General features: G+C 39.5%; 55 protein-coding genes (1 of these 55 running past the window's edge). 39 read left to right on the forward strand and 16 right to left on the reverse strand.

Going from position 1 to position 57,671, the window contains the following annotated elements:
• Nucleotides 1-315: 315 nt before the first annotated feature.
• On the forward strand, nucleotides 316-846 hold the full coding sequence (locus ACVCDT_RS10185; protein WP_447132670.1) for a gamma carbonic anhydrase family protein: 531 nt from the start codon (nucleotides 316-318) through the stop codon (nucleotides 844-846).
• Nucleotides 847-848: 2 nt separating this feature from the next.
• On the opposite strand, the gene ACVCDT_RS10190 is transcribed toward ACVCDT_RS10185, so the two are convergent.
• The 8 genes from ACVCDT_RS10190 to ACVCDT_RS10225 form a co-directional block, all read right to left on the reverse strand.
• A complete protein-coding gene (locus ACVCDT_RS10190; RefSeq protein ID WP_447132671.1) occupies nucleotides 849-1,100 on the reverse strand; it encodes a hypothetical protein in 252 nt (83 codons plus the stop codon).
• Nucleotides 1,097-1,918, reverse strand: coding sequence for a shikimate dehydrogenase (gene aroE, locus ACVCDT_RS10195; protein WP_447132672.1), 822 nt, complete (start codon nucleotides 1,916-1,918; stop codon nucleotides 1,097-1,099). The genes ACVCDT_RS10190 and aroE overlap by 4 nt, the downstream gene beginning before the upstream one ends.
• Nucleotides 1,915-2,835: an oxygen-dependent coproporphyrinogen oxidase gene (gene hemF, locus ACVCDT_RS10200; protein ID WP_447132673.1), complete on the reverse strand. Its 921-nt coding sequence runs from the start codon at nucleotides 2,833-2,835 to the stop codon at nucleotides 1,915-1,917. The genes aroE and hemF overlap by 4 nt, the downstream gene beginning before the upstream one ends.
• Nucleotides 2,836-3,402, reverse strand: coding sequence for an L-threonylcarbamoyladenylate synthase type 1 TsaC (tsaC, locus tag ACVCDT_RS10205; RefSeq protein WP_447132674.1), 567 nt, complete (start codon nucleotides 3,400-3,402; stop codon nucleotides 2,836-2,838).
• A gap of 66 nt (nucleotides 3,403-3,468) precedes the next feature.
• Nucleotides 3,469-4,032, reverse strand: coding sequence for a DNA topoisomerase family protein (locus ACVCDT_RS10210; protein WP_447132675.1), 564 nt, complete (start codon nucleotides 4,030-4,032; stop codon nucleotides 3,469-3,471).
• 26 nt (nucleotides 4,033-4,058) lie between these two features.
• Nucleotides 4,059-4,535: a DUF494 family protein gene (locus tag ACVCDT_RS10215; RefSeq protein WP_447132676.1), complete on the reverse strand. Its 477-nt coding sequence runs from the start codon at nucleotides 4,533-4,535 to the stop codon at nucleotides 4,059-4,061.
• A gap of 1 nt (nucleotide 4,536) precedes the next feature.
• Nucleotides 4,537-5,676 (reverse strand): DNA-processing protein DprA, encoded by a 1,140-nt coding sequence (gene dprA / locus ACVCDT_RS10220; protein WP_447132677.1) that lies wholly within the window; start codon nucleotides 5,674-5,676, stop codon nucleotides 4,537-4,539.
• Between the two features lie 31 nt (nucleotides 5,677-5,707).
• Nucleotides 5,708-6,706, reverse strand: a complete 999-nt coding sequence (locus tag ACVCDT_RS10225; protein WP_447132678.1) for a LysM peptidoglycan-binding domain-containing protein — start codon at nucleotides 6,704-6,706, stop codon at nucleotides 5,708-5,710.
• A 279-nt stretch (nucleotides 6,707-6,985) separates the two neighbouring features.
• On the opposite strand from ACVCDT_RS10225, the gene def reads away from it, so the two are divergent.
• The 4 genes from def to trkA are packed head-to-tail and all read left to right on the forward strand — an operon-like array spanning nucleotide 6,986 to nucleotide 11,192.
• Complete coding sequence (gene def, locus ACVCDT_RS10230) at nucleotides 6,986-7,495, forward strand: peptide deformylase (RefSeq protein ID WP_447132938.1); 510 nt, start codon at nucleotides 6,986-6,988, stop codon at nucleotides 7,493-7,495.
• 6 nt (nucleotides 7,496-7,501) lie between these two features.
• Nucleotides 7,502-8,446: a methionyl-tRNA formyltransferase gene (gene fmt, locus ACVCDT_RS10235; RefSeq protein ID WP_447132679.1), complete on the forward strand. Its 945-nt coding sequence runs from the start codon at nucleotides 7,502-7,504 to the stop codon at nucleotides 8,444-8,446.
• Nucleotides 8,447-8,456: 10 nt separating this feature from the next.
• Nucleotides 8,457-9,773: a 16S rRNA (cytosine(967)-C(5))-methyltransferase RsmB gene (rsmB, locus tag ACVCDT_RS10240; protein ID WP_447132680.1), complete on the forward strand. Its 1,317-nt coding sequence runs from the start codon at nucleotides 8,457-8,459 to the stop codon at nucleotides 9,771-9,773.
• Between the two features lie 39 nt (nucleotides 9,774-9,812).
• Nucleotides 9,813-11,192, forward strand: a complete 1,380-nt coding sequence (gene trkA / locus ACVCDT_RS10245; protein ID WP_447132681.1) for a Trk system potassium transporter TrkA — start codon at nucleotides 9,813-9,815, stop codon at nucleotides 11,190-11,192.
• 85 nt (nucleotides 11,193-11,277) lie between these two features.
• On the opposite strand, the gene ACVCDT_RS10250 is transcribed toward trkA, so the two are convergent.
• On the reverse strand, nucleotides 11,278-12,729 hold the full coding sequence (locus tag ACVCDT_RS10250) for a TrkH family potassium uptake protein (RefSeq protein WP_447132682.1): 1,452 nt from the start codon (nucleotides 12,727-12,729) through the stop codon (nucleotides 11,278-11,280).
• A gap of 673 nt (nucleotides 12,730-13,402) precedes the next feature.
• On the opposite strand from ACVCDT_RS10250, the gene polA reads away from it, so the two are divergent.
• Nucleotides 13,403-16,153: a DNA polymerase I gene (polA, locus tag ACVCDT_RS10255; protein ID WP_447132683.1), complete on the forward strand. Its 2,751-nt coding sequence runs from the start codon at nucleotides 13,403-13,405 to the stop codon at nucleotides 16,151-16,153.
• 134 nt (nucleotides 16,154-16,287) lie between these two features.
• Here polA and yihA read toward each other — a convergent pair whose 3' ends face one another.
• Complete coding sequence (gene yihA / locus ACVCDT_RS10260) at nucleotides 16,288-16,881, reverse strand: ribosome biogenesis GTP-binding protein YihA/YsxC (protein WP_447132684.1); 594 nt, start codon at nucleotides 16,879-16,881, stop codon at nucleotides 16,288-16,290.
• Nucleotides 16,882-17,086: 205 nt separating this feature from the next.
• On the opposite strand from yihA, the gene ACVCDT_RS10265 reads away from it, so the two are divergent.
• The 6 genes from ACVCDT_RS10265 to ACVCDT_RS10290 all read left to right on the forward strand — a co-directional run bounded on the left by ACVCDT_RS10265 (nucleotide 17,087) and on the right by ACVCDT_RS10290 (nucleotide 22,839).
• Nucleotides 17,087-17,710 (forward strand): c-type cytochrome, encoded by a 624-nt coding sequence (locus tag ACVCDT_RS10265; RefSeq protein ID WP_447132685.1) that lies wholly within the window; start codon nucleotides 17,087-17,089, stop codon nucleotides 17,708-17,710.
• A 482-nt stretch (nucleotides 17,711-18,192) separates the two neighbouring features.
• Nucleotides 18,193-18,708, forward strand: coding sequence for a Der GTPase-activating protein YihI (gene yihI, locus ACVCDT_RS10270; RefSeq protein WP_447132686.1), 516 nt, complete (start codon nucleotides 18,193-18,195; stop codon nucleotides 18,706-18,708).
• 12 nt (nucleotides 18,709-18,720) lie between these two features.
• The gene (locus ACVCDT_RS10275; protein ID WP_447132687.1) at nucleotides 18,721-19,176 is read left to right on the forward strand and encodes a DUF2489 domain-containing protein; all 456 of its coding nucleotides are present in this window, start codon (nucleotides 18,721-18,723) and stop codon (nucleotides 19,174-19,176) included.
• 221 nt (nucleotides 19,177-19,397) lie between these two features.
• Nucleotides 19,398-20,303, forward strand: a complete 906-nt coding sequence (gene glyQ / locus ACVCDT_RS10280; RefSeq protein WP_447132688.1) for a glycine--tRNA ligase subunit alpha — start codon at nucleotides 19,398-19,400, stop codon at nucleotides 20,301-20,303.
• A 3-nt stretch (nucleotides 20,304-20,306) separates the two neighbouring features.
• Nucleotides 20,307-22,373, forward strand: a complete 2,067-nt coding sequence (gene glyS, locus ACVCDT_RS10285; RefSeq protein ID WP_447132689.1) for a glycine--tRNA ligase subunit beta — start codon at nucleotides 20,307-20,309, stop codon at nucleotides 22,371-22,373.
• A gap of 22 nt (nucleotides 22,374-22,395) precedes the next feature.
• Nucleotides 22,396-22,839 carry an early set domain-containing protein gene (locus ACVCDT_RS10290; RefSeq protein ID WP_447132690.1) on the forward strand — a complete coding sequence of 148 codons (444 nt, stop codon included), beginning with the start codon at nucleotides 22,396-22,398 and terminating at the stop codon, nucleotides 22,837-22,839.
• Between the two features lie 60 nt (nucleotides 22,840-22,899).
• Here ACVCDT_RS10290 and gyrB read toward each other — a convergent pair whose 3' ends face one another.
• From gyrB to dnaA, 4 genes are read right to left on the reverse strand one after another with little or no spacing between them, the layout of a single operon-like run.
• Entirely contained in the window at nucleotides 22,900-25,344 is a 2,445-nt protein-coding gene (gene gyrB, locus ACVCDT_RS10295) for a DNA topoisomerase (ATP-hydrolyzing) subunit B (RefSeq protein ID WP_447132691.1), read from the reverse strand.
• Between the two features lie 4 nt (nucleotides 25,345-25,348).
• Nucleotides 25,349-26,437, reverse strand: a complete 1,089-nt coding sequence (recF, locus tag ACVCDT_RS10300; RefSeq protein ID WP_447132692.1) for a DNA replication/repair protein RecF — start codon at nucleotides 26,435-26,437, stop codon at nucleotides 25,349-25,351.
• Nucleotides 26,438-26,465: 28 nt separating this feature from the next.
• Nucleotides 26,466-27,569: a DNA polymerase III subunit beta gene (gene dnaN, locus ACVCDT_RS10305; RefSeq protein WP_447132693.1), complete on the reverse strand. Its 1,104-nt coding sequence runs from the start codon at nucleotides 27,567-27,569 to the stop codon at nucleotides 26,466-26,468.
• A gap of 18 nt (nucleotides 27,570-27,587) precedes the next feature.
• Nucleotides 27,588-28,997 (reverse strand): chromosomal replication initiator protein DnaA, encoded by a 1,410-nt coding sequence (dnaA, locus tag ACVCDT_RS10310; RefSeq protein WP_447132694.1) that lies wholly within the window; start codon nucleotides 28,995-28,997, stop codon nucleotides 27,588-27,590.
• Between the two features lie 556 nt (nucleotides 28,998-29,553).
• Here dnaA and rpmH point away from each other — a divergent pair.
• The 25 genes from rpmH (at nucleotide 29,554) to msrA (ending at nucleotide 51,399) form a co-directional block, all read left to right on the forward strand.
• Nucleotides 29,554-29,688 carry a 50S ribosomal protein L34 gene (gene rpmH, locus ACVCDT_RS10315; protein WP_007615483.1) on the forward strand — a complete coding sequence of 45 codons (135 nt, stop codon included), beginning with the start codon at nucleotides 29,554-29,556 and terminating at the stop codon, nucleotides 29,686-29,688.
• 9 nt (nucleotides 29,689-29,697) lie between these two features.
• Nucleotides 29,698-30,066 carry a ribonuclease P protein component gene (gene rnpA / locus ACVCDT_RS10320; RefSeq protein WP_447132695.1) on the forward strand — a complete coding sequence of 123 codons (369 nt, stop codon included), beginning with the start codon at nucleotides 29,698-29,700 and terminating at the stop codon, nucleotides 30,064-30,066.
• Nucleotides 30,021-30,269: a membrane protein insertion efficiency factor YidD gene (gene yidD, locus ACVCDT_RS10325; RefSeq protein WP_447132696.1), complete on the forward strand. Its 249-nt coding sequence runs from the start codon at nucleotides 30,021-30,023 to the stop codon at nucleotides 30,267-30,269. Before rnpA ends, yidD begins: the two co-directional genes overlap by 46 nt.
• Nucleotides 30,270-30,394: 125 nt before the next feature.
• Complete coding sequence (gene yidC / locus ACVCDT_RS10330) at nucleotides 30,395-32,032, forward strand: membrane protein insertase YidC (protein ID WP_447132697.1); 1,638 nt, start codon at nucleotides 30,395-30,397, stop codon at nucleotides 32,030-32,032.
• A 98-nt stretch (nucleotides 32,033-32,130) separates the two neighbouring features.
• Nucleotides 32,131-32,613, forward strand: a complete 483-nt coding sequence (locus ACVCDT_RS10335) for a YajQ family cyclic di-GMP-binding protein (RefSeq protein ID WP_447132698.1) — start codon at nucleotides 32,131-32,133, stop codon at nucleotides 32,611-32,613.
• A gap of 2 nt (nucleotides 32,614-32,615) precedes the next feature.
• On the forward strand, nucleotides 32,616-33,998 hold the full coding sequence (gene mnmE, locus ACVCDT_RS10340) for a tRNA uridine-5-carboxymethylaminomethyl(34) synthesis GTPase MnmE (protein ID WP_447132699.1): 1,383 nt from the start codon (nucleotides 32,616-32,618) through the stop codon (nucleotides 33,996-33,998).
• A gap of 59 nt (nucleotides 33,999-34,057) precedes the next feature.
• Nucleotides 34,058-34,501 (forward strand): FMN-binding protein MioC, encoded by a 444-nt coding sequence (gene mioC, locus ACVCDT_RS10345; protein ID WP_447132700.1) that lies wholly within the window; start codon nucleotides 34,058-34,060, stop codon nucleotides 34,499-34,501.
• Entirely contained in the window at nucleotides 34,501-35,157 is a 657-nt protein-coding gene (locus ACVCDT_RS10350; RefSeq protein ID WP_447132701.1) for a DnaT-like ssDNA-binding domain-containing protein, read from the forward strand. Before mioC ends, ACVCDT_RS10350 begins: the two co-directional genes overlap by 1 nt.
• A gap of 23 nt (nucleotides 35,158-35,180) precedes the next feature.
• On the forward strand, nucleotides 35,181-36,002 hold the full coding sequence (locus ACVCDT_RS10355; protein WP_447132702.1) for an ATP-binding protein: 822 nt from the start codon (nucleotides 35,181-35,183) through the stop codon (nucleotides 36,000-36,002).
• Nucleotides 36,003-36,066: 64 nt separating this feature from the next.
• Nucleotides 36,067-36,855, forward strand: coding sequence for a DUF4097 family beta strand repeat-containing protein (locus ACVCDT_RS10360; RefSeq protein ID WP_447132703.1), 789 nt, complete (start codon nucleotides 36,067-36,069; stop codon nucleotides 36,853-36,855).
• Between the two features lie 466 nt (nucleotides 36,856-37,321).
• On the forward strand, nucleotides 37,322-39,235 hold the full coding sequence (gene mnmG, locus ACVCDT_RS10365) for a tRNA uridine-5-carboxymethylaminomethyl(34) synthesis enzyme MnmG (protein WP_447132704.1): 1,914 nt from the start codon (nucleotides 37,322-37,324) through the stop codon (nucleotides 39,233-39,235).
• Nucleotides 39,235-39,876, forward strand: a complete 642-nt coding sequence (gene rsmG, locus ACVCDT_RS10370) for a 16S rRNA (guanine(527)-N(7))-methyltransferase RsmG (protein ID WP_447132705.1) — start codon at nucleotides 39,235-39,237, stop codon at nucleotides 39,874-39,876. Before mnmG ends, rsmG begins: the two co-directional genes overlap by 1 nt.
• A 75-nt stretch (nucleotides 39,877-39,951) precedes the next feature.
• On the forward strand, nucleotides 39,952-40,743 hold the full coding sequence (locus tag ACVCDT_RS10375; protein WP_447132706.1) for a ParA family protein: 792 nt from the start codon (nucleotides 39,952-39,954) through the stop codon (nucleotides 40,741-40,743).
• 34 nt (nucleotides 40,744-40,777) lie between these two features.
• Nucleotides 40,778-41,647, forward strand: coding sequence for a ParB/RepB/Spo0J family partition protein (locus ACVCDT_RS10380; protein WP_447132707.1), 870 nt, complete (start codon nucleotides 40,778-40,780; stop codon nucleotides 41,645-41,647).
• 205 nt (nucleotides 41,648-41,852) lie between these two features.
• Nucleotides 41,853-42,242, forward strand: coding sequence for an ATP synthase subunit I (locus ACVCDT_RS10385; RefSeq protein ID WP_447132708.1), 390 nt, complete (start codon nucleotides 41,853-41,855; stop codon nucleotides 42,240-42,242).
• Between the two features lie 55 nt (nucleotides 42,243-42,297).
• Nucleotides 42,298-43,101, forward strand: coding sequence for a F0F1 ATP synthase subunit A (gene atpB, locus ACVCDT_RS10390; protein WP_447132709.1), 804 nt, complete (start codon nucleotides 42,298-42,300; stop codon nucleotides 43,099-43,101).
• Between the two features lie 165 nt (nucleotides 43,102-43,266).
• Nucleotides 43,267-43,506, forward strand: coding sequence for a F0F1 ATP synthase subunit C (gene atpE / locus ACVCDT_RS10395; RefSeq protein WP_215929289.1), 240 nt, complete (start codon nucleotides 43,267-43,269; stop codon nucleotides 43,504-43,506).
• A gap of 46 nt (nucleotides 43,507-43,552) precedes the next feature.
• Nucleotides 43,553-44,023, forward strand: a complete 471-nt coding sequence (gene atpF, locus ACVCDT_RS10400) for a F0F1 ATP synthase subunit B (RefSeq protein WP_447132710.1) — start codon at nucleotides 43,553-43,555, stop codon at nucleotides 44,021-44,023.
• 13 nt (nucleotides 44,024-44,036) lie between these two features.
• Nucleotides 44,037-44,570 carry a F0F1 ATP synthase subunit delta gene (gene atpH / locus ACVCDT_RS10405; protein ID WP_447132711.1) on the forward strand — a complete coding sequence of 178 codons (534 nt, stop codon included), beginning with the start codon at nucleotides 44,037-44,039 and terminating at the stop codon, nucleotides 44,568-44,570.
• Nucleotides 44,571-44,583: 13 nt separating this feature from the next.
• A complete protein-coding gene (atpA, locus tag ACVCDT_RS10410) occupies nucleotides 44,584-46,125 on the forward strand; it encodes a F0F1 ATP synthase subunit alpha (protein ID WP_447132712.1) in 1,542 nt (513 codons plus the stop codon).
• A gap of 65 nt (nucleotides 46,126-46,190) precedes the next feature.
• Nucleotides 46,191-47,051 carry a F0F1 ATP synthase subunit gamma gene (gene atpG / locus ACVCDT_RS10415; RefSeq protein ID WP_447132713.1) on the forward strand — a complete coding sequence of 287 codons (861 nt, stop codon included), beginning with the start codon at nucleotides 46,191-46,193 and terminating at the stop codon, nucleotides 47,049-47,051.
• Nucleotides 47,052-47,082: 31 nt separating this feature from the next.
• Entirely contained in the window at nucleotides 47,083-48,468 is a 1,386-nt protein-coding gene (gene atpD / locus ACVCDT_RS10420) for a F0F1 ATP synthase subunit beta (RefSeq protein ID WP_447132714.1), read from the forward strand.
• Nucleotides 48,469-48,543: 75 nt separating this feature from the next.
• Nucleotides 48,544-48,957, forward strand: coding sequence for a F0F1 ATP synthase subunit epsilon (locus ACVCDT_RS10425; RefSeq protein ID WP_447132715.1), 414 nt, complete (start codon nucleotides 48,544-48,546; stop codon nucleotides 48,955-48,957).
• A 213-nt stretch (nucleotides 48,958-49,170) separates the two neighbouring features.
• Complete coding sequence (locus ACVCDT_RS10430) at nucleotides 49,171-50,727, forward strand: putative bifunctional diguanylate cyclase/phosphodiesterase (protein WP_447132716.1); 1,557 nt, start codon at nucleotides 49,171-49,173, stop codon at nucleotides 50,725-50,727.
• Nucleotides 50,728-50,805: 78 nt separating this feature from the next.
• On the forward strand, nucleotides 50,806-51,399 hold the full coding sequence (gene msrA, locus ACVCDT_RS10435) for a peptide-methionine (S)-S-oxide reductase MsrA (protein WP_447132717.1): 594 nt from the start codon (nucleotides 50,806-50,808) through the stop codon (nucleotides 51,397-51,399).
• Nucleotides 51,400-51,403: 4 nt separating this feature from the next.
• On the opposite strand, the gene ACVCDT_RS10440 is transcribed toward msrA, so the two are convergent.
• Together ACVCDT_RS10440 and ACVCDT_RS10445 are read right to left on the reverse strand one after the other, a co-directional pair.
• Nucleotides 51,404-54,490, reverse strand: a complete 3,087-nt coding sequence (locus tag ACVCDT_RS10440) for a response regulator (RefSeq protein WP_447132718.1) — start codon at nucleotides 54,488-54,490, stop codon at nucleotides 51,404-51,406.
• Between the two features lie 111 nt (nucleotides 54,491-54,601).
• Nucleotides 54,602-55,225, reverse strand: a complete 624-nt coding sequence (locus ACVCDT_RS10445) for a tRNA-uridine aminocarboxypropyltransferase (RefSeq protein WP_447132719.1) — start codon at nucleotides 55,223-55,225, stop codon at nucleotides 54,602-54,604.
• Nucleotides 55,226-55,400: 175 nt separating this feature from the next.
• Between ACVCDT_RS10445 and ACVCDT_RS10450 the strand changes: the two genes are divergently transcribed.
• Together ACVCDT_RS10450 and ACVCDT_RS10455 are read left to right on the forward strand one after the other, a co-directional pair.
• Nucleotides 55,401-57,368, forward strand: coding sequence for a hypothetical protein (locus ACVCDT_RS10450; protein ID WP_447132720.1), 1,968 nt, complete (start codon nucleotides 55,401-55,403; stop codon nucleotides 57,366-57,368).
• Between the two features lie 12 nt (nucleotides 57,369-57,380).
• Nucleotides 57,381-57,671, forward strand: the 5' portion of a protein-coding gene (locus tag ACVCDT_RS10455) for an MGMT family protein (RefSeq protein WP_447132721.1). It continues 60 nt past the right edge of the window; only the first 291 of its 351 coding nucleotides appear in the window; the start codon lies at nucleotides 57,381-57,383; its stop codon lies off the right edge, out of view.

Consider the following 57,671-nt stretch of genomic DNA (forward strand, 5'->3'; position numbering starts at 1 on the left):
CTATCTCCATTTGATGTCAAGATTTTATTTAAAATATTTTCAAATTAAATCTTGCTGCATCCCGCATCAATCATAGCCTTGGCTATTTTACAAAGTGTTAACAAGGTCAACATTTTGTGGGATGCCTAAGTGGCCTCCCTTGAAGCGAGGGCGCATTATAGAGATAACAGATTCCCATGCAAGGGCTTTTTTAAAATAAATGGTTGAATGCTGCTTTTTTCGGCATTTCGTACAACTAACTGGCAATTTCATGGGTTAGGCCCATGGTTTCTTTGTTAATATGGCTGAATAAACATTTTTGGATAGGAACACATAGTGGCAATTAGACAGTATCGATCAATTTACCCCGAGTTTGGGTCGCGTTGTTATATAGATGAGTCTGCTGTAATAGTGGGTGATGTAAAATGTGCTGAGCACGTAAGTATTTGGCCACTAGTGGCAGCTAGGGGTGATGTCAATCATATAAGAATAGGCGCCAGGACCAATATTCAAGATGGCACTATATTACATGTTACTCGAACCAGTGAGGCTAATCCTCAGGGTTTTCCATTATTAATCGGTGCAGATGTGACTGTGGGTCATAAGTGTATGCTGCATGGCTGCACCTTAGGTGATCGCATATTAGTGGGAATGGGTGCCATTATTATGGACGGCGTAGTAGTAGAAGATGATGTATTTATAGGTGCGGGTACTTTAGTGCCGCCAAATAAAAGATTAAAAAGCGGCTATTTGTATAAAGGAAACCCAGCCCAACAAGCTCGGCCGTTAAAAGATAATGAAATTGCCTTTTTAAAACAATCTGCGACTAACTACTTAGCATTAAAGGATGAGTATTTAGACAACTAAGCTTAGAAACGCTTTATTTCTTCTACGGTGAGCCACAGCTCACCATCTAAACTTTCTTGTTGCGCACTGAGTTTTTGTTCAATGAGTTCTTCAATTTCAAACTGCTTAAATGCATAGAATGACTCTAATTCAGCTTGTTCACCAGTCGCAACATAACAATACACAATCTGCCCACCTACCATAACGTCTATTTGCAGCGCTTTTTTTGCATTTATATATTCGCTGCCATCAAGTACTTGTATTGCTTGATTCATAACTGATGACTTAGCGCTTCTATTACTGGCTCAACACTAGGTCGTTGACCTGTCCACAGATAAAAGCTTTCTGCAGCTTGCCCTACCAACATACCGAGACCATCATAGGTTTTTGTCACTCCAAGCTTTTTACAGTGTTGTAAAAAGATAGTGAGGGAATCGGCATAACTCATATCATATGCCACAGCACAACCTTCATACACAGTATTAGTAACATTAGGTAGGTGTCCTGTAAGACTGGCCGAGGTTGAGTTAATGATAAGGTCAAAATTTTGTTGCATGCTTTCGAGCTTGTCAAAGCCCACACCGATAAAAGCATCACTGTTAATTAAATCTGCTAATTGCTTAGCTTTTTGTTCAGTTCGGTTAGCCAACACCAACAAGTTAGGTTGTTCTGATAAAAGCGGTTGCAATACACTTCGAGCAGCACCGCCTGCTCCAAGCATTAAAATATTGGCACCTTTTAACTTAACACCCAGCCGGTGTAAATCTTGAACTAGACCAGCGCCATCTGTGGTGTCGCCTTTAAACTTGCCATCAGGGGTTTTGATAATGGTATTTACTGCTCCGGCAAAATCAGCACTGGCAGACAAAGAATTTACCCATGTTGCCGCCACCTCTTTAAATGGAGCTGTAACATTGCAACCTGTAGCATTTTGCTCGGCAAAAAATGCACTTAACTGACGAGTAAAGTGTTCGGGCGTGGCAAGGGTTCGCTCATATTCAATGTTCAGACCTAATTGTTGAGCAAACATTTGATGGATAATAGGCGACTTACTTTGAGCAATTGGGTTGCCAAATACGGTAAACTTTTTCACACCAGCCAATCTCGCGCATGTAAATAGTCGCTATATAACTCAGCTTCTTTACTATCTGGCTCTGGTTCAAAACTGTATTCCCACCTAGCCAAGGGAGGCATAGACATTAATATTGACTCAGTTCGGCCGCCAGTTTGCAAACCAAACAAGGTGCCTCTGTCGTAAACTAGATTAAACTCAACATAACGTCCGCGTCTGTATAGCTGAAAATCTCGCTCTTTTTCACCGTAACTGCATTCTTTACGTTTTTCGACAATGGGTACATAAGCTTCTAAAAAGCCATCTCCAACTGCTTGCATAAACTTAAAGCTTTTATCAAAGCCTTCTTGATTTAAATCATCAAAAAATAAGCCGCCTACCCCACGAGTTTCATCTCGATGTTTTAGATAGAAATATTCATCACACCATTTTTTGTATTTGGCATACACCTGCTCTCCAAAGGGGTCACAAAGTTTTTTAGCAACGCTATGCCAGTGCACCACATCTTCATAAAAAGGATAATAAGGTGTAAGGTCGAAACCTCCACCAAACCACCATACTGGCTTTTCGCCTGGTTTTTCAGCAATGAAAAATCGCACATTAGCGTGAGTAGTGGGAATAAAAGGATTATGAGGATGGATAACTAATGATACGCCTACAGCTTGAAAGCTGCGACCTGCTAACTCTGGCCTTGCTGCAGTTGCAGAAGCAGGTAACTCGCCACCGTATACGTGCGAAAAATTAACCCCTCCCTGCTCTATGACTTGACCACCAGTTAACACTCGAGTGCGACCGCCTCCGCCTAACTCTCTTTGCCACTCATCTTCAACAAAGCTGGCTTTGCCATCCACCAGCTCTAATGTTTGGCAAATGGTATCTTGTAACTTTAATAAATAGCTTTTTACAATTTCAATATCGGGCACAGCTGTTGAGTCCATTTAAGTATTGCCTCGAATTATTTGCCCCGTAATACCATGTCGAATAAGGCTAGGATTAGTTTCCCCTCCAAGCTCGCCATGCACCAAAAGCAGGCTTTTATTAAATTGTTGATATAACTGCTCGGAGTTTTTTGCAGGGTTTTCCCCTGATACGTTTGCGCTAGTAGAAACAATAGGCTTTTCGAGTAATTCGCAAAGCTCACAGACTACTGGGTGTTGACTCACTCGCACGGCAATAAATTCACTACCTCCGGTAATCCAATTAGGGGCAGATTTTGCGGCAGGTAATAACCACGTAATAGGGCCTGGCCAACTAGAAAATATTTCTGTGCGCTTATCCATAGGAATTTTTGCATCATTCACATAAGGCAATAATTGTGAGTAGCTTCTGGCAATTAAGATTAAACCTTTTTCTACTGGTCTATTTTTTAATGCTAAGAGCTTAGTGACCGCTTCTTGGTTATCAGGATCGCATCCTAAACCTAGTACCGCTTCTGTGGGGTAAGCAAAAACCTCACCCGCATTGAATTGCTCTACCAAGAGTTGGTTAAAGGTTAATTGTGTCATGTGATTTTTAATACAAAAAAAGAAGTGAAGTGTAATGCATGTTATTAGTCGGTAAAACCCTAGGGATTAATCTAACTTCATTTTATGCTGACATTTACGTACTGGGCATTGCAATATTGGCCCTTTAGCAGAGACTTTTTGCAACATAACCGGCCACTCACATTGTGGGCATACACGGCTAATAGGTGCAAAGTTTAGGGCATAATCACACTTAGGATAATTATCACAAGGATAAAAGTTTTTGCCATATTTGTTGGCTCGTTTAACCAGCTGACCATTTTTGCATTTTGGACATTCTACTGTGGCTTCGGTATTGGCTTTTTGTGATTGAATATAAGTGCATTCTGGAAAGTCACTACAACCAATAAAAAGCCCGTAGCGCCCTTTTTTGATCACCAGTTGTGCCTGACACAAAGGGCAATGAGAGCCCTCTATAACCTTTACCTCAGTATTTTCGTACTCATGTAAAGGTTTAGAATAGTCGCATTCTGGGTATTGGTTACACCCAATAAAAGCGCCAGACTTTCCACGCCTGATACTCAGCTTTCCATGACATTTTGGGCACGGACCAAAGTCTTCTAGGGCATTGTGCTCATGGCTAGAAAATAATGAGTTATCTATTTTAACCATGCTTGATATTGCTCAATTTAACAAAATCAATGAAGCGGCCCTTCGGGCTCTTCAAATAAGAGCTCTTCCATTTGCGCATAAGCATTTTCTTTACCTGGCACATTAAATAGCACCATCAACACTACCCACTTCATGTCTTCTAGGCAGAACTCTTTTGAATCGATTTCCATTACACGGTCAATCACCATTTCCCGAGTAATCGCATCCAATACATTTATTTGCTCTAAAAACATTAAGAACCCTCGGCATTGCACATCAAGACGCATTTCTTCGTCTTGGGTGTAAATTCGAGTAACAAAAGAAGTGGGTCCTTTGGCTAAGTAAGGATTGATGTCTGACTCTTGCAAGGCAGCAAGCTTTTCTAACCAAGATAAAGCTTTGTATATTTCATCGTGATGAAAACCGGCTCTTATTAGCTCATCTGTTAATTCGTCTTGGTCGACTCGAATTTCAGTTTCGCTATGAATAAAGTTTTCAAACAAATACATGAGGATATCGAACATATTATTTTTCCCCCAATTTTATGTAACCACCGTTAACAGTCGCTACTAAACCGCGCAATTCATATTCTAATAATTGTGACATAACCTCTGTTACATCTATGCCGCTGCGCTGCGCCACTATATCTAATGGCGTTACTTCAAAATCTACACTATCTAACAATCTATCGGTTGCCAAGCTTTGAGGCTGGTTTTTTTCTGTTTTAGGTGTTTTTTTTATGTTTGTTAAGATCAAATGTTCAAACTCTTCATTAATATCTGTAATTGTTGTGACCAACTTGGCACCTTGTTGAATTAAATGGTGGCATCCTGCTGATAACGGATTTTGGATACTTCCCGGGATCGCAAATACTTCTCTATTTTGTTCCATGGCATATTTAGCGGTAATTAACGACCCACTTTTAAGTGCTGCCTCTACAATTAAAGTGCCTAAGGTCAAGCCACTAATTATGCGATTGCGCCTTGGAAAAAACTCTGGCCTACTTTTAGTTTGAGGCGCAAATTCTGAAATTATCACTCCGTCGTTGGCCATAATCTCTTGGGCAAGACTGATATGGCGCTTAGGGTACAATTTATCAATAGCTGTACCTAAAACAGCTATAGTGGTTTTTTTTGCCAAGAGTGCACCTTGATGTGAGCATCCATCTATTCCAACTGCCATGCCACTGGTTATGGTCCATCCGCATTCTGCTAATTGACAGGCAAATTGTTTAGCTAAGGCTTTGCCACTTGGCGTAGGTGCTCTGCTTCCAACCATGGCAATTTGAGCCGCATTTAACTTTTGTGGATCGCCATAACCAAAAAGCAAAACTGGGGGGCTGCCTATTTGTTTAAGTAAACTCGGGTAGTAGGCATGATTAAAGGGCAAGATAAATCGCCCTGCTTTGTTATTTAGCCAAGCAAAACAACGTTCATTTAACTGCAGATCGGGTTTAGAAATAGCTTGAATTTGCGCTTGGTTAAAACCTAGTTGTAGTAGGCTAGCTTGAGAGCTGTGCCGCAACATATCTAAATTAATACCATGTTGCAGACTTAATTTTTCTAACTTAGCCACCGAAAAGTTAGGGATTTGGGCTAACAGCAAGGCATTTTCAATGTCTTGCTGCTTAAATGCCTTACTGTTTTTTTCAACATCCTGTTGCATAGCTAAATTCCCTCTTCAATAGGAGGGACAACTATGGTTTAGCGACTATCATCCCTCTTTTAATGACTTTAGCTGATTGTGTAATAAGTGCATAACTTGCTTGGTCAAAGGTTTTAAACACTATTACCTCACCCACCTTCATTGCAGGCTGATTGATTTCGTCACCTCGATTAAATGCACTGCGAACCATATTGGTTTCGCCTTCGTATTTAGGCTGTTGGCCGTCTATGATTCTAGGGCCTGGACTGTAAATTCCTAAAACAGTGCCAGCGGTCACTTGCTCGCTACCCAAATCAAGTATCACCACGTTATATTTACCTAATAGGTCGTGCTGTTCTAAATCACCAATAATAAAGCCTGATTGCTCAGTAGCTGCCTTTAGTTGAATATTTAACGGCTCTGATGAAGTGGCTGGAATAATTTTATCGCCACGCTTTATTTCCAACTTAGCTTCTTCAATTTTTAACAGGTTTTGTTGGCCAGCATCAACATCCACTAAGGTTGCTGAGGCAAGATGTCGAACCTGCAACCCAATAAAGTTGCCTTGCATGTCATAGATTTCGTTTTGTTTTCTAACGATTTGTAGATTTTTCTTAGTGCGTCTATTGGCTTTAGCCAGCACCAAATTGTCCGTTGAAAAGCGTACCGAGCCATTGTGATCACCTAATACATAGGGATAGCGCGCGTAATTTTGCTCAGACATGATCATCTCATTTTCAATGTATGGCTTTATTACCGACCAAGGTAAGGCAGGTATAGCTTGTCTTTGCTTTAACGACTTTTCACCCTCTGGAGACAGTTTTATTTCGGGCTTAACAACTTGCCTAACAAGCTCAATGACGGTTTCACCTTGGGCATTTTTGCTTAAGCGCAACTGATCGCCCGGATAAATAAGATGAGGATTGGTGATATGTACGTTATTACGCCATAACTCTGGCCATAACCAAGGTTTGTCTAGATACATATTTGAGATATCCCAAAGCGTATCCCCCTTTTTCACCACATACACTTGGGGAGCTGAGTCTTTCATTTTAATGCTATCAGCGAAACAAAATGCAGGTAGAAATACCAGTAAGGCCAAAAACCTCATATATTTATTGCTTGTCATTCTTCAGTTACCTTGATGCAGTCACTATTATGTTTTGTTTCCAATTAGGCTAGAATAGCGCAGGTAGAAAGATATTAAATAGTCGATTCTATTTGATCGTATAGTAAATAATACACAGATCAATTCTTATCACTGTAGCCTACAGTTAAGAAATGATTAAATGGTTCCTGAGCCCAAGGCTCATTATAGTTGAATATTAAAATGGCAATATTAGAAGTATTACGCTTTCCAGATGAAAGATTACGCACAGTAGCACAAGAAGTTAAGCAAGTTGACTCTTCAATTAGTAAATTAGTTGAGGATATGTTCGACACTATGAAAGAAGAAAACGGCATTGGTTTGGCCGCCACCCAAGTGAACGTACATAAACAAGTAGTGGTAATGGATGTATCAGAGGAACAAGACTCTCCACTGGTTTTTATTAACCCTAAAATCACCCATAAAGAAGGTAAAACTATTAGTGAAGAAGGCTGTTTATCTGTCCCTAATAACTTTGCTAAAGTCGAACGAGCGGAGAAAATCACAGTATCGGCCTTAAATAAACAAGGCGAAACCTTTACCTTAGATGCAGACGGTTTATTAGCTATTTGTATTCAGCATGAACTTGATCATTTAAAAGGTAAATTGTTTGTTGATTACTTATCCCCTTTAAAACGCCAAAGAATTAAAACTAAGCTTGAGAAAGAAGCTAGACTTGCGGCAAAAGGGTAATCAGTCTTGAATAAACCGTTGAAAATTGTTTTTGCTGGTACGCCAGAATTTGCCGCTTTACACCTTCAAGCCTTAATTCAATCTGAGCATCAGGTGGTTGCAGTTTACAGCCAACCCGATCGCCCAGCAGGAAGAGGCAAAAAATTACAAGCCAGTGCAGTAAAACAATTAGCGTTAGAGCATGATTTAGCTGTTTACCAACCCTCGACATTAAAAACACCTGAAGCGCAAAAGCAATTAGCTGAGCTTAATGCAGATATTATGGTTGTGGTTGCATATGGGTTAATTCTTCCTCTTAGCATACTTAATACTCTTAAGCTGGGCTGCCTTAATGTGCATGGCTCTTTATTGCCCAAGTGGCGAGGTGCTGCGCCCATTCAACGTTCGATTTGGGCAGGAGATAGCCAAACTGGTATTACAATTATGCAAATGGATGAAGGCTTAGATACAGGTGATATGCTGTTAAAACAGTCGCTTAATATTGAGCCTAACGATACCAGTGCTAGCCTTTACCAGAAGTTATCAGAAATTGGCCCCAAGGCATTATTGACGACTTTAGCTAAGTTAGACCAATTAACGCCAGAAAAACAAGATGATGCACAGGCCAGTTACGCTAAAAAGTTATCCAAGGAAGAAGCCCGAATTGATTGGACTTTACCTGCCGAACAATTACTTAGAAATATCCGTGCATTTAACCCCTGGCCAGTGGCTTATTTTGAAATAAATAACACACAAGTAAAGGTATATAGTGCAGAGGTGATTGATCACACAACGCAAAATTTGCCAGCAGGACAAATAATAACTGCAGACAAAACCGGTATTTTAGTCAATACCTCAAGCCAAGCCTTGTTATTAACTAAGGTACAATTACCAGGTAAAAAGCCAATGGCAGTTGCAGACATTTTAAATGGCAGAGCCGACTGGTTTGCCCAAGGTACCCAGTTACAATGAACTTTTCCTTATGACCCAAAAATCAAAGAGTCAGTCGCATAATTTACGTGCCATTGCCGCCAAAGTATTACATCAAATATTAGAAGAAGGCCAATCAGCAAGAGAGTGCCTACCCAAGGCACAAATCCCCCTAAAAGATCAAGATAAAGCTTGGTTACAAGAAATGGTTTATGGGGTATTACGGCATTTGCCAATCTTGCAATTTTGGCTTAGGCAACTACTAGATAAACCGCTGAAAAATCGCTTCAAGGTAATAGAGCATCTGATTATGTTGGGCTTTTACCAATTGAGTTTTAGTCGAGTTAGCCAGCATGCAGCAGTGTCAGAAACCGTTGCCGCTTGCCAAACACTAAATGCCATGAGCATGAAAGGCTTAGTCAATGCTATTTTGCGCACTTTTATTCGTGAAGAACTATCTTTACGAGAGCCGCCCAACGCGCAAATTGCTTCTGGATTACCCAAATGGCTATATAAAACCTTAGAAAAACACTATACCAATGGGCTTGCTGAACTATTAGAGAATATGCAAACCAAAGCCCCTATTTGGCTTAGGGTCAATCAAACTAAATTAAGCTTAGACAACTTCTGCCAAGCTTTGGATCAAGCAGGGATTGAATATAGTCTTTCAAAAACTCATCCCCATGCGGTTATTTTGTCTAAAGGATATGACATAACCAATATTCCAGGGTTTTCAGAAGGCTGGTTTGCGGTACAAGACGGAGCAGCACAATTAGCCGCGCATTATCTACAACCACAAGCTCAAGATAATATTTTAGATTGCTGTTCTGCCCCTGGCGGGAAGACCTGCCATATCATTGAACAACAACCTAATTTAAAACAAATACTCGCGCTTGAAATTGACAAGTCACGGGCTGAAAAAATTAAAGAAAACTTATTACGCTTATCTCACCAAGCTGAAATTGTCATAGGTGATGCCTGTACTCCCAGAAAATGGTGGGACAACACCCAATTTGATCGCATTTTGTTAGATGCTCCTTGTTCTGCAACAGGCATCATTCGTCGTCATCCAGATATTAAATGGTTACGTAAAGCAAAAGATATCCAAGTGTTAGTGGACCTACAAAGTCAAATTTTAGACACCATTTGGGGGCTATTAAAACCTGGCGGTACTATGCTTTATGCTACATGTTCTATTTTGCCAGAAGAAAATCATAAACAAATTAGTGACTTTTTGATGCGCACAGCCGATGCCGAACTCGACCTTAGTTTTGATAATGATGCGCAACACCCAGGCAAACAAATTTTACCGGGAGAGCAACAAATGGATGGCTTCTACTATGCCAGATTGCTAAAGTCTCATGGCTAAGGCATGCTTTTGACTATTAAACAGGCTTAAAGACCAAAAATGAAAATAATAATTCTTGGCGCTGGCCAAGTTGGCGCTACGTTAGCTGAAAATCTTGTGGGTGAGAAAAACGAAATCACCGTTATCGACGCCGATCCAGATACCCTTAGACATCTGCAAGATAGACTAGATTTGCAGGTTGTAGCTGGCATGGGTTCACACCCAGATGTACTTAAAAAAGCCGGTGCAGAAGATGCCGACATGTTGATTGCCGTAACCAATAGTGACGAAAGCAACATGATGGCTTGTCAGGTTGCCTATAGCTTATTTAAGACTCCAACCAAAATCGCAAGGGTTCGCTCAGAACAGTACATTATCTATCAAGAACAGTTATTTAAGCATCAAGATGTGCCTGTTGATCACTTAATCGCTCCAGAGCAATTAGTTACCCGAGCCATCAAACGCTTAATTGATTATCCGGGTGCATTACAGGTTGTAGAGTTTGCTGAAGGTAAAGCCAGCTTAGTAGCTGTAAAGGCTTATTATGGTGGTTTATTAGTAGGCCATGCTTTATCTACATTAAAAGAGCATATTCCTAATGTAGAAACCCGAGTTGCGGCTATTTATCGACGTGGCAAGCCAATTCGCCCACTTGGCACAACTATTATTGAAGCAGACGATGAAGTGTTTTTTATTGCCGCAACAAAACATATACGTGCGGTAATGAGTGAACTGCAAAAACTCGAGTCTAGCTATAAACGAATAATGATTGCTGGTGGAGGTTTGATTGGCGCAGGGTTGGCCAAGCTTTTAGAGCATAATCACAATGTAAAACTCATAGAGTACAGTCCAGAGCGAGCCAAATACCTTTCTGCTCACTTAGATAAAACCATAGTGTTCGCTGGTGATGCATCTGACCATGAATTACTCACCGAAGAAAATGTTGAACAAGTTGATGCTTTTATTGCGGTGACTAACGACGATGAAGCCAACATTATGTCGGCCATGTTAGCCAAACGCTTAGGCGCACAGAAGGCCATGGTATTAATTCAACGTGGTGCTTACGTTGACTTAGTACAAGGTGGCGAAATTGATATCGCATTTTCTCCTCAACAAGCCACTATTTCTGCGTTGCTTACACATGTTAGGCGTGGTGACATAGTCAACGTTTACTCCTTAAGACGTGGAGCGGCAGAAGCAATTGAGGCCATAGCCCATGGTGATGAACATACTTCTAAAGTAGTGGGACGTGAAATACGTAATATTAAATTACCACCAGGCACAACAATAGGCGCTGTGGTAAGGCGTGACGAAGTCATTATTGCCCACAGCGACACTGTAATCGAAGCCAATGACCATGTGATTCTGTTTTTAGTTGATAAGAAATTTATCAGTAACGTGGAAAAACTCTTCCAGCCTAGTGCGTTTTTCTTTGGTTAACTTAATTTTTATTTTTACCCAAGCTTAAACTTGTTAATAAAGCCAAACACTATTAAGAGTTTGGCTTTTTTATATTAGAGCTAAATTAATTTCGCCAAAAGGTGGGAGAGAATAACACTAACAAAGAAAAGATCTCTAAACGGCCAAACAACATAGCTAGGATTAACATCCATTTACCGCCATCGGTAACATCAGCATAAGTAGCCGAAACCTCACCTAGACCTGGGCCAAGATTATTTAAAGTAGCTGCGGTGGCACTAAATGCTGTTACATCATCCATGCCTGTGGCTATTAACCCCACCATAATAATCACAAAAACCATGGCATAAGCAGAAAAGAATCCCCACACTGCTTCTACAACCTTGTCTGGCAGTGCTCTATCAGCTAGTTTCACTGAATACACGGCTTTAGGGTGAATTAATCTGTCTACTTCACGTTTACCTTGTAAATACAGCAACAGCACCCGAATCACTTTTAAACCACCGCCAGTTGACCCAGCACAGCCACCTATAAAACTTGCGAAAATTAGCATAATAGGCAGAAAAATTGGCCAACTCGAAAAATCGGCCGTTGTAAAACCTGCTGTTGTACTAATAGAAACTGACTGAATAAGCGCCTGATCAAAAGCAATACTGGCATCGTCGTACCAACTAAATTGCATTAATACTGCAAAACAAATAACGACTAAGCTGGTTTGAATAATAAAAAATGCTTTTAACTCAGGATCAAAATAATAACCTTTTAAGGTTCTGCCACTGGCCGCTGCGTAATGTAAGGCAAAATTCAACGCCGCTATCCATAAAAACACCACACACACTAAATTCACACCAACACTGTCAAAGTGCCCCAAGCTAGCGTCGTAATTACTAAAGCCTCCTATGGCAATAGTTGAAAAGGCATGACATATGGCATCAAACCAATCCATGCCAACTAACCAAAATGCCACTGCGCAAGCTGTGGTTAAAGACAAATAGATATACCAAAGGTGTTTAGCTGTATCTGCTATTCGTGGCGTCATTTTAGAATCTTTAACTGGACCCGGTGTTTCAGCTCGATACAACTGCATGCCCCCTACCCCTAAAATAGGCAGAATGGCCACAGCTAAAACAATGATCCCCATACCACCTAACCATTGTAATTGCTGGCGATAGAACTGTATGGCTTTAGGTAAGTAGTCGATACCTTCAATGACTGTGGCACCTGTAGTGGTTAAGCCAGAAAAAGACTCAAAAAATGCGTCTGTGGTCGACATTTGTGGTTGTTCTAAAAATAGAAAAGGCAAAGCCCCAAAGCTGGCCAGTACTGTCCAAAACAGCACCACTATTAAAAACCCTTCTTTGGCTCTTAAGTCGTAACGAAAATTTCTATTGGGATACCAAATGAATAAGCCTGTCACTAAACACAACAAAAATGCCATTAAAAAAGGCAAACCACTGCCGTCTTGGTAAATAACCGAAACAACGGCTGGTGGGATCATTGTGACACTAAAAAGTGCAACCAATAACCCTAATATACGAATGATGGTGCGGTATTGCATAGCCTACCTTTGGCCTATTATAAAAAAGCACACAAGGATGTTGTGTTGCTAGGTCCAGTTGTTAAATCAACTTAAACCTTTAGATTCATATCTTTTATTTTAAACGCCTTTTGTTATTAAAATTAAGCATTTAAATAAAATAAATAAGATTGAATTAACAAGATAACAGAAACCGCAGGATTACAGGCAGATTTTATCGGCAATTAAAAAAGAATAATGCTTGAAAAACCTAGTTTGTTAGCGCCAACTAACTAAAGTTATTAATGACGGAAGTAAATCTAGCTACAGCTCAGTAAATTCAATGCATATACTTTTTTGTTAGATTTTAAAGAAAAATAGAGTCTAAAAATTTTAAAAATTCACTATGATCATGGGATTAAAATGTGTATCTTCTTGTCTGCAAATTTAGTCTGTATTGCATCTGTAAAATCTTTATCCACATTTAAAAAATTTAACTAATTCACGTTAAACGCCAGTTTTGATTCAGCTCAAGGCCCTGTTTTATATGGTTTTGATTGAACACCCAACTTACAAGCCTATTATTTTTCCCATTAAAATGTAATTTTATCTACACAGTTATCCACAGCTTACACAATATCGGCAATTAAAAATGATTTCTTTAAATAATTCATTCTCTTACAATGACTCAAACTCCAATATTTAGGCCCTAAACATGACATCTACCTCCCCTTTAGTTTCAAATCCTCTCGTTTTAGTAGATGGTTCTTCGTATTTATTTCGGGCATACCACGTTCCTTACTTGCAAGCCCTAATGACATCAAAAGGTCAGCCAACCGGTGCCATTACAGGCGTGTTAAATATGATAAAAAGCCTGCAAAAGGACTACCCCAATGGCAACATAGTGGTGGTCTTTGATGCTAAGGGCAAAACCTTTAGAAATGATTTGTATCCAGAATACAAAGCTAATCGCCCTCCTATGCCAGATGACTTACGCTCTCAAATTGCACCATTGCATGAAATAATTCAGGCAATGGGATTACCCTTTTTAGTTATTGAAGGAGTTGAAGCTGACGATGTGATTGGCACCTTAGCCAATCAGGCGTCAAGCCTAGGCATGGAAACTGTCATATCTACTGGAGACAAAGATATGGCACAACTTGTAACTCCCCATGTTCGACTTATCAATACCATGACCAAAGTCGAGCTAGATGAAGCAGGTGTAGTAGAAAAGTTTGGTGTTAAACCAGAGCAAATTATCGATTATTTAGCTCTAATGGGCGACAAGGTCGATAACATTCCTGGGGTAGATAAGTGTGGCCCTAAAACGGCTGCTAAATGGTTAGCAGAACATGGCACCTTAGAAAATGTGATTAAAAATGCCGATAAAGTTAAAGGAAAAATTGGTGAGCATTTACGTAATGCCATTGACCATTTACCTCTGTCACACGAATTAGCCACTATAAAGTTGGATGTTGATTTACCAGTAAAAGTACAAGATATTCAAGCAACTGAAGCAGATTACGACAAACTACTTAGTTTAAGTCAGCAATTTGAATTAAAGCGCTTATTAACTGAAACCCAACAAAAACAAGCCAAAACAGGCAATCAATCAGACTCAGAATTAACCCAAGATACTGAGCAAGCACCTGTAGAGAAAAATTACCAAACCATTTTAACTCAAGCAGATTTTGAACTGTGGCTAGACAAGTTAAAGAATGCCGACCTATTTGCGATTGATACCGAAACCACCAGTTTAAATTATATGGAGGCAGAACTGGTTGGGCTGTCATTTGCTGTCAAAGCTGGCGAAGCCGCCTATTTGCCTGTTGCACACGACTATTTAGATGCGCCAGAACAATTAGATCGCGATCAGGTTTTAGCTTTATTAAAACCAATACTTGAAGATCCCAAGATAAAAAAAGTAGGCCAGCACTTAAAGTACGACAAAAATGTGTTAGCTAATTACCAAATTAACCTACAGGGCGTAGCATACGACACTATGCTCGAGTCATACGTTTATAATAGTGTGGCAACTCGCCACGATATGGACAGTTTGGCTTCTACCTACCTAAATACCGATACTATTCATTTTGAAGATATAGCCGGCAAAGGGGCAAAGCAACTTACCTTTAACCAAATAGAGTTAGATAAAGCGGCTCCCTATGCAGCAGAAGATGCTGACATAACCTTGTCTTTGCATCACAAGTTATGGGAAAAAATGGCAACGGAAAAAGATCTCGTGAAAGTCTTTGAAGAGATTGAACTGCCTTTAAGTTCGGTATTAGCCAAAATGGAACAATTTGGGGTGTTAATTGATAGCCAACAACTTGCTCAACAAAGCCAAGACTTAGCTGCACGAATACTAGAACTAGAAAAGGCAGTACACCAACTTGCTGGTGAAGAGTTTAATTTAGGTTCGCCTAAGCAACTGCAAGAAATTTTGTATAACAAGATGAACCTACCGGTGTTAAAGAAAACCCCTAAAGGGGCACCTTCAACAGCTGAAGAAGTATTACAAGAATTAGCGAATGACTACCCTTTGCCAAAAATGCTGATGGAATATAGGGGTCTGAGCAAACTAAAAAATACCTATACAGATAAACTGCCTAAAATGATTAATGCCCGAACTGGGCGAGTGCATACCTCGTACCATCAAGCTATTGCAGCAACAGGTAGATTATCTTCAACCGATCCAAATTTACAAAACATACCTATTCGAACCCCAGAAGGTCGCAGAGTAAGGCAAGCCTTTGTCGCAAGGCCAGGCTATAAAATTGTTGCTGCTGACTATTCGCAAATCGAATTACGAATAATGGCGCATTTGTCTGCAGATGAAGGCTTATTAAAAGCATTTTTATCTGGAAAAGACATTCATACCGCTACGGCTTCTGAAGTGTTTGATACGCCCATTGAAACTGTCACTACAGACCAACGTAGAAACGCCAAAGCTATTAACTTTGGTTTAATTTATGGCATGTCAGCTTTTGGATTATCAAAACAACTGAACATTTCTCGCCATGACGCCCAAAGCTATATGAACTTATATTTTGAACGATATCCTTCGGTTTTAACCTACATGGAAGACACCCGTAAAAAAGCCCAAGAACAAGGTTACGTTTCAACCGTCTTTGGAAGACGCTTATATTTACCTGAAATTAATTCAAGCAATGGTATGCGACGTAAGGGCGCAGAACGAGCTGCAATTAATGCTCCTATGCAGGGAACTGCAGCAGATATTATTAAAAAAGCCATGTTAGCGGTTGACGCTTGGATCGACACCCTTGCCACTGATGAAGTTAGAATGATAATGCAGGTTCACGACGAATTAGTGTTTGAAATTAAACAAGAAAAATTAGCCGAATACCAAGCTAAGATCATTCAACTAATGGAGCAAGCGGTGCAATTAGATGTGCCTCTTATTGTAGAAGCTGGGGTAGGTGAAAACTGGGATGAAGCGCATTAGAAAAAATTATTTTAAAAAAATTTTTGATCACACTGAACTTTAGCCAAGGCAGAAGCTCTTACTTATAGTTTATGTGTGTCTCTATGTGTTTACCCCACTCTTTAGTGGGTTTTTTTTTATCTAAATTAACGCGTTTACAAGCCAAACCACTGATCAAGTTTTAGCTGAAGTTTATCTAAGCCAATGCCATTTAACGATGAAAATGCTTCAACTGTTACGTCTCCACAAAATGCCATTGCCGCTTCCCTTGCCATCAACAATTGACTCTTACGTTTGCCCGACTTTAATTTATCAGCCTTAGTTAACAGCGCAAGTACAGGTAAATCTGCAGCAACAGCCCAGTGAATAAGCTCTTGATCTAAGTCTTTGAACGGATGGCGAATGTCCATTAATACTACTAAGCCTTTAATACTTTCGCGTTTTTGCAGATATTCTCCCAAAGACTTTTGCCATTTTTGTTTAATGGCCAACGGCACTTGAGCAAATCCATATCCAGGTAAATCCACCAATCTGCGGCTTTCATCTAATTGAAAAACATTAATAAGTTGAGTTCTACCCGGTGTTTTACTGGTTCTAGCAAGGCTTTTTTGCCTAGTTAACTTATTTAATGCACTCGACTTGCCCGCATTAGAACGTCCAGCAAAAGCAATTTCGATTCCTTCATCTGGGCCTAAATGGGTAATGTCGGGAGCACTAATGCTGAATTTTACTTGACTATAATGGCTCACATTAGCTCCAATGCTATTAACATAATAAAATTTAAATTGACTATAGAAGCCATTATATCAGGCTTTAAGTGTTCTAAAATGAGTTTAATTTTGGATAAAAATACAAGTTATCTAATGAATTTATTTTACTGTTCGCGTATTTGTGTAAAATACTGAATTAATAGTCAAAGAATAGCCAACTAATCAATTGCTTAATGAGATAATGATGAAAAATATAGGTCTGCTAATTTGTTTGTTTTTTGGTGCCAACGCTACAGCGTTAGCGCAAGGTGATGTTGAACAAGGTAAAGCTAAATCTGTTACTTGTGCCGCATGTCATGGTGCAGATGGTAACAGTGCCATTGCGATGAATCCCAAATTGGCGGGACAACACGCTAATTATCTTGTTAAACAATTAAATGAGTTTAAGTTAGCCAGCCAAACAGGTGGCAAAGAAGGTAGAAACAACGCAGTGATGAATGGCATGGCCGCAGCACTTAGCGAGCAAGACATTCAAGATCTTGCGGCATACTTTGCAGCTCAAACCCCTACTGAAGGCGCTGCTTCTGAAGAATTTATTGCGCTAGGCACAAAGCTCTACACTGGCGGTGATTTAGAGCGTGGAATAACAGCTTGTATCGCTTGTCATGGCCCCAAAGGTAACGGCACTAGCTTGTCTGGATTCCCAGATATTAGCGGGCAACACGCAGAATATATTGCCAGCCAACTTAAAGCGTTTCGTTCGGGTGACAGAGCAAACTCTATTAATGGCATGATGGCTGATATTGCCAAAAGAATGACTGACGAAGATATTGAAGCAATCTCTAGCTATGTTGCTGGGCTTCACTAAGGGTTAATTTACTAACCCTAACTGAAAATCAATCAGTTCAACTGTTTAAAAAATGAGCAGTTTAATGTTATTTTTAAATTTTCAATTGTAAATAAGTTGTAAATTTATTTTTTTGCTGTATTCTCTCGTGCAAATAAAAACAAAAGGGAAGCGCAAGCAGCCGCTTGTCAGGGAAGAAGAACTTAACCCTAGGGTTATTTTCCTTTTAAAGCTTCTTGGGAAAGCTACGGACGATTAATAAAGTATCAGGACGATCAAAAATAATAAAAAAAGTCTTCGTAAAAAATAAGAATAAGTGAAGATATACGGAAGACCATTGTTTAGGACGAACAAAAAATTGGGAGAAGTGTCACAGACACTCTGATCTACGAAAAAGCGATATTATTATCGCTTTTTTTCTGTCTAAAATTCACTGTTATCCCCCTGTATAGGTAAAACTAAGGTAGAATCACGCCAATTATTAAGCACTCCATAGGTGATTTATGCCCAGGCAAAAGAAATCTCGAAAAGTTGGTAAAATAGGCGTAGTCAAAAGCTCCTCAAATAAACGTAAACCAACAGAAAAACGCGTTAAAAAACCACTAGGTAAACCAGCTGGTAGTCGTAATAGCGAAGCCTTAACAACTGCTAAAACTGACACTCAAAAAGTAAACAAAGATCCAAGGCACGGAAGTAAGAAACCTGTAGACCTAATCAAAGCCGATACAGTAGATAAAAAAACCAATAAAGCGCCCAAACAATACTTTTCGCCTAAACAAGAATTGGCCGCCATAGAAAAAGATCAACGTTTGGCGCAACTTTTAGACATGCTTGATATTGGCAAAACAGTATCCAGAGATGAACAAAAATATGTTGAGCAGAAATTAGCTAGACACAAAGAGTTGTGCGATTTGTTAGGGATAAGTGATGATCCTGAAGAAAGCTCTGAGTCAAAAGCACAATCAGACGATTTATTTTCAGAGTTAGACGCCCTTGATATTAACGATTTTAAAGATTAATTAACTAGTAACATGATAAAAACTTTACTTTTACTTGCGGCAATATTGATTATTGCCGCACTGTCGTTTTATGCAGGCTCCTTATTATTTAAGCTAAGAAACCAAAACCGCTTAAGAGCCCTAAAGACGCAAAAAAGAATTGCCAATATTACTGAAAGTATTCAAACCATAGCTAGTGCAGTTGATCAACAACAATGTAACTTATCTGAAGGCTGCATTAGAATATTTCACCTTTTAGAAAGTTTACCCGTCATTAATAAACCCGATTTTTCCCTGCAATTTAAAGGGGTGTATCAGTTATACCAAGAAGTTAAATCTCTCCCAACCCATGAAGCTAGAAAACAGCAGACTAAAGCAGAAAGGTTTAAACAAGATTTGCACAGAGAAGCCTTAGAAGCTGAACTAGAAACGCAAATTTTAGCAGACATGCAGCGCTTAAAATCTTTTGATATACAGGCATTAGTTTAATCCAGCTGTTAGTTGCGCATTTTAAAAGCTGGTAATTTTAACTTATTCTCCCCTGTCACTTTATACAAATGCTCAGATAGTCTTAGTACAGGCATTAAAATGGCGTTTAAATCACCTGTAGCCCTACATTGCAAGTGAGACTACAGGTATACTAGCTGACATTTTTTGATGATATTAAACAATAGGCAAGGTCTAGCCTGAAAGAGGAAATGCTAAAGCATATGCAGAATTTTGATTGTAAGACATTTCAAGGTCTCATTTTTGCGCTTCAAGATTATTGGGCGCGTCAAGGTTGCGTTATTATTCAACCACTAGATTTAGAAGTAGGTGCTGGTACTTTTCACCCCATGACGTTTTTGCGCTCTATTGGTCCAGAGCCTATTAGTAGTGCCTATGTACAGCCTTGCAGACGACCAACTGATGGTCGTTATGGCGAAAACCCAAATCGCTTGCAGCATTATTATCAGTTTCAGGTCATGCTGAAACCCTCTCCAGACAATATCCAAGAATTGTTTTTAGGCTCTTTAAAAGAACTTGGATTTGACCCCTTAGTGCATGATATTCGCTTTGTAGAAGACAACTGGGAGTCTCCTACTTTAGGCGCCTGGGGTTTAGGTTGGGAAGTTTGGCTTAATGGTATGGAAGTCACACAGTTTACCTATTTCCAGCAAGTAGGTGGGCTTGAATGTACACCTGTTACCGGAGAAATCACCTACGGCCTAGAACGCCTTGCTATGTACATTCAAGGTGTAGATAGCATTTATGATTTGGTTTGGACAGATGGACCTATGGGTAAAGTCACTTACGGTGATGTTTTCCATCAAAACGAGGTAGAGCAATCTGCCTATAATTTTGAACATGCTGATGTTGAAGCGTTGTTTGCGACTTTTGATCAATGCGAAACAGATAGTAAAAAGTTGATTGAAGCCAATTTACCGCTACCCGCATACGAGCAAGTGATGAAAGCATCCCATGCATTTAATCTGTTAGATGCTAGACACGCAATTTCTGTGACTGAACGTCAAAGATATATATTGCGAGTTAGGACACTTTCTAAGGCCTGTGCGCAAGCGTATTACGATGCACGGGAGTCTCTAGGCTTTCCATTATGTAAAAAGGAGCAGTAGGCCATGCGTCAGGATAATTTATTAATAGAAATTGGAACCGAAGAGTTACCTCCTAAATCCCTTGCCAAGTTAGCCGTTGCTTTTAAAGAGAACATTGAAGCTGGCTTTAAAGACAATGACTTGGCCTTTAAACAAGTTAATTGGTATGCATCGCCACGTCGATTAGCAGTTTTAGTTGAAGGCTTAGCCGAATTTCAAGCCGATAAAGACGTTGAAAAACGCGGACCGGCGGTAACAGCCGCGTTTGATCAAGATGGCAATCCAACAAAGGCTGCTCAAGGTTGGGCTAAGTCTAATGGCATAGAAGTGAGTCAAGCCGAGCGCTTAGTCACTGATAAAGGCGAATGGTTATTATACAAAGCTCAAGTAAAAGGCCAGGCCATTAAGCAATTAATGGCTGGTTTAGTAGAGCAAGCGTTAAAATCTCTGCCTATTCCTAAACCTATGCGTTGGGGTGCCAAAACCACTCAGTTTATCCGTCCTATACATACAGTGACTATATTGTATGGCACCGACTTAATTACCGGTAAAGTATTAGGGGTTGAGTCTGCAAGATTGATTAGAGGTCACAGGTTTCATACAGATAAAGCCATAGAATTAGCTTCTGCTGATGCGTATTTAGCCACTCTAGAGCAAGCTTATGTCATAGCCGACCATAGCAAACGTAAAGCGCTAATTCAGCAGCAAGTAAACCAAGCAGCTGAGTCTGAATCAGCTACTGCAGATTTAACTGAAGAGTTATTAGATGAAGTCGCATCTCTAGTAGAATGGCCACAGGCTTTAATTGCAAATTTTGATGATGCATTTTTAGCTGTTCCAAAAGAAGCCCTTATTTACACTATGAAGGATGACCAAAAGTATATTCCTTTATTAGATCAGGACGGCCAACTTAAATCACGTTTTATCTTTATCACTAATATCGAAAGTAAAGATCCGGCTACTATCATTAGTGGAAACGAAAAAGTTATCCGCCCTCGCCTAGCTGATGCAGAGTTTTTCTTTAACGCAGATAAAAAACATACCCTTGAATCACGATTAGAAAGCCTGAAAACCATTTTGTTCCAAAAGCAATTAGGTACAGTGTTTGAAAAATCACAACGTATTGCCAAGGTTGCAGAGCAAATTGCAAAGATGCTCGATGCCGATCAAGTAGCCGCGCATAGAGCAGGTTTGTTATGTAAAACTGACCTAATGACAAATATGGTGATGGAATTTCCAGATGTGCAAGGTGTAATGGGCATGCATTACGCTCGAATAGATGGCGAAGCCGAATCTGTCGCCCTGGCGCAAAATGAAAAATATATGCCGCGCTTTGCCGGTGATCAATTACCCTCAAATGAAGTCAGTATTTGTGTTGCCCTAGCTGACAAAATTGACACTCTAGTCGGTATTTTTGGTATTGGACAAATTCCAAAAGGCGATAAAGACCCATTTGCCCTTAGACGAGCTGCCATAGGTTTGTTGCGCATTATAGTTGAGAAAGGCTTGCCTTTAGATCTAAACTTGTTAGTTCAAGCTTCTATTACAACATTTGACGACAAAATTAAAAACGACGGTTTACAAGCTAAAGTAGTGGACTTTATTTTAGCCCGCTTTAAAGCTTGGTACGCTGAACAAGGCGTATCTGCAGAAGTGGTACAAGCTGTGGCTATTAATCGCCCTACTCGACCAGCAGATTTTGCAGCACGAGTTGAAGCGGTTAAGTCTTTTAGTAGTTTAGATGCAGCAGAGCCTTTAGCAGCAGCCAATAAACGTGTAGCTAACATTCTGGCTAAGAATAAAGTAACAGCGGCCACACCACTAAATAGCAGCCTATTTAGTGAGCCAGCTGAAATTGCCCTAGCAAGTCGATTAGAAGCTATAGAAGAGCGTTTAGCGCCTGTATTGAACGAATCTGATTACACTCAAGCCTTGCAAATTTTAGCTGAATTAAAGCAGCCAATAGATGACTTTTTTGAAAACGTAATGGTTATAGTGGACGATGAAAGCATTAAGCAAAATCGACTTAGCTTGTTATCAAGATTGCGCACTTTGTTTTTATGTTGTGCTGATATATCGGTGTTAAGTTAATAACTGTGAGTGTGTGAAATAGATGAAAACTCGATTAACCCTACCCTTGGTTTTTGTTGTTAGCCTACTAAGTGGTTGTGCATCAAATGTTATAGACAATCTAATTAGTGAACAAGATTATGATGGTTTGTATCTACGTGGCGTATTCACTTGGTGGGAAGCAGACGAAAAATACAAACTAGTAGAAGTGTCGTCACAACTTTATGCAACACAAATTGCTTTAATTGCTGATGGTCAGCCTTATGATTTTAAGTTTGCTGATGAAAACTGGACACCAGGTATGAATTGCGGTTATGCCAATAACTCCTCAAGAATAGTCACTGAAGACGACTTGGTCAGTGCAGACTGCGATACTGTCGATCAAAACTTTCGTTTTACTCCTCAAGAGTCTGGTACTTTTGAGTTTAGTATAGACTTCAATGGTTTTGGTTCACCTAAAGTTTTAGTTAAACGTCTAACTGATTGATTTTTAAGAACTAAATAAAAAGGCCGCTAAGTTAGCGGCCTTTTTTATGGTTACTAAAACCTATACATCTAAGTTAGCCACTTTAAGGGCATTTTCTTCAATAAAGGCTCGTCTTGGCTCTACATGATCTCCCATTAAAGTAGTAAATAGTTGATCAGCACCTATGGCGTCTTCAATGGTAACTTGTAGCATACGTCTGGTTGAAGGATCCATGGTGGTTTCCCACAACTGGCCTGGATTCATTTCACCTAGTCCTTTATAGCGTTGTATGTATTGACCACGTTTAGACTCAGCCATTAACCAGTCAAGCGCTTCAGCAAAGGAACTAACAGGCTTAGTTTTATCATTACGTTGAACATAACCGCCTTCTTCAATTAAACCATTAATAGCTTGGTTTAGTTCTTTTATGCGCTTGTATTCATTTGAATCGATAAATTCTTTATCAATACTATATTCAGTATCAATACCATGCAGTCTAATAATAATAGTCACATACCAATTATTACGTTCAGAATTGTGACGTATTTCGTAGGAATAAGTAGCACCACTAATTTCATCGGCAGTTAAACCTTGAGTAAATTCTTGGGCAAAACTTTCCAATTTTGCTTGGTCATTTACGTCAGCTACATCTAAGGTATTGCTATAAACAAGTTTGTTAAGAATAACCTCAGGCATCAATCGACTAATGCGCCCAATCATAGATACAGTAGTTTGATATTGTTTAACTAAGCTTTCTAAAGCTACACCTGAGATTCCAGGTGCATCTGCATTTACATGTAAAGAAGCGTTATCTAAGGCAATTGAAGTTAAATACTTAATTAACGAATCATCATCTTTTAAGTACTGCTCAGTTTTACCTTTTTTGGTTTTATATAAAGGTGGTTGAGCAATATAGATAAAACCACGCTCAATAACTTCAGGCATTTGTCTGTAGAAAAAGGTCAGCAACAGAGTACGAATGTGCGATCCATCAACATCAGCATCGGTCATGATGATGATTCTATGGTAGCGCAATTTTTCTGGGTCGTATTCGTCACGGCCAATACCACAACCTAATGCAGTTATTAGGGTTGCCACTTCTTGAGAAGAAAGCATTTTATCAAAACGGGCTTTCTCAACATTTAAAATTTTACCTTTAAGTGGCAAGATGGCTTGGTTCTTACGGTTTCTTCCCTGCTTGGCTGATCCGCCAGCAGAGTCCCCTTCCACTATATATAGTTCAGAAAGCGCTGGATCTTTCTCTTGGCAATCAGCCAATTTACCAGGCAAACCAGCAATATCTAATGCACCTTTACGGCGGGTCATTTCTCTAGCTTTACGAGCAGCTTCACGCGCACGGGCTGCATCAACAATTTTCATTATGATGTTTTTAGCTACAGCTGGGTTTTCAATTAGGTATTCTGCTAATTTTTCACCCATAGCCTGTTCAACCGCAGACTTAACTTCAGATGAAACAAGTTTATCTTTGGTTTGAGAAGAGAATTTAGGGTCAGGTACTTTCACAGAAATTACCGCAGTTAAACCTTCACGTGCATCATCACCACTAGCTGATACATCAACGGCATTTTTACCTTTGCCTTTATTTAAACCTTCAGACGACATGTAATTATTTAGAGTTCGGGTAAGTGCCCCTCTAAATCCACTTAAATGGGTACCACCATCGCGCTGAGGAATATTGTTGGTAAAACACAATATTTGCTCTTTGTAAGAGTCATTCCATTGCATGGCCACTTCAACAATAATGCCGTCATCTTTCTCAAGGGAGAAGTAAAAGATTTCTTCATTTACTGGGGTTTTATTTAGATTTAAATAATCAACAAAGGCTTTAATACCACCTTCAAAGAAAAAGTGCTCTTGCTTGTCTTCTTCGCGCTCATCCATAATGCGAATAGAAACACCAGAGTTCAAGAAAGAAAGTTCTCGAATACGTTTAACCAGAATATCAAAATGGAAAGTAATGTCAGAGAATATTGTGCTGCTTGGCCAGAATCTTACTTCTGTTCCAGACTCAGTAGAATCACCCACTACTGCGAGTGGCGCTTTAGGTACACCTAAATGATATTCTTGCTCATGCACCTTGCCTTCACGTCTAACCGTTAAAATAAGCTTATCACTTAGGGCGTTTACAACAGAAACACCAACACCGTGCAAACCACCAGAAACTTTATAACCAGAGTCTTCTCCACCGAATTTACCACCGGCATGTAGAACAGTCATAATTACTTCTGCTGCCGACACCCCTTCTTCTGGGTGAATAGCTGTAGGTATTCCACGTCCGTTATCCTTTACAGAAACAGAGCCATCTAAATGGATTTTAACCACAATGTCGCTACAGTGTCCTGCAAGCGCTTCATCGATCGAGTTATCTAGAATTTCAAAAACCATATGGTGTAGACCCGAACCATCATCGGTATCACCAATATACATTCCTGGCCTTTTTCTAACGGCATCAAGTCCTTTTAGTACTTTAATACTCGACGAGTCATAAACATTTTCTTCTGCCATTTAATTAAATCTCCTCTCTCACCTGGCCATGTTCCACGTGAAACACTTTTTTATCGTTATTGTTAGCCAAAAAACCCAGCTGTTTTTCATCTATAGCGGTGACAAACAATTGAGTATCAGCAGTGTTTAACTTTGAAATAAACACCTTTCTTTTATCTTCATCTAATTCAGCTCCAACATCGTCTAATAAAAAAATTGACGACTTAGAAGTTCGAGCATGGAAATATTGTGTTTGAGCTAATTGCATTGCTGCTACTAACATTCTTAGTTGACCTCGTGATAAAACCTCATGCGCATTAATGCCTTGAGTTTTTATTCGGAGTTCAGCCTTATGTGGCCCTACACTTAAGAATCCATTTTTTCTATCTTTTTGACTATTTTTTAAAATCGACTCAGCTAATTCAAAGTCTTTTTCCCATCCCCTATAATACGTAATTTCGAAGGAAAACTCAGGTAAAAATTCGTTTAAATTCGCTTTAATTAGCCCTATAAGGCTGTCTTTTAAGATATTTTCTCTAAAGGCACATATACTAGTGCCTTTTTGGTTTAACTGCTCATACCAATATCCTAGCGCCTGCTCTGATGGTTTGGTTTTATACAGTGCATTTATCTGTTTAAGGCTTTTTGCATAAACTTGAAAGTCTAAATTAAAAGACTGTTCCACGTGAAACAACAACCAATCTAAGTAGCGTCTTCTTAACTTAGGTGCACCTAACAGCAAGTCCGAACTCTGTGGGGTAAAAATTTGAATGGGCAAATGACTAACTAAATCTGTCGCCCTCTTTGATTTTGTGCCGTCTACATTCACCATGCAAGTATCAGAAATAGAGCGACTAATACCTAGCTTTTTAACAACCTTATCATTAGTGGTGGCATGACAAAAAACAGTAAACTCGTTCTTATCACGCTGAATTACGTTTTTGTGCTTTAACGTGCGAAATGACCGAGCAAATCCTAAATAATGTAACGCTTCTAAAATAGAAGACTTACCACTGCCGTTTTCACCAAAAAAAATATTTAAATTACTATGTGGAAAAAACGACAGATGTTCAATATTTCTAAATTGCTTAATCTGGACTTGGTCCAGTTTCATATTTGACTTAACTTCTTATTAAGACTAATTAAAGTCTCATTGGCATAATGACATACAAAGCTGAATCATCTTTTGCATCTTCTATAAGCGCACTACTATTTGAATCAGCAAGGGTGATACGAACATCTTCACAGTTTAGACCATTCATTACATCGATAAGGTAAGCTACATTAAAACCAATTTCTAAACTGTCGCCCTGATAATCAACATCAACAATTTCCTCAGCTTCTTCTTGCTCAGGATTATTTGCGGTAATTTTCAGCTCAGCATTGGAAAGATTTAACCTTACCCCTCTAAACTTTTCATTAGATAAAATAGAGGCGCGAGAAAAAGCATGCTTAAGCACATCTTTGCTCGACTCAATTTTCTTATCACCATCTTTAGGTAAAACACGTCTGTAGTCTGGAAATCTTCCGTCTACTAATTTACTGGTAAAAATAAAATCAGTTGAAAAAATACGTATGTGATTAGAACCAACCTGCACTTTAACTAACTTATCGTTATCTTCAATTAAGCGAATAATTTCTAACACACCTTTACGTGGAATAATAACCTGTCTATTGGCTAAAGTTGCGCCTTCGTAATTCATTCTACATAAAGCTAATCTGTGTCCATCTGTAGCAACAGTTCGAATGAGATTATCTTCTGTTTCTAAAGACATACCATTTAAATAATACCGTACGTCTTGTTGGGCCATACAAAAATGCGTGCTATCTATCAAACGTTTAAGATCTGATTGTTGGATCTCAAATTCTAATTCACCCTGCCAATCTTCAAGATTAGGGTAATCTTCTGCTGATAAAGTCGACAGACTATATTTACTGCGCCCTGAACGCAGTAAGGCCTTATTCGCATCTACACTAAATTCAATATTACTGCCGTCATTTAAACCACGTACAATATCTAGTAGTTTTTTTGCTGGAACTGTAATTTCACCTTCAACAAAATCACCACTTAATGTCACATTAGAAATCAACTCTACTTCTAGATCAGTACCTGTTAGCCATAGTGAGTTATCACTAACTTTAATCAGTACATTAGACAATATCGGTAATGTATGACGACGCTCTACCGCGCCTGATACTAGTTGAAGTGGTTGTAAGAAGTTTTCCCTACTTATGCTAAATTTCATCTTTTTACTCGTGAATTTTTATGAAGATAGTGTTCGAATTAAGTTCTGATAGTCTTCTTTTATATCATGACTTTCTTCCCTTAGCTGTACTATTTTTCGACAGGCGTGTAATACAGTAGTGTGATCTCGCCCACCAAATGCATCACCTATTTCTGGCAAACTGTGATTGGTTAATTCTTTGGCTAATGCCATGGCCATTTGTCTTGGACGTGCAACACTACGGCTGCGCCTTTTAGACAAGATATCGGCCATCTTTATTTTATAGTATTCAGCCACGGTTTTTTGAATGTTATCAATAGTGACTAACTTTTCTTGTAGGGCTAATAAATCTCTTAAAGCTTCGCGCACAAAATCAATAGTAATGGGTCTACCGGTAAAGTTAGCATTAGCAATTACCCTATTCAGCGCACCTTCTAATTCACGAACATTAGAGCGTAAACGCTTGGCGATAAAAAAGGCCACTTCATCTGGTAAAAATATCTTATTTTCTACTGCTTTACGCATCAAAATCGCTACGCGCGTTTCAAGCTCTGGCGGCTCAATGGCTATAGTTAAGCCCCAACCAAAGCGAGATTTTAATCTGTCTTCTACCCCATCTATTTCTTTTGGATAGCGGTCAGAGGTTAAAATAATTTGCTGATTACCTTCTAACAAAGCATTAAAGGTATGGAAAAACTCTTCTTGAGAGCGTTCTTTATTGGCAAAAAATTGAATGTCATCAATAAGTAACGCATCCACAGAACGATAATAACGTTTAAATTCTTCAATCGCGTTATTTTGTAATGCCTTAACCATATCTTGCACAAATCTTTCAGAATGCATGTACACAACAGTGGCATTCTTCTTTTTATCCATAATGCCATTACCCACAGCGTGCAATAAGTGGGTTTTACCTAATCCTGTACCACCATAAATAAACAGCGGGTTATAAGCGCCACCTGGATTATCTGCTACTTGCTGTGACGCAGCGCGAGCCAGTTGATTTGATTTACCTTCTACAAAATTATCAAATTTGTAAGTTAAATTAATATTACTTTTATGAGCAGAACTGGGTACCGCTGAAGGTGTTTGAACTTGAGATACAGTTGAAGCCGAATTATTAGACTCTAGTTCAACACTCGAAGGTTTATCTTGGTTATTTACAGCTAATGAAGAACTCGCTGGATTAAACCCACGAGCATGATCAGCACTGGCTGACTTTACTTCAAATCTTAATTGTGGCGCTTGAGTACCACAAAACTCTTCTAATAAACTATTGATTTGAGAGAAGTATTTATCTCTAACCCAATCTAATACAAAACGATTTGGTGCAAACACTGTCATGTGCGTATCGCCATGTTCAGCCTGAAGTGGTCTTATCCACATGCTAAACTGTTGCAAAGGCAATTCTTGTTGCAACCTATCAAGACACTGATTCCAAATAGACATCTAAAAAAAACACTCCACCCTTATAAACAAAGGCTATAAGGAAGTAAAAAAGAAAATGGATCATCAATCGAGAAAACTGAGAACTGGGTTAATTTCAACCGATTTAAAGCCTATCTCGAACCTAGCTGTGAATTATCTCGCTTTTCAATACAACAACGCAACCTAGAATTAGAAATAAATAAAAAAAAACCTAAAACAAAAGATAACAAATTGATTTTTATAGTTATTTTATAAGCATCAGGCAAACACTACATCAAACAATGAACGCATAAATAATGCCAATTTGTCATCTTATTTAAGGGTTAAAATAAGCTAGGTTAATGCTTACTGTGGATAACACTGACAAATAAGACTTTTTTTTACACAATAGTGATTGAGCCTAGCTTTTAATTTAATCCTATATTTAACCGAATAACTCACAAGTATCGATTGACAAGCGCGCAAGTGATCACTATTATTCAGCGTCATTTTTGAGCCCCCTGCTTATTAAAGCCAGTCATTGGTCAAGGTATGTAGTGAGTTCATTTTGTTTAACCTTATGTAGCGGGACTAGGTCATGAAAAGAACTTTTCAACCAAGCAACTTAAAGCGTAAGCGTTCACACGGTTTTCGTGCCCGTATGGCGACTAAAAATGGCCGTAAGGTCATAGCTAATCGTCGTGCTAAAGGCCGTGCTCGTTTATCAGCTTAATTATCCAAGGTGGGTGAAAATCACTTTTCACGGGAGCTAAGACTACTTACTCCCACCCACTTTGAGTATGTTTTTAGCAATGCTATTCCATCTGTTTCACCTCAACTTACTCTATTAGCCAGATTTAATAATACAAACCTTCCTCGTTTGGGTATTACTTTATCTAAAAAACGAGTCAAACACGCATCTCAAAGAAATAGAATAAAACGAATCATTCGTGAGAGTTTTCGCTTACAACGGCATTCGTTTCCAAATATTGATATAGTAGTGGTAGGTAAAAGTGGTGTTGATAAACTAACCAACCAAGAGCTCGACGCCCTATTGAGTAAGTTATGGAAAAAATTAGCAACTCGTTGCGAAAAATCCCAATCGGCCTGATTAAACTTTATAAAATAGTGTTGTCGCCTTTATTAGGCCCAACCTGCAGGTTTCACCCAAGTTGCTCAAGTTATGCTATTCAAGCCATAACTGAGTTTGGGTTTATAAAAGGGAGTTGGCTAAGTATCAAACGCATATTAAAATGCCATCCGTTTAATGATGGTGGTTATGATCCTTTACCAACAAAAAAACAATCCAAGTAGTGTATTAAGGGCTTTAGCCCATATATAAACTAGTTGTGGTAAAAAACAGAATTTATATCGCCGTGGTTTAATGCTTTACATTGAATAAGTCACACACCTAAATAAGTAGTTAATTAGAGTATTTTATGGAATCCCAACGCAGTTTTTTATTAATTGGCCTTGCTATGGTCGGCTTTCTTTTATGGCAGCAATGGCAATTAGATTATGGGCCTAAGCCGGTTCAGCCTATAGCTAGTTCAAGCGAACAAACATCACCTAACCAAGATATGCCGGGATCTGAAGATATTCCTGTAGCTTCTACTGAAGGTCAAAGTTTAGTAGCGACTCCAGCTGCTGGTGGAAAAGTCATTACAGTAACAACTGATACATTAACCTTAAGTATTGATACTAAAGGTGGCGATGTTATTTCAGCAAACCTTGTTAAATTTCCAGTAGAACAAGGCTCATCAGATACCTACAGCTTACTAAAACCAAATGGCGATAAACTTTTTGTTGCTCAAAGTGGTTTGATTGGTCGTGATGGAACCGACAGTAAAGGTCGTCCAACATATCAAGTAGCCCAAGATAGCTACACACTAACAAACGATACTTTAGTAGTACCATTAGAACTGGTAACTGCAGATGGCATGCAGGTAATCAAACGTTTTACCTTCACCCGCAACAGTCATGCCATAGACGTAAGCTACGAAATTAAAAATAACACCAGCGAACCCAAACAACTGCAACAATTTGCCCAGTTAAAGCAAAGTATGCTTGAACAAGAAGGCAGTATGTTTATGCCAGTTTATCGTGGTGGTGCTTATTCAACCGCCGAAGATCGTTATCAAAAATATTCTTTTGAAGATATGTCTGATAGCAACCTAAAAGAAGCCACACCTGCTGGTTGGGTGGCCATGATAGAACACTATTTTGTTTCTGCTTGGGTTCCGCCACAAGATCAAAACAACAACTTATTTAGCCGAATTTTACAACAAACCAATGGCGTGATTGGCTACACAGGGCAATCGGTCACTGTTGCGGCTGGTGAAACAAGCACAATATCCAGTACCCTTTATCTTGGACCAAAAGATCAAGACACCCTAGCCAACTTAGCCAGAGGGCTTGACTTAACAGTAGATTACGGATTTTTATGGATGATTTCGCAACCACTTTTCTGGCTATTGCAATTTATTCATACGCTAGTAGGTAACTGGGGCTTTGCCATCATTATCATCACTATTATTGTTAAAGGTTTAATGTATCCATTAACCAAAAAACAATATGAGTCCATGGCAAAAATGCGCACCCTTAAACCTAAAATGGACGCATTAAAAGAGCGTTACGGTGACGATCGCCAAAAAATGCAACAAGCCATGATGGAAATGTACAAAAAAGATAAAGTAAACCCTATGGGTGGCTGCTTTCCTTTATTGTTACAAATGCCGATCTTCTTAGCCTTATATTGGGTATTACTAGAAAGTGTTGAATTAAGACACGCTGACTTTATCTTTTGGATCACTGATTTAAGTGCCAAAGACCCATACTTTGTATTGCCAATATTAACGGGTGCCAGCATGTACTTGTTACAAAAACTACAGCCCATGACTATGACCGACCCTATGCAGCAAAAAATAATGCAATATATGCCGGTAGCCATGAGTTTGTTTTTCTTCATATTCCCAGCCGGACTGGTGTTGTACTGGTTAATCAGTAACCTAATAACCTTAGTACAAGCCAAATTTATTTATGCGTCTATGGAAAAACGTGGGCTACAAACTAAATAACTACACCTAACGAAAAGCCCGTTTTATGCTTAATTGCGCTATAAAACGGGCTTTTTTGTGCATACAATAAATATCAAATTACCTTTGAGGAAAATCACATGCCATCCTTAGATATCGTTTCTGAAATTGATTTAGTAGAAGTACGTAATGCGGTAGACAATGCCAATAGAGAACTCAGTACACGTTTTGATTTTAGAGGGGTTGAAGCCAGTTTTGAATTAAAAGAAAGCATAGTTACTATGTCTGCCGACAACGACTTTCAACTCAAACAAATGCTCGATATCCTGCGCGGAACTTGTGTAAAACGCAAAGTAGATACTGCGGCCTTTGAAGAAAAAGACGTTCAACACATTGGTAAAATCTATAAGCAAGCCATAGCCTTTAAACAAGGTATAGAACAACCCGTGGCCAAAAAACTGATTAAACTTATTAAAGATGCAAAATTAAAAGTTCAAGCGCAAATTCAAGGTGAGCAAGTAAGAGTCACGGGTAAAAAGCGCGATGATCTTCAACAAGTGATGAAGTTAGCTAAAGAAGCCGACTTAGATCAGCCTTTACAATTTACCAACTTCAGAGACTAAGCATGCAAGCTCACGAATTTTCCACAGAACAAGACACTATAGTGGCACAAGCAACTGCGCCTGGCCGTGGTGGTGTAGGTATTATTCGTGTATCGGGTAAATTAGCCAGTCAGGTTGCCAAACAAATTTTAGGTAAAGTGCCTAAAACTCGACAAGCAGAGTATCTAAATTTTAGTGATAATCAGGGCAATGTACTAGACCAAGGCATAGCTTTGTTTTTCCAAGGACCCAACTCATTTACTGGAGAAGATGTACTCGAACTTCAAGGTCATGGTGGCCAAGTTGTATTAGATATGCTGTTACAAGCGGTATTAAATATTGCTGATATTCGCATTGCCCGACCAGGTGAATTTAGCGAGCGAGCGTTTTTAAACGACAAATTAGATTTAGCTCAAGCCGAGGCCATTGCAGATTTAATTGATGCCAGTTCACAACAAGCAGCTAAAGGCGCCTTACAATCATTACAAGGAGCCTTTTCTCAGCAAATACATCATTTAGTAGAGCAAGTCATTCATCTACGCATGTACGTAGAAGCCGCCATTGATTTTCCCGATGAAGAAATTGATTTTCTAAGTGACGGAAAAATTCAGGGTGACCTCAACAACATCATTCAGGCATTTGAACAATTACGTCAACAAACCAAACAAGGTGCGCTGTTACGCGAAGGCATGCGAGTAGTGATAGCTGGTAAACCCAATGCAGGTAAATCAAGTTTATTAAATGCCCTAGCAGGAAAAGAAACCGCTATAGTGACAGACATTGCCGGTACCACCAGAGATGTATTAAAAGAACATATCCATTTAGACGGCATGCCTTTGCACATTATCGATACTGCTGGATTACGCGACAGCCCAGATAAAGTTGAAAAAATCGGCATAGAGCGAGCCTGGCAAGAAATTAATCAAGCCGACCGCATTTTATTTATGCTCGATAGCACTGAATCTACCGAAACTCAGCCACAAAAAATTTGGCCAGAGTTTTATCAGCAACTACCCAAACATATTGGATTAACCGTCATTCGCAACAAAGTTGATCTTATTCAACAAGCTCCAAGTTTTGACGAACAAGGCCAATATCCGGTGATTTCGCTATCAGCTAGTCAACAACAAGGTATCGAATTGTTAACCGAACACCTAAAAGAATGCATGGGATTTAATGCGGGTTCTGAGGGGCAATTTATTGCGAGGCGCCGGCATTTAGAAGCCATAGAGCAAGCAGCCGAACATTTATATTTAGGTAAACAGCAACTAGAAGATCACTTAGCCGGAGAATTACTGGCCGAAGAATTACGTTTAACTCAGCATCACCTAAATGAAATCACCGGCGAATTTACTTCTGACGATTTGTTAAGCAAAATATTTTCATCTTTTTGTATTGGTAAATAAGCGAACTTCACCTTTTCACAAGGTACAATAATGACATTATCAACTCATAAGCGAAATGCATGGCCAAGTTTGAAATAATAGTCGGAAGTGTTTTAGGGGCGACTGAATATGTTGCCGATGCATTACAAGAAGTTTTGCATAGTCAATCTCACCAAGCCGAAGTTCACTTAACTCCAACATTGGCTGACTTAGATAATCAAGCAATTTGGTTAGTTTGCACTTCTACCCACGGCGCGGGAGACTTACCTGATAATATTCAACCCTTATATGAACAACTTAAAAACCAAAATCTAACAAACTGCTCGTTTTTAGTGGTAGGCCTAGGAGATAGTAGCTACGACACTTTTTGTCAGGGTTCGATTAAAATGCAAGAATATTTAGTTAATGCGGGTGCCACGTTATTAAACCCGCCATTACATATAGATGTTTTACACCACCCAATTCCAGAAGATGTAGCGGTAGAATGGTTAACTCACTACCTTAACCAAGTGAATCATTGCTAATGCATTTAAATAAAGCTGAACAAGCCGCACTTTTGCAACCCATAAGCAACGATGCAAGAAGTCTTTATTTATTAGGCTTAAAACCCATTACTAACCATGATACTGGTATATCTGCCCCACTTAATTACAAATCCATATTGCAATTATTGAATAGCAAAGAAGAAAAATTTACCCTTGGTCGGCAAATAAATAGTTTAATCAAAGAGTTACTAAATTTTGGTTTAGTGAATTTTCAGCAAGAGGTAGAACTCAATCATAGTTTTAATGGTAAAACCTTAGTATTACCGCTAATTGAAATGAAAATAGATGATTATTCTAAGTTACATTTAAATTGGCATACTATGTATATTGATTGGCAACCTAACGAAAAACTGCTAAAAGATTTAGCAAAACTAGTGGGCATCATTGAATATCAATATACTAGTAGTGAATTAGGTGATTTCATTGCATATTGGCTAGGCAGACCAGAATCGCAGTTTAGCGAATATCAATGGACACAAAAGTTTGTATTTAATTTAAAGAAAATTCGATTAGCACATGGCTTTAAACCAGTGCAAAAAGTAGGTCAGCAAGTTGTTCAAACCCAAGCTGGCATTGTGGCAGACGAAAATGCTAAAAACTTAGTGGCTAAATATAATAAAGAAAAAACAACTTAGTCAAAGCAACGGAAACACAAACCTTGGACAGTATAAAAGATAGAATTTCACAATTGGGCAAAGCCATGGGACGCAAACATGTGCCCGACAACTACACCCCTTATGCTGACCTTCGCTCAGAATACGAAGCCTTGGCCAATCGCGATATAAAACTATTACAACGTGAAGGTAGAAAACAACGCATTCAAGAGATCCAAGGCCGCTCAGACCTTAACCCTAAGTGGACCTTTGCTAATTTAGTAGAAGACAGCCAAGACGTGATAGAAGCCGTGAGCATAGCTAAATCTTTTATCGCTGCACACGAAGATATTAATTGGCGCAGAAGTGGTTCGCATATGATGATTTTTTATGGCGACTACGGCCGTGGAAAATCCCATACTGCTGGTGCTATTGCTCACGAATTAATAGAACAATACGAAATATCCGTTTTATATCGTCAACTTTCTACTTTGTTGGAAATGCGCTTTTTTTCATACGACTACAATGCTCAAGACAATGTAGGTCAAAAGTTTCGTGAAATTAATCAAGAGTTACTAGATGTTGATTTATTAATACTTGATGAAGTTTGCGTCAACGAAAGCGCATTAAAGAAAAACGCACAAAGCTGGTTAGGCAATATCTTAAGACAAAGATTAGCTAACCATAAAAATTGTATATTAATCACTAACCATAACTTAGCTGAGTTAGAAAACGCGCTTGGTCGTTACTGTTTTGAATCCATCAAAGAATACGACACATATAAAGTTAAGTTTTCTGGCCCTAGCAGACGTAAAGAAATAATCCCTAGTCAACCTGAGCCTCAACAAGTTTCTTCAACTGGTTACCGGCCTAATCAAGTTAAATAAAGCATTTAAACTTTTAGGTTAAAGCTAACGACTTATCCTTAGTTAACCTACTAAGGATAAGCAAATGAAAAACACCTTCAAAATTACTTTCTACTTAAATGCAGTACTTCTTTATTTACTGTTATTTTTTTCCACTAGCGCTTTGGCTCAAACCTATAGCCAAAACTTTGCAGTCAAACCTGGCGGTAAACTCAATATACAAACCGATATAGGTTCAATATCTGTTGCCACTCACGACCAAGCCACTATTGATCTGCAAGTTGAAATAGAAAATCAATCAAACAATAGTTTTAAATTCCAGCCTGAATTAACTGATGGTAATCTTTATATCAAAGGTGAGCTTGAAGGCCAACAAAGATGGGGGCAAAGCCCAAAAGTAAAGTTTACTCTAGTAGTACCAAGCTCCTACCATCTTGACCTCAATACCTCTGGTGGATCACTGGCAATAGACGATTTAAACGGCGATATTAAAGCCAAAACCTCGGGCGGTTCGATTAAAGTCGGCAATGTAACAGGTAATGTTAGCTTGCATACTTCTGGCGGCTCCATAAAAACTCGCACTATTAGCGGTAATTTATATGCCCATACGTCAGGTGGAAGTATTAAAACAACCTTAGATAAACAACTCACAGACGATGCTAAACTAACCACCTCTGGAGGCTCAATTACCGCCTTTTTACGCTCAGATATAAAAATTGATATTGATGCTTCAACTAGTGGTGGGAGAGTTAAATCAGACTTTGAAATAGTCGGAAAGACTAAAAAGCGCGCGGTTCGAGGGTCAATCAACGGTGGCGGGCCAACCCTGACTTTAAAAACCAGTGGCGGCAACATAAAGATCAAACAAATCTAGCTAACTCTGATCTTTCCCTTATAAATCAGGATCTAACTGTAAAAGATCTTTTTTTGATCACAAGTTACACACAGTTAGATCAAAACTTATCATTTAATGTTCACAACTTTATGTATAACCCATGTAAAACTACTTTATATCCACTGTACAGTTTTATAGCCAACTGCCAATGTGGATAACTACCCTGTTTACACCCACCTTATACCCCTTTGATCCAGCATTATTCACAACCTTAGCTAAGGTATAAATATATGATTTAAATAAGGAAAAAGTACTTATACACAGAAAAGGGCTTGCTTAATAGTAGTAGTAATAAACAAAGATCTAAAAGATCCTATAAAGATTAAAGCGATCAAAAATCAATAATTGAATAGTTTTTAAACATTTTACTTACGCTCAGATCCATATAGAATATGCGACCCATTTTATTTGGGTAAAATAGATCATTTAGCTTTAGAGGAATCCCATGTTTTATCAAGAACACTTTGATGTCATCGTAATTGGCGGTGGCCACGCAGGTACAGAAGCCGCATTGGCCTCTGCTCGCATGGGCGTAAATACTCTTTTGTTAACCCATAATATTGAAACCTTAGGTCAAATGTCTTGTAATCCAGCCATTGGCGGGATCGGCAAAGGACACTTAGTCAAAGAAATTGATGCCCTAGGTGGGGCTATGGCCAAAGCAACAGACAAAGCCGGGATCCAATTTAGAACTTTAAATTCCAGTAAAGGCCCAGCAGTCAGGGCTACACGAGCCCAAGCAGATCGATCCTTATACCGTTCAGAAATTCGAAAAGTAATTGAAAATCAAGAAAATCTGACATTATTTCAACAATCTTGTGATGATCTGATCGTAGAAAACGATCGCGTTGTTGGAGTAGTTACACAAATGGGCCTTAAATTCCATGCTAAGGCCGTTGTTATCACAGTAGGCACGTTTTTAGGCGGTACCATACACATAGGCATGGAAAATTATAAAGGAGGCCGTGCAGGCGATCCTCCTTCGATCGCTTTAGCCGATCGTTTACGTGCTTTGCCATTTCGAGTTGATCGCTTAAAAACCGGAACACCAGCCAGATTAGACGCACGAACTCTTAATTTTGATGCCATGCAAAAACAACACGGCGACACCCCTACCCCTATTTTTTCTTTTATGGGTAAAGCCAGTGATCACCCCCAACAAGTGCCCTGTTACATTACCCATACAAATGAAAAAACCCATGAAATTATTCGTGGTGGATTAGATAGATCGCCTATGTATACTGGGGTGATAGAAGGTGTAGGACCAAGATACTGTCCTTCAATTGAAGATAAAATTCATCGCTTTGCAGATAAAAACTCTCATCAAATTTTTGTTGAACCAGAGGGCTTAAACAGCATAGAAGTTTACCCAAATGGTATATCTACTAGTTTACCTTTTGACGTACAAATGGATTTGGTTCGTTCCATAGTTGGCTTTGAAAATGCGCACATAGTTCGTCCAGGTTATGCGATCGAATATGACTTTTTTGATCCTAGGGATCTAAAACAAAGTTTAGAAACCAAATTTATTGACGGATTATTCTTTGCTGGACAAATTAATGGCACCACAGGATATGAAGAAGCTGGCGCTCAAGGCCTGATAGCTGGGGCTAACGCAGCATTACAAGTTCAGCAAAAAGATGCCTTTACCCTACGCCGTGATGAAGCATACATTGGAGTATTGATCGATGATCTTGCCACTATGGGTACCAAAGAACCCTATCGTATGTTTACTAGCCGAGCAGAATATCGTTTATTGTTGCGTGAAGACAATGCCGATATTCGATTAACCAGCAAAGGCAGAGAAATAGGTTTGGTTGATGACGAACGTTGGCGTGCATTCAATCAAAAACTAGAAGCCATAGAGCTAGAAAGACAAAGACTTAAATCTACTTGGGTACACCCTGCGCATGAGGCAACCCAAACCTTAAATGCTCAGTTGAAAAACCCAGTTACCAAAGAAAACAGCTTAGAAGATCTGATCCGCCGCCCAGAGATGACCTATCAAGCGTTAATGCAAATTGACGCTTTTGGACCTGCTATCAGCAACAAGCAAGCTGCCGAGCAAGTTGAAATTCAAATTAAATATGCCGGTTATATTGAGCGTCAAAAAGACGAAATAGCCAAAACATTAAGAAATGAAAATACCCTGATCCCCATGGATTTTGATTTTAGTAAGATATCTGGTTTGAGTAATGAAGTAGTGGCTAAGTTAACCGAAGCCCGTCCTGAAACCATAGGCAAAGCCGGGCGTATTTCAGGTATCACTCCTGCGGCTGTGTCTTTGTTATTGGTTTACTTGAAAAAACATGGGCTATTAGTCAGCAGCAATAAAGATCAAAAGAAAATCATCGCCTAATGTTAGAACAAGAATTATTAACTGTATTAAAAAATAGCCTCAAGCATACTGAGCTTGAGGTTAGCCAAGCTCAACAAGCTTTATTAATCCAATATGTATTACTGATGCATAAATGGAACAAAGCTTATAACTTAACCTCAATTCGTGAACCTCAACAAATGGTGATTAAACACATAGTTGATTCTATTGTGGTTGCCCCCTTGTTAGAGCACTCAAATTATATTGATGTAGGAACCGGGCCAGGATTACCAGGCATTCCACTAGCGATCATGTGTCCCGACAAACATTTTATATTGTTAGACAGTTTGGGTAAGCGCGTACGCTTTATGAAACAAGTGGCGTACGAATTAAAACTAAGCAATATTCAACCTTTACAATCTCGCGTAGAAGACTACCAATCAGACATAAAAATTGATGGGGTTTTAAGCAGAGCATTCGCATCTTTAAAAGATATGTTGCACTGGTGCCAACATCTGGTAGATTCTCAGGGAGTTTTTCTTGCACTAAAGGGGCAATTGCCAACCGATGAAATACATGGGTTACCGGCTGGATTCACTTTACAAGAAACAATTAAATTAGACGTACCTGGTCTTGAAGGTGAACGTCATATTGTCAAAATTAAAAAACAAACAGTCAGCTAGACGCTATTCTCTTTGCCATTAACTATAAAATGGCTTTTTTGTTCTGGTTGACTAAATAAAAATTGGACGATTATTTTGGGCAAAATCATTGCAATTGCGAATCAAAAAGGTGGGGTCGGTAAAACCACCACAGCGGTAAATGTGGCTGCTTCAATGGCAGCAACTAAACGCAAAGTGTTATTGATAGATCTCGATCCTCAAGGTAATGCCACTATGGGCAGTGGGGTTGACAAATATAACGTCGAAAACACCAGTTACGAATTACTCATTGAAGAAAAGCCCGTTGATGAAGTCATCATAAAAGAAACTTCGGGCAGTTATCATCTGATAGCAGGCAACAGCGATATCACCGCAGCCGAAATTAAACTTATGGAAGTTTTTGCCCGTGAAGTACGCTTGCGAAATGCACTTGCACCTGTCAAAAATTATTATGATTTTATCTTTATTGATTGCCCACCATCGTTAAACCAACTCACAGTAAATGCCATGGCTGCAGCTGACTCAGTGCTAGTTCCTATGCAATGCGAATATTACGCACTTGAGGGGTTAACCGCCCTAATGGACACCATTAAAAAGCTAGCTTCAGTGGTTAATCCGCAATTAAAAATTGAAGGTGTGTTACGTACTATGTACGATCCACGCAATAGATTGGCAAATGACGTGTCGGAACAACTTAAACGACATTTTGGTGACCAAGTATATCGTACTGTCATTCCAAGAAATGTGCGTTTAGCCGAAGCCCCAAGCTTTGGTGCCCCCGCTATGTATTACGACAAATCATCTACAGGTGCTAAAGCTTATTTAGCCCTAGCAGGTGAAATATTGCGCCGCAGTAAAATGCATAAAAGTGCGCAATCGGCCAATTAAATAACGCATTAGAATAATTAAAATAGAGGATCACATGTCGGCGAAAAAACGAGGCTTAGGAAGAGGATTGGACGCACTTTTAGCCACCAGTCAAAAAAGCAAAAGCTCTGACTCAGAGATCCCTGAGCAACAAGGCGAATTGCAAAAGATTCCAGTAGAGTTTTTACAACCTGGTAAATATCAGCCACGTAAAGACATGTCACCTGAAGCCTTAGAAGATTTAGCATCTTCAATTCGTTCACAAGGCATTATTCAACCAATAGTGGTACGTGCGATTGGCGAAGATAAATACGAAATTATCGCCGGTGAGCGTCGTTGGCGCGCCTCGCAAATTGCCCAGTTAGATCTCATACCTTGTTTGGTTAAAGATGTGCCAGACGAATCGGCAGTGGCCATTGCCCTTATCGAAAACATTCAGCGTGAAGATCTTAATGCAATGGAAGAAGCCCAGGCCCTAGATCGGCTCATGGTTGAATTTGAACTAACCCACCAAGAAGTGGCCACAGCTGTAGGTAAATCGCGTACCACAGTGACCAATTTACTGCGCTTAAACAACCTAAATGACGACGTTAAACTCTTGTTAGAGCATGGTGACATTGAAATGGGTCATGCCAGAGCTTTGTTGTCGTTAACTGGCGAACAACAAAACGAAGCGGCGCAAATTGTCTCTGGCAAAGGATTAACCGTAAGAGACACAGAAAACCTGGTTCGTCGTCTTTTAGAGCCAGCTAAAGAAAAAGCCCCGGTTAAACAAGATCCTGATGTACAAAGACTACAAACAGAATTATCCGAAAACCTAGGTGCACCAGTAAGCATTGCGCACAATGCCAAAGGTAAAGGCAAGTTAGTGATCAATTTTTCAAGTCTTGACCAGTTAGATGGCATTTTAGGGCATATTAAATAACCACTAATTAGATTCAAAACTAGTGTGATTAAAACTTTACGGCTTCTGTTAAGTTAATTTACCAGCCCTTTAAAAATAACGGATTGCTAAGATTCTCTATATTAGTGCTTTTGTGCACCAATATAGACATTAGTGTTGTAAATTATTGCCAGTTAAGTATACTTTTGGCGCTTTTTGTAAGGGTTTAAACACGTAGAGGGTTCCATTGGCAACTAGCTTGGCCCAAGAAGGTCGACAGTTGGCGATAAAAGTGCTTTTTTATCAAAGCCTAATTGCCATTGTATTAACCTTAGTTTTTACTTTTATTTCTGGAAAATATGCAGGTATATCAGCGTTTTACGGTGGTGTAGCCAGTGTATTACCAGCAATGGTATTTGCCTTCTTAGCGTTTAAATATGCCGGTGCTAGCCAAAATAAACTAGTAGTGCGGAGTTTTAACAAAGGCAGCAAACTAAAGTTTTTGTTTACGATTGTGTTGTTCGTATTGGTATATAAATGGCCTAATTTGCAACCCATTCCGCTGTTAGTCAGCTATGTCGTAACCTTAATGGCCCAGTGGCCCATAATAATTTTTAACAGTCGCGTTAAGCTTTAAAGCTAAATAACGAGGCTGAATACAGCTTTTTAACTTTAAAATTGTGGATGATAAAATGGCAGATACTGGTGGCGAACAAACCATTAGCAATTACATTCAGCACCACTTAACTAATGCAACAGTGGGTGAAGGTTTTTGGACTTTCCATATTGATACATTAGCTTGGTCGATAGTGTTGGGTTTTGTGTTTATTCTTAGTTTTCGAGCTGTTGCTAAAAAAGCAACTGCGGGTGTGCCAAGTAAATGGCAAGCCTGTGTAGAGCTTGTGGTCGAATTTGTAAATGATACGGTTAAAAGTACCTATCATGGAAAGAGTCCGTTAATTGCACCTTTAGCACTAACCATATTTGTGTGGGTGTTATTGATGAACTTAATGGATTTGATCCCAGTGGATTTCTTGCCTTGGTTAGCTGGCCAAATTGGCTACTACGGTTTTGGTGTCGATCCACATGACGTTTACATGAAAGTTGTACCTACCACAGACGTGAACATGACCTTCGCACTGTCTATTGGTGTGTTTGTATTAATGATTTTCTATTCAATAAAAATCAAAGGCTTAGGTGGATTTTTAAAAGAGCTTTACGCTCATCCTTTTAATACGCCTTGGTTGTATTGGTTCAACTTCATACTAGAAGTCGTGGCTCTTTTAGCTAAACCATTGTCGTTATCATTACGTCTGTTTGGTAACTTATACGCTGGTGAACTTATCTTTATATTGATTGCAGGTACCATAGGCTTATGGCAATTGCCTATCCACTTCTTATGGGCTGCTTTCCACTTATTAGTAATCCCTCTGCAAGCCTTTATATTTATGATGTTAACCATAGTATATCTAAGCTTAGCTAGTGAAGAACACTAAGGGTTAATAAAGGTTTAGTTAGTCAATTAGACTAAGGGCAGGACGCCCAAATTAAGTAACACATTTACAGTTTGGGGTTAGATTTCAAAGGTTTAACCCCTAACCTTAAATACAATTTTGAACATTTTATTTTTAATTTTAACTTAAACACAAAGGTGAAAATCTATGGAAATCTTAGGTAATCTATATATCGCAGTTGGTATTTTGATTGGTCTATGTGCATTGGGGCCAGCTATTGGCTTCGGTCTTTTAGGTGGTAAATTTCTTGAGTCGGCTGCACGCCAACCTGAGCTAGCACCAACCCTTCAAGTAAAAATGTTTATCGTAGCGGGTCTTATCGATGCAATCGCGATGATCGGTGTTGCGATCGCTCTTTATATGTTGTTCGTACTTGGTGCTCAATAGTAGTTATCCATTTCTTTTAACGAACTATTAAAGAGGAGTAGCGGTTTTGAACATCAATGCCACTCTACTTGGTGAATTAATAGCATTTATATTCTTCGTGTGGTTCTGCATGAAGTTTGTATGGCCGCCTATTATCGGCGCTATTGAAGAACGCCAACAAAAAATTGCTGATGGTTTAGCTGCGTCAGAACGAGGTGAAAAAGACCTTGAACTAGCCCAAGCTAAAGCAACAGAACAGCTGAAAGATGCGAAAGCGCAAGCAGCAGAAATCATTGAACAAGCCAAAAAGCGTGGGTCAACTATTGTTGACGAAGAAACGCAACGTGGTCATTCCGAGCGTGAAAAAATCATTGCTCAGGGATATGCAGAGATCGAAGCAGAAAGAAACCGCACTAAAGAAGAGTTGCGCAAGCAAGTTGCAACTTTAGCTATAGCCGGTGCTGAAAAGATCCTTGCACGTGAAATTGATGCTGCGGCACAAAGTGACATAGTTGAAAAACTTGTCGCTGAGCTATAAGGGAGAATGAGCTATGTCTGAATGGACAACTATCGCTCGCCCTTACGCTCAAGCTGCGTTCGATTACGCGGTCGAGAATAAAACCATTGCACAATGGCAGGAAATGCTAGCCTTTGCTGCCGAAGTATCAACTAATGACACCATTAAGTCTTTACTGACCGGTTCATTAGCAGCAGAAAAACTTGCTGAGGTATTTAATGGCGTGTGTGGTGAACAACTCGACCAAGAGGGTCAAAATCTAATTACGATTTTGGCTGAAAATAGACGTTTACAAGCCTTGCCAGATATTTCTGTGTTGTTCAACCAGCTTAAAGCTGAGTTTGAGAAAGAAATTGACGTTGATGTGACATCAGCTGTCAAACTGACTAAAAAGCAACAAACGAGTCTGAGCAAGTCTCTTGAAACACGTCTTGCACGAAAAGTTAAGCTAAATTGTAGCGTGGATCCAGAATTGATAGCCGGCGTATTAATTAAAGCCGGTGATACAGTTATTGACGGTTCACTTCGTAGTAAATTAAACCGTCTTTCAGACGCGTTACAAGCATAACGGGGAAAAGAGCATGCAACTGAATTCCACTGAAATTGCAGAACTAATCAAGCAACGTATTGAGAAGTTCGAAGTAGTAAGTGAAGCTCGTAATGAAGGGACTATTGTTGGTGTAACCGACGGTATTATCCGTATCCATGGCCTTGCAGACGTAATGCAAGGTGAAATGATTGAGCTTCCAGGTAGCCGTTACGCTATCGCATTGAACCTAGAGCGTGACTCTGTAGGTGCGGTTGTAATGGGACCTTACGCTGACTTACAAGAAGGCGTTAAAGTAAAATCTTCTGGTCGTATTTTAGAAGTACCAGTAGGTCGTAACCTACTTGGTCGTGTTGTTAACACTCTAGGTGCACCAATTGATGGTAAAGGTGCCATCGATGCAGACGGTTTTGAGCCGGTAGAAAAAATTGCACCGGGCGTTATCGAACGTCAATCGGTAGATCAACCTATTCAAACTGGTTATAAATCAGTTGATGCCATGATCCCAGTTGGTCGTGGACAGCGTGAATTGGTTATCGGTGACCGTCAAACCGGTAAAACAGCTTTGGCCATTGATGCCATCATCAATCAAAAAGATTCTGGCGTTAAATGTGTGTACGTTGCTGTAGGCCAAAAAGCCTCAACAATTGCTAACGTGGTACGTAAGTTAGAAGAGCACGGCGCTATGGGTCACACCATTGTTGTTGCCGCTTCTGCTTCTGAATCTGCTGCACTACAGTACTTGGCACCTTACTCTGGTTGTACTATGGGTGAGTATTTCCGCGACCGTGGTGAAGATGCTTTGATCGTATACGATGACTTGTCTAAGCAAGCTGTTGCTTATCGTCAAATTTCACTATTATTACGTCGTCCGCCAGGCCGTGAAGCGTATCCTGGAGATGTTTTCTATCTTCACTCTCGTCTACTTGAGCGTGCTGCTCGTGTTAACGACAAATACGTTGAAAAATACACTAACGGTGAAGTAACAGGTAAAACAGGTTCTTTAACTGCCTTACCTATTATTGAAACCCAAGCCGGTGACGTATCAGCATTCGTACCTACTAACGTAATTTCGATTACCGATGGTCAAATCTTCTTAGAATCAGATTTGTTCAATGCCGGTATTCGTCCTGCGGTTAACGCTGGTATCTCGGTATCGCGTGTTGGTGGTGCTGCACAAACTAAAATCATCAAAAAGCTAGGTGGCGGTATTCGTCTAGCCTTAGCTCAGTATCGTGAATTAGCGGCATTCTCGCAGTTTGCATCTGACCTTGATGAAGCGACTCGTGCTCAACTAGAGCATGGTGAGCGCGTTATGGAATTAATGAAGCAAAACCAATATGCACCGCTTTCGGTTGCAGATATGGGTGTTTCATTGTTTGCTGTTGAAAAAGGGCATTTAAAAGGCGTTGAACTAGACAAGATCCTAGACTTCGAAGCGTCTTTACACTCTTTCATGAACAGTGAATATAGCGAGCTGATGAACACTATCAACGCAACTGGTAATTTCGACAAAGAAATTGAAGCCACTTTAAATGAAGCTTTAGAAAAATTTAAAGCAACACAAACGTGGTAATCAATTTGGCCACCTCGCTTTAACAGCAAGGTGGACATTATGTTGAATAAACGGAGATAGAGTTTATGGCTAGCGGTAAAGAGATAAAAGGTAAGATCGGCAGTATTAAAAATACGCAGAAGATCACCAGCGCTATGGAAATGGTTGCAGCGTCTAAAATGAAAAAGGCGCAAGACCGTATGGCTTCTAGCCGTCCATATGCTGAGAATATTCGAAATGTGATCGGTCACCTGGCAAACGCTAACCTTGAATATCGCCATCCTTATTTGGAAGAACGTGAAGTAAAACGCGTTGGTTATATTGTGATTTCTACAGACCGTGGATTATGTGGTGGCTTAAACACCAACGAATTCAAGATAGTGGTCAAAGAAGCACAAAAATGGCAAGAACAAGGTGTCGAAACGGATTTTGCAGCGTTAGGTGCTAAGTCTGTTGCATTTTTCAACCGTTTTGGTGGCAGTGTATTAGCCGCTGAGTCGGGCTTAGGTGATGCGCCAACCGTCAGTGAAATCATTGGCCTAGTGCGTATCATGTTAGATGCATATAACGACGGCAAAATAGACCGTTTGTATCTGGTATTTAATAAGTTTGTAAATACCATGGCGCAAGAGCCGCAGATCGATCAATTGTTGCCTTTGCCTAAATCTGAAGAAGAAGAATTACAACACCGTTGGGACTACATATATGAGCCTGATCCAAAACCTATCTTAGATATGTTATTGGTTCGCTTTATTGAGTCTCAAGTTTACCAAGGCGTAGTTGAAAACGGCGCCTCTGAGCAAGCAGCACGTATGGTAGCCATGAAAGCGGCCACCGATAACGCGGGCGACATCATTGATGACTTGCAACTGGTATATAACAAAGCACGTCAAGCAGCGATTACGCAAGAGATCAGTGAGATAGTAGCTGGCGCGGCAGCGGTGTAGGCAATGGTTTTAGAATTTAAGAGGAATTAACATGAGTCAAGGTAAGGTCGTCCAAATCATTGGCGCCGTTGTGGATATTGAATTTCCACAAGATTCGGTTCCAAAAATATATGACGCATTGCGAGTTACCGAAGGTGATTTGCAAGGTTTGACCCTTGAAGTACAACAGCAACTTGGTGGTGGCGTAGTACGTTCAATCGCCATGGGTACCACAGACGGTTTACGTCGTGGTTTAGCTGTTGAAAACTCGGGTGCAGCAATCCAAGTTCCAGTAGGTACAGCTACATTAGGCCGTATCATGGATGTTTTGGGTAACCCAATCGATGAAGCAGGTCCAATTGGTGAAGAAGAGCGTATGTCTATTCACCGTGAAGCGCCTAGCTACGAAGATCAATCAAGTTCAGTTGAACTACTAGAAACAGGCATCAAAGTTATCGACTTAGTATGTCCTTTCGCTAAAGGTGGTAAAGTTGGATTGTTCGGTGGTGCCGGTGTAGGTAAAACCGTAAACATGATGGAATTAATTCGTAACATCGCTATCGAGCACAGCGGCTACTCAGTATTTGCTGGTGTAGGTGAGCGTACTCGTGAAGGTAACGATTTCTATCACGAAATGAACGAATCAAACGTACTAGATAAAGTATCACTAGTATATGGTCAGATGAACGAGCCACCAGGAAACCGTTTGCGCGTAGCACTTACAGGTTTGACTATGGCTGAGAAGTTCCGTGACGAAGGTCGTGACGTACTTTTCTTCGTAGATAACATCTACCGTTATACCCTAGCCGGTACTGAAGTATCAGCACTTCTAGGTCGTATGCCATCAGCGGTAGGTTATCAGCCTACTCTTGCTGAAGAAATGGGTGTGTTACAAGAGCGTATCGCATCAACTAAGACAGGTTCAATCACTTCAATCCAAGCGGTATACGTACCTGCGGATGACTTGACCGATCCATCGCCTGCAACAACCTTTGCTCACTTAGATGCAACAGTTGTATTGTCACGTGATATCGCGTCTTTGGGTATTTACCCTGCGGTTGACCCTCTAGATTCAACTTCACGTCAGCTTGACCCTCTAGTAATAGGTCAAGAGCATTACGAAACTGCACGTGGCGTTCAATCAGTTCTTCAGCGTTATAAAGAACTTAAAGACATCATCGCGATTTTGGGTATGGACGAATTATCTGAAGAAGATAAATTATCAGTATCTCGTGCTCGTAAAATTCAGCGTTTCTTGTCACAACCTTTCTTCGTAGCTGAAGTATTTACTGGTTCACCTGGTAAGTACGTCTCTTTGAAAGACACCATTAGCGGCTTTAAAGGTATCTTGAACGGTGAGTACGATCACCTTCCAGAGCAAGCTTTCTACATGGTTGGTTCAATCGAAGAAGCTAGCGAGAAAGCTAAAAACATGTAATTTTTGGCCAATTTAGTCCAGGTATAAACTTGGACTAGATGGGCTCGAATAACGTGTTTTTAATTGGAGGTTTTTATGGCAATGACAGTACAACTAAACGTAGTAAGCGCTGAAACCAGTATTTTTTCTGGTTTAGTTGAAGCTATCCAAATAACAGGTAGTGAAGGTGAATTAGGGATCCATCCTGGACATGCACCTTTATTAACTACTTTGTTACCTGGCATGGTGCGTTTAGTTAAGCAACATGGTGATGAAGAAAACATCTACATCAACGGTGGCGTACTAGAAATTCAACCCGGTACAGTGACTGTATTGGCCGATACCGCTATTCGTGCAGAAGATTTAGACGAACAAGCGGCACTTGAGGCGAAAAAACGCGTTGAGGAAAACATGGCTAATCCAGGTGCAGATTTTAATTATGCTGAAGCAGCTGCAGAGCTTGCTGAAGCCATTGCGCAACTTAGATTGATTCAAAAACTGCGTAAATAATCGATGCCAAAATTGATTAAAAGCCCAGCTTAATGCTGGGTTTTTTGTTTTTGCGCCAATTAAAAACGTTCAATTTGGCGAAATAATCAGCAGAAACCATGAGGATCATCTAAAACTGCAGTTTAAGCTTTTCAATACCAAGTTTTTGTGAAAAGCTCAGCGGTCCATAAAAATAATTTGTCATACTAATAATAATACTAAAGGCAAAGCTAAATGGTTGTTAAACAACGTTATTTTAATCCAAAGCGTGAGTGGTTTATCGCCCTTACAATAATTTTAACTATCTACATTACCTTCATATTTACTGATTTTATGGGCTATTGGTTTGCCCTGACTGCGCCTTACGAGGCCTATCAATTAGATGAACTAATTGGCTTAGTAATAGGCACAAGTTTAAGTTTATTATTTATCACCTTTAAATTATCTAAACATTACAAAATTGATCGGCAACGAATTAAAGAGTTATCTAAAGAATTACACTATCAAGTAAACCACGACCGATTAACCGGCTTACCTAATCGCTTTGCATTTAAAGCCTATACCCAAGACTTAATTGAAGTTGCTAAATCACAACACAGTAATTTCACCTTGTTTTATGTTGATCTAGATAGCTTTAAATATATAAACGATATGCTGGGGTATAGTGTTGGCGATAAAATATTAATTGAAACCGCCAATCGACTAAATTCAGTGATTGATGGACAAGCTATGTTGTCGCGCATTGGTGGTGATGAATTTTGTATTATTCAGCCTGGGCCCACCAGCGATGAAATGTGCTTAAAAATCTGTACCGAACTTAATCAAAAAATGTCCGAATCTTTTTGTGTGGCAGGGCATAAGTTGCAGGTTTCGCAAACCATAGGTATTAGCCGTTTCCCACAAGATGGCGACAGTTACGAAAAGTTACTACGAATTGCCGATATTGCCATGTTTATGGGTAAGCGCTCAGGGCAAGGACAAAATAACTTTAAAGACGGTAATTTTATCGAGAATATGCAACGTCGATTTATCATTCAACATGGCCTTAACGATGCCATAAAACTCAAAGAGTTGTTTTTAGTTTATCAACCAAAAATTGAGTTAAGTTCTGGCCAAACAGTAGGTGCCGAAGCTTTAGTTAGGTGGCGCCACCCTGTGCATGGGTTAATTAGCCCCAATGAATTTATTAATGTGGCCGAAGAAATCTACGCCGTACATTTAATCGATTTATATGTGTTAGAAATGGTCTGTGCGCAAATTCAACTATGGGGTGACAAAGCTAAACCTGTGGCAGTGAACTTTTCCCCTGTATTGTTTGCAGATGAAAGCTCAACCGAGAAAGTTTTTGCCTTATTGAACAAATACCAAGTACCGCATCATCTAATTAAATTAGAAATTACTGAGCGAACCATAGCAGCCGATTCAGTGATCCCTTTGTTAGTTTGCAAAAGACTAAGCGAAGCTGGCATAGAAATTAGTTTAGATGACTTTGGCACTGGCTATTCGTCTTTGTCGCATATAGCGGATTACCCTATTTCAGAATTAAAATTAGACCGCTCTTTTATTAATCAAATCTGCGAAAACCAAAAAACTCGCAATATTGTGAGCAGTATTATTAATCTATCCAAAGCGCTAAATATTAACGTTGTGGCTGAAGGCATAGAAACCATAGCACAACTTAACTTAGTAACTGAGCTAGGCTGTAGTCTTGCACAAGGTTATTACATAGATAAGCCTCTGACGCTTGAACAGTTTTCTTTGCAATTAGAGCAAGCAAATAGTACTGCATAAAAAGCTATTTATTTTCTTATGGAATTTATTGGTAGTTTCTTCTGTCCATGTAAATAAGGATTTAATTCGGAGAAAATAATGAGAGCTTGGATTTGGTTAGCGTTAATAGGCAGTGTGTTTGCCTCCCCTTCAATGGCGCAAAAAGCCTATTTTGCTGGGGGCTGCTTTTGGTGTATGGAAGCAGACTTCGAAAAACTACCAGGGGTACTGAATGTAGTCTCTGGCTTTACCGGTGGCAGCCTAAAAAATCCAACCTATAGTGGCAATCATCAAGGTCATTATGAGGCCGTAGAAGTTAGCTACGACCCAAATAAGGTCAGTTATCAGGCTCTACTAGAGTATTATTGGCGTCATATCGACCCTTTTGATGCTACAGGTCAATTCTGTGATAAAGGCGAAAGTTATTTAAGTGCAATCTTTGTGGCTAATGAACAACAACAAACACTAGCACAAGACTCAAAATCTAAAATTCAGGCTAAGTTTCCTGAGCAACAGGTCATCACCCCAATATTAGCCACCAGCACTTTTTATCCAATTAAAGGCCAAGAAAGCTACCATCAAGACTATTACAAGAAAAACCCAGTGCGTTATAAGTTTTATCGTTGGAACTGCGGTAGAGATCAACGCTTAGCTGAAATTTGGGGCGACACTGAGCCAACTAAGCCTAAATAGGTCATTAAATTTGTTCCATAAGGCTTGGTTGTAAAACTTGATTTAGCGCCTGTAAATGGGTTTGGATAACCTTCAGGTGCGCTTGATACTGGGCTGGCGATTCAACCCCTTGTTTTATTTGCTCTTCTAAGGCTTTAAAGGCCGCTTCCGAATCTAGCAAAGCGCATTCAAATACAGCCGGGAAAAACTTATACAAATGCAACAATGCACTGTTGGTTTCGTTATTATCTATGGCCGCTTTAAGATCATTTAAACTTTGTTGCCCATGGCTATTTAATTCATAAATGTTGTTTAAAAACCGCTCAGCACTGTATTGGTGATTAACCAGTGCTTGGGCTATATCTACCCCGGGTAAATTCAGACATTGCTGGGTTAATTGAATCACCTTGGGTAATTCGTAAGTGACCGCTATTTCGTCATCTTGTAACGCGCTGTGCTCTATATTGGCAAACTTTTCACCAACAATATCAAAACCAAAAGAGCCGGCTGAACCCACAATTTTATGCGCATATTCAGCAATTAAGCTTAAATCTCTATGTTGTAATGCTTGTTCAATTTGTTGAATTTGTTCAGCTAAATCGCGTTTATAATCTTGCACTAGGGTCAACATATCTTCTTTATGTAATGGCCCTTCATTATCTTTATCTTTGGTGTGGTTTAGCCAAAGATTTAATTTGTTGATCATTGCTTGGCGTTCAATTGGTTTGGTTAAATGATCGTTAAAGCCCAAACGTAAATAATGCTCTATTTGGTGTTTCATATTATTGGCGGTAAGCGCAATAACAGGTGTGACATTGCCTTCGCTGCGGATCTGCTTTAAGGCTTCTGGCCCATCCATATGTGGCATATGAATGTCTAATAAAATCAAATCAAAATTGTGATAGAACAAGGTATCTATAGCTTGTTTTCCACTGTCTACTTCAGTGACTTGAATATTCATACGTTTTAGTAAAATCGCAATCAATTCAAGGCTTTCGGGATGATCATCTGCTAATAACACTTTGCAACCAGCAAAGTTAGGTAAAGCTTTGGGTTTAACAGATTTGGTTGGGGTGGATTGCCAAATTTCGCTGACATTGCTGATCCAAGGCGAATCTTCCACTGTCATTAAAGGCATTTCAAAGCTAAATATTGAGCCTTTTCTAGGTGTACTAGACACCTTAATTTCTCCCCCTAGCCCTTTTGCCAAACTTTGCGAAATACTGAGTCCAAGCCCTATGCCACCCATGCGTCTATTAATAGCGTTGTCGGCTTGAGCAAAAGGTACAAAAAGTTTTTCCAATTGAAGCTCTGCTATACCTTCACCCGAGTCTTTTATTTCAATTTTAAGTTTGTTATCTACTATGCTGACCGACAAGCCAATAAAACCCTTTTCAGTATATTTAATTGCGTTATTGGTAAGGTTAAATAAGATTTGTTTTAAACGCTTAGGGTCGGTATATATTTGCGCCGGAAGTGGGTATGCGTAATCTAGGTGGAAAGCTAAGCCTTTGTCTCTGGCGCGTTTTCCTACCCCAGATTCGAGTTGGGCCAAAATAGAAAACAAAGCTGTGGGTTTATTCTCAAAATCCAGCTTATTAGCTTCAATTTTACTAATGTCCAAAATATCATTCATCACCCTTAATAAATGATTGCCATTGTCGGCCATGATCTCTATCACTCTTTGTTGCTCAGCTTTGTCTATATCTCCCAACAAAATGCCATCGGCGTAACCAATAATAGTGGTAAGCGGAGTGCAAATTTCGTGATTAATAGTGGCTAAAAAGCGTTCTTTTGCCAAAGAGGCTTCAATTAATTCATGGTTAGATTGTTCAAGTTGATAACGGGTCTGACTCAGTGTGGCATTTTGCTCTTGCACTTTTTGTTCAAATTGATGGCATTGCTGCTGAGATTTTTGCATGAGCAATTGACTGTTAAACAAAGTAGAAAAGGCAAAACATAACAAGCCTAAAGTTCCGCTAATTAAGATAAGCAACTCATCATTTATTAACAAAGTAGAGAACATTTCTAGGCTTTCTAAGCCTGCTAACAAGCTAGGAATAAAGCTAATACTTAACCCTATCAGCAAATACTTTGCAGCTTGATGTCCAGTTTGCCATATTTTTACGGCTGCATATCCAGCCACTAGCATCCAAATACTCTGGGTGACCATAACAAAGTTGGGTGCATAACTGAGCATAAAGGCCGAGCTTGGGGCTAAAAGCAATGCAATAACTGCGTTAATTTTTAATACTTTATCTAATAAAAGATAGTGTTTATCTAAGTCTAAAAACGCGGAACAAAATAATGCGCCTAGTAAAGGCAATATAAAGAATGGAATATAGGTATAAGAGAGCATTGGCCACTGAAATAGCTTGCCTGGCAATTGTAAAACAAAGCTGGTGGCAATAAATAAACATAAGGCATAAAGGCCCAGAAATAACAGAGACTTCTGTTTGTTATGAAAATAAACAAAAAGCACTAACAAACCTACGGCCAATATTATGCCAAGGGCAGTAAATTTTAGCGCAGTATCAAAAACTAACCTTTGTTGAAAATGATCTTTAGCTAGCAGTTCTAACTGAGGTTGAGATACATAATACTGGCTGCTTATTTTTACCAGTAACTGATAGTCAAAATTTGCCTTTAATTTAATGGTGCGGGCTGCACCAAATTCATAGTCTGTGCCATATGCATTGCCTGCTGTTAATGGCATACGTTTGTGGTTGTCGTATAAATATATATCGACATTTTCTACATTCGCCTGGGATAAATTAACCACCCATTCTCTATCTGTAGTTTGGGCAGAAATTCTTGTATAAAACCAATAGCTTCCACCACTTAAATCGACATTTTTTACTGGATTTAATTTATTTAACCACTGCGGAATTTCTGAGGGTTTGGCGGGTATATAAGGCGCATCATTGGCACTATATTTACTTACCGTCAGTGGTATTGATTGTGCGTATTTTTGATTAGATTGTTGTGCCAACGATTGGCTATGCATAAAACAAAGGGCGAAAAAAAACAAGGCTAGGCGCCACCTAGATAGCATGGATAGAAAATCAAAACTTAATACAGATTTCTGTCCATTTTGTGGTACCAATCTCATCTGTGGCTTCCTTTGCTTTTATCTTTGTTTTGTAAGCTAAATAATAAGTGATAACAAGGCATTAGACTATAAAACAATGGGTTAAATTAAAAGCAACTATTGACCATCCCCTTAGGTTTTTATTTGTCCATGATGTTGTGCAAAGCAAGTTGATTGCATTTTTTCAAATAAATGCAGCAAGGCTGTGCCATCAAAGCCATGCACTTTATGTAACAAGTAGCTCACCGCTTCTAAAGTGGATAGGCCATTTTGTATTTTAGTTTGCCTAATTTGATATTGATTAGTGGGTGGGCTAGCAAAATGCCAGCTTGGTAGTTCATGCAACCACGGATTCAAATGCCACATTTTTAGTGCTTTGCGCCATGAAGCGTCAATTAAAATCACCGCCTTTTGTTGGTTCGCTAACAATTGAGACTTATTCTCTAAGCTAAGTGTTTCAATGGCTTGGCTATTTTGATTGGGGTAGCACAATACATAGTGATCTTTATTATCCCTTACCTGCTGCGATAACTGGTAAAATGCTTCAGGGTGTTCACCTTGAATTACCTGTAAGTTAGTTAAGCCGAGTTTTAGTAGCTTAACTGTGTTTTTTGCATGATTGGTTTCTTTGGGATGCTGTAAAATAATCAGCTCACAAGGGGCCTTAACAGGTTTGATCCAAGCACATAAACAAGTACTTTGTGGGTAAGCACATTGTGGACACAGGGGGCGTTTAATATGGCTAAGTTCAGACATGTTATTTGGGGCTACTATCGCTTTTTACTTGGTGTTAGTCTGCTGTCTTGTTAAATTTACTTTGCAACTAGTCTTTTATTGATAAAACCTGATATAAAACAGGTGCATGCAAATAACGCAAATTTTTATCGACCCCAAATTTGGGCAACGACACAGATGACAACAAGAGTGGCACATGGCATTTAATAAACAAGTCGATTATATCCCAAATCAAGCTTACGCGGGCGATAATCTAGACTTTTCTGCAGCACAAGATAGACGCTTTCAATCACAAAAGTGGCGCATTTTTATAGGTACTTTTTTATTAGTATTGATAGTGGCAAATTTGGTGATTTGGACCTTACCGCCTTTGTATCAAAGCCAATCTAGCTTGCATTTTTCTTATGCTTCGCAAACCGATCAAGCATATGCTGAATTAGCCCAACGTCAGATCACTATGCATCAACAAAGGCTCAAAAGTCATAATGTATTAACTGCGGTTGCCAACGAACTGGCTCAACAACATTATTTATATCCTTCTGTAGAAGAATTAGTCGAACAACTTAGTGTTGATGCGAGTTTAGCCGGACGTATGATTACCTTAACTGCTACAGGTGAAAATCCCTCTGAGCTTAAACCCTACTTAGATGCATGGATTAAGGTGTATTTGGCCTTAGTTGAAGCCGATAATGAAACCAAAAACAGTCATTTAACTACCCAGTCTTCACAACAACTGGCTTTATTAGAAGAAAAAATAGTTGCGCAAAATGCCCTACTCGAAGCTTTTGCTAACGAAAACAATATTACTTCTTTAGAGCGTGATGAAAATCGTATATTGAGTCAGACTAAAAATTTGGCCAACAATTTAGACCAAGCTCTAGCCGACGAAGCGCAAGCGCAAGCCTTATTAAATAGTGTGATAGAAGCAAATAACGATGGGCAGGTTGTTACCCACCCTGCCGACAAAGCGCAACTAGATAAAATCAAATCGAGCTTAAGTGAAATAAATGCCAATCTCACTGGTTTACGCGAAAAGTATACTCAAGCTTACTTAGACAGAGATCCCGCCATAGTTGCACAACAAAATAAAGCCGCCAATCTCAAACAGCAATTAGCAGCCTTGATAAGCACTAGTCAACAAGAGTATTTACTCGAAATCCAACGTAACTTAAGTGCAGCAAAAGGAAAGGTAGAACAACTAAGCGAACAGCTGGTGGTACAAGATAAAAATGCCCAAATTTTTAGTCAAAACTTAGAACAATACAAACGCCTAGACGACGAGTTAAAAGCCTTGCAAAGCCAAGTTCAAACCCTTAAAAATCAGCAAGTTGCACAAGAGGTAGCTAAACCTTTTGAGGCACAAATTGCAGTGCTTGAACCGGCCTATATTCCCGATTATGCCAGTGCGCCTAATTACCTTTTATTGTCACTCTATAGCCTTGCAGGTGCGTTAGGCTTAGCTATTCTAGCTTTGACTTTATTTAATTTTATTTTTAAACAAAAAACACCTGCAGCAGCAAACCATTTTGTGGTGGTGCCAAATCAGCCACAAGTAGCCGGTTACTCGCCGACTCAAGAGCTAAGTCATAATGCCCCAGGATTATTAACAGAAACTCAGGCTCTGCCTGCGTCCGACCCTATTATTCGGCTATTAAGCGAACAAGAATGTTGTGAGTTATTTAATGTGGCAAATAACCAAGGTAAAACGCTAATAGGTTTAGTGCTAAGTGGCGTGAGTAAAGAAGAGTTATTAAGCCTTAAGCAAGATAATTTCAGTCAAGATTTTCACGTTTTGCAGATTAACAATCAATATTCACGTGTCATATCCCTAGTGCCAGAACTGGCCAAGGTGCTGCAGTCCATGTGCCAAGGCTTAGCAAAGCAAGAGTCTGTGTGGCCAGCCAATGCCGATGCAGAGTATTTTGAACAACTACTGATTAATGCCGGTCACGATGGCCAATTAAACTATCCTGAACAATTAAGTGTTGAGGTGTTAAGGCATACCTATCTCACCTTTTTGGTTAAACAAGGCTGTAAACTTAACGATTTAGAGCTTTTGGCAGGTCATACGCCAGCAAAAGACATAGCCCGTTATAGACAAGTTAATCAACAAGGTAAGCGTACAGATATAGAGAATATTCAAACTTACTTTCCTTTTATTTAGTAATCTTTGCCAGTGAATAACGCAGAATCAACAAAATACGCTAGAATTTGGCGAACTGTAGGGGTTATTCCTAAGGGCAAAGTCGCCAGTTATGGGCAAATTGCTGATTTAGCTGGGCTGCCAGGGCGAGCAAGACTAGTTGGAAAGGCCTTGACTAAGGTACCAAAAGAGCAATTTATACCTTGGTATCGGGTGTTACGCTCGAACGGCCAAATAGCCTTTCCAGCAGGTTCAGAACTAAGCCAAAAGCAAATTGCCTATCTTCAACAAGAAAATGTAGTAGTGTTAAATAACAGAGTTAAG

This window comes from Paraglaciecola aestuariivivens (assembly GCF_052983255.1).

Bases quoted from the DNA above. Each gene is read 5' to 3' on its own strand.
- ACVCDT_RS10190 (WP_447132671.1), bottom strand. From the start codon at position 1,100: ATGAATCAAGCAATACAAGTACTTGATGGCAGCGAATATATAAATGCA.
- hemF (WP_447132673.1), bottom strand. From the start codon at position 2,835: ATGGACTCAACAGCTGTGCCCGATATTGAAATTGTAAAAAGCTATTTA.
- tsaC (WP_447132674.1), bottom strand. From the start codon at position 3,402: ATGACACAATTAACCTTTAACCAACTCTTGGTAGAGCAATTCAATGCG.
- ACVCDT_RS10210 (WP_447132675.1), bottom strand. From the start codon at position 4,032: ATGGTTAAAATAGATAACTCATTATTTTCTAGCCATGAGCACAATGCC.
- ACVCDT_RS10215 (WP_447132676.1), bottom strand. From the start codon at position 4,535: ATGTTCGATATCCTCATGTATTTGTTTGAAAACTTTATTCATAGCGAA.
- dprA (WP_447132677.1), bottom strand. From the start codon at position 5,676: ATGCAACAGGATGTTGAAAAAAACAGTAAGGCATTTAAGCAGCAAGAC.
- ACVCDT_RS10225 (WP_447132678.1), bottom strand. From the start codon at position 6,706: ATGAAAGACTCAGCTCCCCAAGTGTATGTGGTGAAAAAGGGGGATACG.
- def (WP_447132938.1), top strand. From the start codon at position 6,986: ATGGCAATATTAGAAGTATTACGCTTTCCAGATGAAAGATTACGCACA.
- rsmB (WP_447132680.1), top strand. From the start codon at position 8,457: ATGACCCAAAAATCAAAGAGTCAGTCGCATAATTTACGTGCCATTGCC.
- trkA (WP_447132681.1), top strand. From the start codon at position 9,813: ATGAAAATAATAATTCTTGGCGCTGGCCAAGTTGGCGCTACGTTAGCT.
- ACVCDT_RS10250 (WP_447132682.1), bottom strand. From the start codon at position 12,729: ATGCAATACCGCACCATCATTCGTATATTAGGGTTATTGGTTGCACTT.
- polA (WP_447132683.1), top strand. From the start codon at position 13,403: ATGACATCTACCTCCCCTTTAGTTTCAAATCCTCTCGTTTTAGTAGAT.
- ACVCDT_RS10265 (WP_447132685.1), top strand. From the start codon at position 17,087: ATGAAAAATATAGGTCTGCTAATTTGTTTGTTTTTTGGTGCCAACGCT.
- yihI (WP_447132686.1), top strand. From the start codon at position 18,193: ATGCCCAGGCAAAAGAAATCTCGAAAAGTTGGTAAAATAGGCGTAGTC.
- ACVCDT_RS10275 (WP_447132687.1), top strand. From the start codon at position 18,721: ATGATAAAAACTTTACTTTTACTTGCGGCAATATTGATTATTGCCGCA.
- glyQ (WP_447132688.1), top strand. From the start codon at position 19,398: ATGCAGAATTTTGATTGTAAGACATTTCAAGGTCTCATTTTTGCGCTT.
- glyS (WP_447132689.1), top strand. From the start codon at position 20,307: ATGCGTCAGGATAATTTATTAATAGAAATTGGAACCGAAGAGTTACCT.
- ACVCDT_RS10290 (WP_447132690.1), top strand. From the start codon at position 22,396: ATGAAAACTCGATTAACCCTACCCTTGGTTTTTGTTGTTAGCCTACTA.
- gyrB (WP_447132691.1), bottom strand. From the start codon at position 25,344: ATGGCAGAAGAAAATGTTTATGACTCGTCGAGTATTAAAGTACTAAAA.
- recF (WP_447132692.1), bottom strand. From the start codon at position 26,437: ATGAAACTGGACCAAGTCCAGATTAAGCAATTTAGAAATATTGAACAT.
- dnaN (WP_447132693.1), bottom strand. From the start codon at position 27,569: ATGAAATTTAGCATAAGTAGGGAAAACTTCTTACAACCACTTCAACTA.
- dnaA (WP_447132694.1), bottom strand. From the start codon at position 28,997: ATGTCTATTTGGAATCAGTGTCTTGATAGGTTGCAACAAGAATTGCCT.
- rpmH (WP_007615483.1), top strand. From the start codon at position 29,554: ATGAAAAGAACTTTTCAACCAAGCAACTTAAAGCGTAAGCGTTCACAC.
- yidD (WP_447132696.1), top strand. From the start codon at position 30,021: ATGGAAAAAATTAGCAACTCGTTGCGAAAAATCCCAATCGGCCTGATT.
- yidC (WP_447132697.1), top strand. From the start codon at position 30,395: ATGGAATCCCAACGCAGTTTTTTATTAATTGGCCTTGCTATGGTCGGC.
- ACVCDT_RS10335 (WP_447132698.1), top strand. From the start codon at position 32,131: ATGCCATCCTTAGATATCGTTTCTGAAATTGATTTAGTAGAAGTACGT.
- mnmE (WP_447132699.1), top strand. From the start codon at position 32,616: ATGCAAGCTCACGAATTTTCCACAGAACAAGACACTATAGTGGCACAA.
- mioC (WP_447132700.1), top strand. From the start codon at position 34,058: ATGGCCAAGTTTGAAATAATAGTCGGAAGTGTTTTAGGGGCGACTGAA.
- ACVCDT_RS10350 (WP_447132701.1), top strand. From the start codon at position 34,501: ATGCATTTAAATAAAGCTGAACAAGCCGCACTTTTGCAACCCATAAGC.
- ACVCDT_RS10360 (WP_447132703.1), top strand. From the start codon at position 36,067: ATGAAAAACACCTTCAAAATTACTTTCTACTTAAATGCAGTACTTCTT.
- mnmG (WP_447132704.1), top strand. From the start codon at position 37,322: ATGTTTTATCAAGAACACTTTGATGTCATCGTAATTGGCGGTGGCCAC.
- rsmG (WP_447132705.1), top strand. From the start codon at position 39,235: ATGTTAGAACAAGAATTATTAACTGTATTAAAAAATAGCCTCAAGCAT.
- ACVCDT_RS10380 (WP_447132707.1), top strand. From the start codon at position 40,778: ATGTCGGCGAAAAAACGAGGCTTAGGAAGAGGATTGGACGCACTTTTA.
- atpB (WP_447132709.1), top strand. From the start codon at position 42,298: ATGGCAGATACTGGTGGCGAACAAACCATTAGCAATTACATTCAGCAC.
- atpE (WP_215929289.1), top strand. From the start codon at position 43,267: ATGGAAATCTTAGGTAATCTATATATCGCAGTTGGTATTTTGATTGGT.
- atpH (WP_447132711.1), top strand. From the start codon at position 44,037: ATGTCTGAATGGACAACTATCGCTCGCCCTTACGCTCAAGCTGCGTTC.
- atpA (WP_447132712.1), top strand. From the start codon at position 44,584: ATGCAACTGAATTCCACTGAAATTGCAGAACTAATCAAGCAACGTATT.
- atpG (WP_447132713.1), top strand. From the start codon at position 46,191: ATGGCTAGCGGTAAAGAGATAAAAGGTAAGATCGGCAGTATTAAAAAT.
- atpD (WP_447132714.1), top strand. From the start codon at position 47,083: ATGAGTCAAGGTAAGGTCGTCCAAATCATTGGCGCCGTTGTGGATATT.
- ACVCDT_RS10425 (WP_447132715.1), top strand. From the start codon at position 48,544: ATGGCAATGACAGTACAACTAAACGTAGTAAGCGCTGAAACCAGTATT.
- ACVCDT_RS10430 (WP_447132716.1), top strand. From the start codon at position 49,171: ATGGTTGTTAAACAACGTTATTTTAATCCAAAGCGTGAGTGGTTTATC.
- msrA (WP_447132717.1), top strand. From the start codon at position 50,806: ATGAGAGCTTGGATTTGGTTAGCGTTAATAGGCAGTGTGTTTGCCTCC.
- ACVCDT_RS10440 (WP_447132718.1), bottom strand. From the start codon at position 54,490: ATGAGATTGGTACCACAAAATGGACAGAAATCTGTATTAAGTTTTGAT.
- ACVCDT_RS10445 (WP_447132719.1), bottom strand. From the start codon at position 55,225: ATGTCTGAACTTAGCCATATTAAACGCCCCCTGTGTCCACAATGTGCT.
- ACVCDT_RS10450 (WP_447132720.1), top strand. From the start codon at position 55,401: ATGGCATTTAATAAACAAGTCGATTATATCCCAAATCAAGCTTACGCG.